Genomic DNA, 49465 nt, shown 5'->3' with positions numbered 1-49465 from the left:
TCACGAGTGGGGAATTTCGGTGAGCGCGGTTGGGGAATTTCGCTGAGCCTCGTCACTCCTGCTTCTGTCGAGCGGCTACGCGATTCTGTTCCGCAACGTTGAGGGCGTGAGACTGAACGGATCGAACGATGTGGGTTATGTCGATCTGCCCGTTGCGGGATCGTAGGGCAAGTGAACTCGCCACCATTTAGAACTTGCGGTGGGAAACGCTTGAACAGGTAGCGCGCGAGGGCACACCTGAACATAGGTGTGACTCGGGAACTGAAGTCCAGAGCTCCAATAACCGCTGCTCATCCCTCCAGCAATCGAAGCATCGCTTGCCCATTGCGGTCGCGCGCGTTCGACGCGTAGACCGGCAGAGTTCGCAACAGATGGTGGGTTCCGACTTGCGAGCCTTCTTCTTCTTCCTGGAGGGCCTAGGTGTTGAGTTCGCGACTGTCTTGTTCGCGACCGCTGGGGTCACGCTCAGGCGCTTGCGGCTCATAGCTCCGGTCGTCAGGGCAATTCCCCTGTTTGCTGCACCACGTACCATCCTGCTGCCCTAGCCCTTTGCTTCGGTTCGGGCCTGCCGTTTCAGTGGCTTCACATTGTGGATAATGCTGACGGTCGCGAACAGAACTAGGTAGATCGAGGCGGCACCCGGCCGATCGCCGATGAGTGCGATCACGGCTGCGGCAACCAGGAGCCACTGCGCGAGTATCCCAAGTCCGACGATCAGCGCGTCTTTCCTCTTCACGATGCCGCCACGAAGACTGGAGCAATCAACTCCATTTGCTCGATGACGAGCTTGATTGCGTCAGGTTGCTTGTCCGGCGGGTAGCCGTGCCGCGTGAGGAGTCTCTTGATCTGTGAACGCAGTTTGGCCTTCACGTCGGCTCGGATGGTCCAGTCTGTCTTGGCATCTCGCTTCATTACGCCAACCAGGTCGCGTGCGATGTCGGCGAGCTTTCCTTCTCCCTGAATATCGACGGCAGACTGGTTCTGCGAAACGGCATCGTAGAAGGACAACTCGTCACTCGTGAGAGGAGGAGTGAACTGCGCGCCGCGGTCGGCCTCAGCGGCCACTTCCTTGGCCATCTCTACCAAGGCGGCGATCACTTCGGCGGAAGTGAGCTGGCTGTTGGTGTACTTGAGCATGAGCTCCGACAGGCGATCGGAGAATGCACGCTGACGGACCACGTTGTGTTTGGTCGCGGCCTTGGACTCGTCGTTGATGAGCTTTCGCAAAGCCTCGATCGCGAGGTTGGGGTTCTTGGCTTCCTGCGCTTTCTTGATGAAGTCGACGTTGATGTCACTCAACGAAGGCTTCGGCATGCCGGCTGCGGCGTAGATGTCCAGTACCTCGCCGGATTCGACGGACGCCGCGATGAGCTGACGCAGCGCTCGCTGGATGTCTTCGGGTACCGCCTCGCCACGACTTTGGCGTTCTTCGGCGTCGAACTTGGCCATGTAAACGCGTACTTCCTCGAAGAACCGCGCGATGGGTGCAAGTTCTCGGAGATCGTCGGTGCTGCCACATATTGCCCAGACGCGAGAAAGTTGGGATGCGAACTTGCGGTAGCGGGCGGCAAGCGTCTCCTCTCCTTCGCCGACTTGGTTTTCTGGAAGACGTGGATCGCGAAGATAGTTCACTGTGGCGGTTGCAGCGTCGTAGTAGGCACGGCCCGTCCTGGCGGCGGTCAGCTCGGCCCGCCAATCGAACCCGTGCAGAAGGCCTTCGATGATCGACACCAAGTCCTTGGCGGCGTCGACTGCAGCCGAGATGTCACGGCCGATCGGCTTCGATTTCTGGTCCTGCGCTGTATATTCCGCCAGTGCCTTGGCGAGATTGTCAGCGACTGGTGCGTAGGCGACCAGCAGTCCATCCTGTTTACCCCGGAACGTGCGGTTCACCCGCGCAAGTGCCTGCATCAGTAGTGCACCCTTGAGCGGGCGATCGAGGTACATCGTATGCAGCGGCGGTGAGTCGAAGCCGGTAAGCATCATGTCCTTGACGATGACCAGTTCCAGGTCGTCGTCGGGGTTCTTGATGCGCTTTTTGACGGTGGCATTGGCAGAGTCCCGACGCACATGGAGGCTGATCGGTTCCTGGTCGGTGGCATCGCCGGAGTAAACGACCTTGATCTTGCCTTTCGCGAGGTCGTCGGAGTGCCAATCAGGTCGTAGCGCGACGATGTGGGAGTACAGGTTTGCGCAGATCTCCCGCGTTGCGCCGACGATCATCGCTTTGCCAGGCGTGTCGGGGTGATCGTCGGTACTGAGGAACGGGGTCATAGCCTTTCGGCGATTCTCCCAGTGTTCGACGAGGTCTGATGCAAGCTTCTTCAGGCGGTCGGGGTTGCCGTAGACGGCGTTGATGACGGCGACGCTCTCCTCGATGCGCTTGCGCTCGGTGTCATCGAGACCGACGGTCGCTTCGTCCGCGGACGCGTCGAGGTCGGACTCACTGACACCTTCGGCGAAGGAAACCTTGACCAGTCGACTTTCGAAGTAGACGGGCACCGTTGCACCGTCCTCGACGGCACGGGTGAGATCGTAGATGTCGATGTAGTCACCAAAGACGTCCTGAGTGTTTCTGTCGTCGAACGAGATCGGTGTTCCAGTGAAGGCAATCAGGGTCGCGTGCGGAAGAGCGTCGCGCAGGTGCCGTGCGTATCCATCGAGGTTGTCGTAGTGGCTGCGGTGAGCCTCATCGACGATGACGATGATATTTCGGCGCGACGACAGCAGCGGGTGGCTCTCGCCGGAGTCGCGCTCGCCCTTGGTCTTTCCGAACTTCTGCAGGGTGGTGAAGAAGATCCCGCCGGTGTTGCGTCCGGACAGCTCAGCGCGCAGTTCTTCGCGTTTGCGAATCTGTTTGGGTGCGCCTGGAAGCAGCTGTGACACTGCAAACGTCTCGTACAGCTGACCATCGAGCTCGTTGCGGTCGGTGATGACAACGATGGTGGGGTTGGCAAGCTTCGGGTGCCGAAGCACCTGGTTGGTGTACAGCTCCATTTCCATCGACTTGCCCGATCCCTGCGTGTGCCATACGACGCCGGCCTTGCCATTGCTCTCCACTGCCAGCACCGTCGACCCGACGGCCTTGTTGACGGCAAAGTACTGATGTGGCTTGGCAATACGCTTGACCAGCCCGGTATCGCCCTTGTCGAAGGCGGTGAAGTCACGCATCAACTGCAGGAAGCGTTCCTGGTTGTACAGGCCGAACAGCGCAATACCGAGAGGGGTGTTGTCTGCGTTGTCGTAGGAGACGGGTTTCCCGTCGTCGTCGACGTTCCACGGCGAAAAGTGGTTGAACGCGGTGAAAGGAGTTCCGTATCTCGCGGCGATTCCGTCGGATACGACGCTGAACACCGCGAACCTGAACGCGAGCGGGAACTCTCGAACGTAGGTCCGTAACTGCGCATGCGCCTGGCTGAGATTCGTATTCGCGCTGCCGGCTTTTTTCAGCTCTATGACGCTCACGGGCATGCCATTGAGGAACAGTACGATATCGAACCGACGCTTGTAGTCTCCGCGCGCCACCGTCACTTGATTGACTGCGAGCCAGTCATTTTCGTCGGGATCCATCGACGACAGGCGGATGGTCGGGGTGACCGAGACTCCAGAGTTGTCGACGTATGAGACCTTGCGTAGGCCCTCGGTCAAATAGCTGTGGACGGTTTCGTTTTCTGCGATGGCATCCGTCGAACCTGCGGTGGCGATGATGGACACGGCATCGTCGACGGCCGTCGTGGGCAATTGGGGATTGAACTTCGCGATGGCAGCTCGCAAACGCGGTCGGATGAGCAGTTCGTCCCAACCGGCGCGCTCGCCAGTTCCTGGTGCAATGTCGACCCCGTCGACGTGACGCCACCCGAGCTCGCCCAGATCGTCCAGGGCCATGTGCTCCCAGTCGTCCTCGGACGGTCCGTACGAGTTCATCGCTTCTCCCATGTTGTCCAACCTAAACGGTAACGGGCGGTCGGTGCTGAAACTTCTTCGATAGTCGAAGGTTAAGCGAGCTCGGATTATTTGCAATGACAACGCGTGATAAGCGGGGTTATCAGTTCACAAAAGCCAGAAGCTCAGCGGGTGCGGAAACATCTGCGGCAGACATCAACTCCAGGGAGAAGAAATGAGTGACTTGGATAGTCAAGCAACACAGCCGGATTCACCGCTGACCGACAGATCGTACTCGCGAAGGGCGATCCTTGTCGCTGCTTGCGTGGGCGCAGCTGCGGTGGCCCTGATCGTCGTCGCCGTCACGGCGTTCATTGCCAATCGCGAGCCAGAGAGGTTCGTGGTTCTGGGTGCTATCACCCTTGAAGACAGCATCACCACCTACGGGCTGCCCGACGGTTTCGAGTGCGCCGGCAAAGACGGATACAAAGACATCGGTCCAGGCGCAGCGGTCACGGTGACAGATGAATCAGGCACGTTGTTGGCCAAGGGGGCAATTGCAACGAGCTCCGGCGGATCGAGCGGCTGCTGGTTGGACTTCACCGTGTCGGGTGTCCCACGTGGGAAGTCCTTTTACAAAGTCGAGGTCAGCCACCGCGGCGAACTCACCTACACCGAGTCCGAAGTCGAATCTGGCCTCGTCTTTTCGCTCGGCTGACAGTTCACGATCGTCACTATCGCTGTCCAGAACACCTCCGACGAGCCGAAAGGGCTCAGTCCCGATGCGCAGGACGTGTACGACGGCGAGGGACGAAAATTCAGCGCCGATACCTCCGCAGCAATCGGTCTGGAGTCCGACGTCGCTTTCTGGGACGAGATCAACCCGGGCAACAGCGTCACCATGAAGGTCGTATTCGACATGCCAATTGATGCGGTTCCGGCCGAAATTGAAGTGCACGATTCGACGTTCTCGGGCGGCGTGCGGGTTTCGTTGACATGATCGGCGATGAACCCTCGGTCGCGCCGTAGCGAGGGTTCGAGCTATCGACGACGGTTCGGCCTTTGGCGAGGTCGGGCCCCACCAATAGTCGGTTCTGAAGGGAGACCAAGGGTGAGTCGTGTCCAGCTACATACCGGGAACCCGACGACTGAGGGCCCGCGGACCACGAAGGCTTCCCGCAACCGCACTGTGGACCCGCGACAGAAATCGGCACCGTGCACGTGGTGCGGTGGAAAGAGCACATCGAAATCCGCCTCCCGTCGCTGCAAGCGTTGCCGGAAGCTCGAGCTGATCATCGAAAGCGCGTCCAGGTTCATGCACGCGAACGGCTTGCGTGCGCTGGATCAATCGACTTCAGGCGGCACCGATACCGAGCAAAAGCACCGGTCAGAGGCCGCTAGAGCAAAGAAGACGCTGAATGGGATCAAGCGGGACCGGTTGTCCAAGAATCCGGCGGCGAAGGCCGTGCGGAATGCACCCCAGGACCCGGCTGCGAAGATCGTGAAGCAGATCAACGACCTGCAACTTGCGCTGGCAAGGCTGAACGTGAGACTCGCTGAGTTGGAGATGTCGGAACCATCGGCCCTTCGCGATCGCCAACTCGAGGCCCTACGTTGTCGTCGCGCAGGATTCAAGCTCGGCCTCGCGCGAAGACGGGCGAAGCTGTAGAAGTTGTTTTGTTCGTTTAGCTAGGTCGACCACGTATCAACTTCGCAAGTTGTTCTGTACATTTAGACAGCATGCAGGTGCTACAACTTCCGAGAGCGGGCCGTAATGCCACGTGGTAGGCCCAGTCGCGAGTCGATCTACAAGCAGTTTGCCGAGGCGCTCAGTGAACTGCAGCGTTTCGGTGGGATGCCTTTGCCAGCCGAATCGACTGCCATCTGGGACGACATCTGGCACCTCGAGGCTCACAACTCCACAGCTATCGAGGGCAACACACTCGTCCTGCGGGAGGTCGAGGCGTTGCTCGATCGACGTAAGGCTGTCGGAGCCAAGGATCTGAAGGACTACATGGAGGTGCTTGGATACGGCGAAGCAGCGCAGTGGGTCTACGCACAGGCGACGGCACCGGACGGTTACGCAGGCGAGGAGCTGATGACAATCACCGAGGTGCGATCGGTACACCAGCAAGTCATGCAGAGAGTTTGGGATGTCGCACCACATCCTGACGCCACGCGGGAGGAAGGTCCCGGAAGCTTCAGACGGCACGACATCCGTGCGTTCGACGGAGGTATGAGGCCTCCTCCATGGATCGAGGTTCCCGAGCGATTGTCGACGTGGGTCGATAAGGCCAATCTGTTTGCAGCCCAGCTGTCTTCTCTGGCATCAGGCTCCCTCGATCCGCGCGATATTCCTCTTCGGCTCGCCGCAATCCACTGCGAGTTCGAGCAGATCCACCCGTTTCTCGATGGCAACGGCCGTACGGGCAGGCTTGTTCTGAATCTCATTCTCGTTCGCTTGGGATTTCCACCGGCGATCGTGTTCAAGCGTGACCGCGTGAAGTACCTCGATGCCTTGGACCACGCAGACAAAGATGAGTACGGTCCGCTCGCCGAACTGATCGCCCGATCTGTGATCGATAATCTGCACAGATTCGTAGTGCCGTCGATCGCCGGACCGGCGAGGCTTGTGCCGTTGCAAGCCTTGATTACGCCAGAGATCAGTTACAACGCGTTGAGGCAGGCTGCACGGCGTGGCCGGCTCGACGCACATCAAGGCTCGGATGGGGCGTGGCGCTCTAGTCGTAAGGCCGTAGAAAGCTATTTGCAGCATCGATATTCGCGGGAGTGAGCTGTTATCAGGTGGGGTCCAGCGCTCTTGCCGGCCTATCGAGGTGGTGGATCAGCGCGCTGTAACGATCGGCGGTCGCCAGACGGTACAGGGGCGTGAAGTCGCCATTTATAGCTGTTGCTGCGTTCGCTGCATTGATCGTTCTTTCGGGATGCTCCACGGACGACGAGCGTGTCGCAGTTTCGCCTGCAGCGCCGGTGACTGTCTCCTCGACGTCTACGGCGGCCACGATGACCACTACACCGGCACCTCTCACGACGACTATCGAACTATTACCGGAGATAGCGCCGGTGGAACCCGTGGAGACCTACGCCGAGCCAGCACCGGTATACGAGGAGCCGTACATTGTCGAGTGCCAACACGGCGGTGGGCTGGGTCCGATCGCGACGAGCTGGTCGGATGGGACAGAGTCCGGATGGTCGGAGTACTGCCAGTCAGTTCACGACCAGGCGCTGCAAAGTGAGATCGACGCGAACACCCCCACGTGCGAAACCGATGTCTGCGTCTACCCGAACGGTGCAACGATTCCGAACCCGAACTACCGGGTCGTGCAGACACCCTCGCCCTGGGTTCAGGGACAGATCGACTGGCAGAACTGCCTCGATGCTGGGAACACGCAAGAGTTCTGCCGGACCACACAGAACTAGCCATTGAGGCCGTAACCACAGTGGTGTCCAGAAACATTCATCACGCGCGACCGTTGGCTCATTCGCTCGCTAGGCGATGGTGATCGTCGGCAGTCGAGTGCACGCGTCATCGATAGTCGGCGGGCATGAGGGTGTGCGAGAAGACCCATGTCTCGTCGTCAGAGGTCATGATCCTGCCGTCGACGACGACCTCGTGTTGGGTGCGGGGGTCCAGGATGTCTGCTATACCATCATCGTCGATGACGAACGCGTACATGACGTCGTAGAAGTCGTAAGAGCTGTCACCGATTTCGATTTCTGTGTTGTCGTACGGGCCGTAGTCGGTGTTGATGCCAACACCGGGCACTGCAGAGAAAACAGGTTCCCCGGAATATTGGACGTCACGGGCGCGATCACCGATCGATTCGCTGGACTCGTTGACTGCGTGGTCCAGGAACTCCCAGGCAGAAATCGATGGATCTACGATCACTCTCAACGCAGCGTCCCAGCTTCCTGCGAACGTGGTGTCCACTATCGCTGCAAGGGTCCGCATCACCTCGACTGGCTGCAGCGGTGCACACAGTACGGACATCGGTTCGAAGCTACTACCGTCTTTTCGTCTGCGCCCCAACACAATACGGTTGTCCAGGTTACGGTCCCATAGCGGCACGAGCTCCCTATTCTGACCAGGACCGCCCGGAGCCAGGTCGGAGAACACGTACTCCCAGCCGTATCCGCATGCTGCGCAGTGCCACTGCGTTTCGCTACCGTCGAAGGAGTCTCCGGTCGCGATCTCCCAGGGCCACCGTGGCGCGATATCCGGTGGCAAATGGAGCTTTCCCAGAGCAACGTAAAGACTTCGGAACGCTGCGCATCGGGGGCATTGAGGGTGCCGGGTCGCAATTCGGTGCTGGACCAGCGTGGCGTGCTGACTGTCCGCCATCTCACCGCAACACTCGATGCACAACAGGGCATCGACGTCAGGTTGTGCATCGGTCTGCGCTCCGACATATACGCCGGTTTCGGGGTCGCCAGGATCCACCGGTTGGTCGCAGAGCAAGCATTCTGGAACGGCGTTCAGACGCACGTAGGGTTCGGCCAGTGCACCGCGCTTCTCCGCAAACGGCTCGAACGATAGCCATGCGTCGGCCATACCGATGGCGTCGAGCAGTCGGTCCGCGTCGCGGGACGGGATCGGTCCGGGCTGTTCGGGGAACACAGCAGCCGCGCGCGCCTCGACCTCGGATGTCGGCGGTAGGCTCGCCGTCATATGGCGCTCACCGAGCACGACGGGGTCCTCGTCGCTGTCGCCTCCATCGACCCGTTCCACACACAACACAGCACGCGGATCGGTGTCCAGGACGGTGACGAGCAGATCCCCAGGCCGGAAGGATCCTCGGGCCTGCCAGGGATCTTCGTCGATCAGTTCGTCTCGAATCGCGGCGATCGCGGTGAGCCACGGACTACCTACGATCAAGAAGGTTCGTTGTCCAGCTTCGCGTTTCATCACATGGCCAGTGTTTCAGTGGCCAGGTCGTTTGCGCAGGCAATGACCGAAAAATTTGGGCACGGTGTGAACCGAGCGCCCGATTCTTCTGCCTTATGCAAATACAACCAGGCCCGTGCCGGTCACGGTGCCAGTGAACTTGCCGGCCTACGGAAGTATCCGAGTGCCTCATCCAGTATTTCCGTGAACTCGGCTTGAGGATGCTGGGCAAACGATGCGATCTGCTCCAAGGCCGGGATCCATCTGCGTTCGAGCAGTGAGTCGAGGTCTTCGCTGAAGTGCTTTCTCTTTCCCTCATCGGTCAGGAAAGGCGGCAGGAAGCAGAGCGCGATCATTCGCAGCGAAGTGGTGTGAATACTGGAGAAGTAGAGCCAGTAGGGAAACTCGAGGTCCAAGGCGTGTACGAACGCACGGACATCTTCGAGCTCGAACAACTCGCAGGGGTCATCGTCGTATCCCCCGATACGGAGGTCCAGAGTGCCTTGCAGCGACCGAGCCCGGTTTGGATCAGACAGATAAGGCCGCAGCGCAGCGACCGTCGGACCGACGTCGCAGGCTTGGACGTCCGTGCGTGGGACTACGACTGTGACATCGGAAGACGAACGTTGATCGGGCAATGCTATCCCCCGGATAGTCGATGGTTGGTTCGGCAGATCGCAGTCAGGCTACCCCCTCAGTCCGACACTTTCAGGTCCCGAACCTCCTGTGCCGAGGACTCAGAAGTACCGTTAGCCTCCGGTGCGCTGGCGCCATAACCGGCTTCCCTCGGTCATCGGCTTGCCGACCGAGCCTCGTTCCCGGTTTCGGTCCAAACGAGCTTGATCCGAAGCCTTATCAGCGATTTGCGAGGCTGTGTAATACCAGTATGTGAGGTGACCGCGTTTGTCGAACCACATCGGCACAAGGCGTTCGCCAGGTTCCAAGATCTTTTGACCGGCGCGTCCCAGTTGGTTGCGGTCATGCTCCTCGCTAGCGTCTACCGCGACGGCGATTACTGGGTACACGCCGCTGTCATCCCGAGCAACGACGCCCGTCGTTCCGTTGTTGAACTCGTGTGTAAATGAATACTCAGTCAAGAGCATTTCTTCTATTTCGGTGGTCTCACGACCTACATCGGTACCACTGACGTCAGTACGGCAAGATATCTGATGCTCTCCCGGCGCATAGTTACGGGATGCGTCGATCACGCGTTATCCCGAGGCGGCGTCCTGACGGTGAATCTTTGCAGTTCGGTGGGCGGATTCGCGAGGTGTTCATTCTGCGCTAGATCAGCTCGTACTTATCCTCGGTGCGGGTGGGCATTATCCCGTCGTGGATAGGCAAGAACTCGACGAAGCGCCCCGGAAACGAGACCAGTGTCGAATGCGTTCAGAAGGGTGCCTTCGCTGAAGCGATCCGCGCGGATCATGACGGTCAGGTACTTGAGGGCATCGCTCGGTGTCGCCGAATGAATCTCCCGGAAGTTTCCCTCGTGCACAGCTTCCTTGCCACGCCAACCGGGCCAATCGAACTGGATGACGAGGTTCTTGGCGTCCATGAACTCCAGAAACTCCTGAGCAAGAGATCCCTATTTCACGTAGCCGACCTGGGTGCTGCCGTTATCTGACGGCTCTGGCGCTACCCAAGCGCCAATAGCGTCGGGGTTGGAGTCGATTCGGCTCTCGAGTTCGCCGAGCATGCGCCAGTCCTCCACGGACAGCGATGCGAGTGGGTCCGAATTGGTCATGCGGTTCCCTTTGAGGTTTGATAATTGATGAACTATTGCCGCACAGCAGGTTTCAGGCGATCGGGCAAACCCGATACTTGGGCTTACTGATCCCCCCTCGACTCCTCGATGACCGGGTGCTCGGCTTCACGACGTAGACCTTGTCTCGCGCGACCATAGGCCGGTCGCTAGGCCCGCTGGGATGCTCGGCAATCCAGATGAGCTTGTGTACCCCGAGCGACGGGAACCACTGGTGGCGCCAATGCCCTCGCACCAACCACCGGTGATCGAACACACGTTGTCCAGAGTTCGTTTCCGAGAGACCAGCTCGCGGGGAGATCGTCAGTACTTGAACCTCATCGGGACGTTGAGAGGGATGTGCCGGCTCCGACAACGCAGCGGACGGTTCCGCTAAGACGACGGTTCGCTCGATCGTCTGCTGTTCGCGAAGTAGGTGGACGAAGGCGAGAAACAGAGGCACGACAGACGACTCGGGGTCGTTGGTCTTCGTGACGACAGGTGGGAGGTCACTGCGCTCCGCACTGAGGTGCAGAGTTGCTGTTGCAGACTTGATTGCCTTTGGGTTCTTGCTCTCCAAGATCCTCCGTGTCAAGCCCCGTGCGGGGGTGAGAGCGATGTCGATATTCTCCCCGTGGCTAGCCCAACTCAAGAGAAACTCCGGCTGGTTCTCGTCATTCCAGACGAGCGCAACACCGTCTTGTGACGGGAGATCAGCAACTGCTACGGGTGCGCCGTGCATGTCGTTTTCCGAGGCGGCCTCGAGCAGGCTCGCGGTTTCCGAAGGCATGCTGTAAAACCGCCTGGTCCTCACCACTCGCTGGACGATGTGCGCAGCTTCGACGCTTCCGCGCACTTCCCCGACACCCAACGCCAAGCCAGCAATGAAGTCATCCAATGCAGCGCCGCGAGAATAAATCCCGTGTGCCTTTGTAGCCTGGGTGAGGAGGGGTCCCACGACGCCGGTTCCGCGGAAGACATCTGCTTCGAGCCTAAGGTCGACTACGGGCCCCAGAATATCGACCACGTGGCCGGCGTGGATTGCCAGAGCGTCGATGACCCGAGGGAGTCGACGGGCAGATAGTTCCAAAGGACCGAGGTACGCGAGGTCCGGCACTTCCGTTGTTTTGCCAGTCTTCAACTCCAACGCACGAATGAGGCGAGTGTCGACGGTGTGCTCGATACCGCGGTGCGCGGCAAATGCCAGCTCAATGCGAATGATGTTCTTGCCGCGACGAAGCCGGTCGAGGATCGTGGTCTCTCCGATAAACCAGTTCAGCTTTTCTGGTGTAAATCGGATGCCGGGCACTGACATTGCTCCCCGGCACATGGCGGCGAAGTGAGCCTCGTCGTGCGTGAGACCCCCACCGCAACCAGGCGATTCTGTCGTCGTCGGTGAAGCCGTACTTCGCCCAGTTGGCGTCGGGACGAAGGATGGCTCTTTTGCGACGCAGTCCAAGGAGGGCATCGGGGTGAAGCGGGGTCGGGCTATCGACTGCAGTCGAAACCTTGTCGTTCACTGGTCCTCGTCGTAGTCGATATCTGTCCATAGGTCGAGCATCGCGTCGATCTGGGGCCGCCGTAGGTACTGGCGGTCGTAGTCGACGTGGTCGTTCACCGAAGCAAGGGCAGCTTTGAGATCGGCCAGCGTGTGCTCTTCATCGGAGAGTTTCGTGTGGAGGTAGTAATACGTCCGTGTGAGGCGTCCTAAATCTTCGGTGAAGCGGTGAACAACCCGGCCCGGCTCGGAGAGTTTGGAAGTCGCGCGCATCTTGCCGCTCTTGGTTCCGTTGATTACGATGACGTGGGACCCCTCCGGGTACGTCCCTTCGCTCGAGTAGGTGGGATCAGTGTCCTGGTCCCACCAGAACATCTTGATGTCGAACCAGTATTGCTCTTCTTCCTCAGCGCAGTCGTACTGCTCGCCCAACTCTTCTTGCTTGTGCAGTGCTTGCTCGGATGGATCACCGGCCAGACCAATGGGGGCTATATGAAGTGACGTCGCTCGCGGCCAGGGTGTTTCGGAATCGTCGTATTCATCGTCATCGTCATCGTCTGGTTCGGAGTCACCCTCGGGTTCTTCGTCGCCGTTGTCGTCGGCCTTGTACTGCTTGACGAGCTCTTCCAGGTGTTTGATGGACAGGGGGCTGCCCGCGCGAGTCTTCCACTCGATGAGAGCTGTGCGTGCTTCCTCTATCGTTTCGTCGTTGTCGGTCAGCATGATCGACTCGTACAAGCGGTTCGCCGAGGCGCTAGAAGCGTTGGCTGATCCAACTGCCAGAAACGCTGGATTGTCGGCGGATGAACTGTCCGCGAGAATCATCTTCGCGTGAAGGTTGGCGAGTGAATAGACCTTCACACCGCCTTTGACCCAGGCCAGCAGTACCCGAGGGTCGGTCGATCCGGACATGACCGAGCGCTCACTGGCGTCGACGACGATCGATGAATCCGCGGAGATTAGTAGATATTGTGCTGCTTGAGATCCAATGTAGGCGATCGCCGCAGTGATTGTATGCTGATAGCCCTCCAAAACAGGAGTAATTTCTCGCCATACGCATTTACCCGAAATCAGCCGAGTCGTGCGATTGTCAAGTCCTAGCCTTGGCATGGTTCTCCTGCGATAGTCCGAGATGACCTGTAATGCTCGAGATGTAATTCTCCCCTTCGCGGATCGAGATCTTGCCTGACATGAGCGCTGGCAGCAGTGTGTCGCGTAGCTGTCTCAAAGTAGCGGTTTCTTTTTGCGCAATAAGCGATCGATGTCCTAACGCGGTAATCGCTTTGAGTCCTGCATTGTTTATTGTGCGTGGATCACGTACGCAGACACTTAGCAGTTCATCTGGCTTGACGCGCTGATGACTGCCAGAGGTCCCGGCGACGAGTGATGAGATCTGGTCAAACACCGCAGGCTTGCGAAGCGCCGCAGTCAAAACGCTCGTCGAAACTGAATCCGATTCCAGTACAACGAATTCAGTCGAACAATACGCTGGGGTCGATTCAACCTCTGGGATATCCCACACTCTCGGAATTCGAGGATTCAACTTTGATATCAGTACGCAGGGCTGATCGATTCTGAACTTGTTGCTCAGAATCGATGCCGGAGATTCTTGGGCCGGACTCCTGGCTGCATCGAACGCCGGAAGGCTGTAATGCAGGATGGGAGCGGTCCCCATCTCTTCTGGGGTAACCGCAGTCTTGTTCACGGTAGCTAACTCGGACAATTCAACAAGCGCTGGCGAGAGTTCGATTAGATGCGAGGAAAGCAAAGCCGCAGTATCCACGAGTTCTGAGTTCGCTTGTATTTTCGAGTCAAGCGAACTGAGCAGGTTCGCTATAGCGTTCTGGTCGGGTATTGAATGCAGCTCTGGCAATGGAAAGGACTTAACATCCGCAACCCTCAGGTGAGGAACCGTTGACCCCATAGCGAAGGCGATCAGCCTGGCTTGGACTGTTGGATCGATGAGCAAGTAGAAAAGGTAGAGGGGGTTCACGATTTCAGGATTCGCGCGTAAAAGAGTGGTTCTCTGGCCCGCACCGAACTTGCCACCAGCGGGCACTCGGACAACAGGTCCGACTGGTGCCTCTCTGGCAAGCAAGAGGTCACCTTCAATTGGGACTAGCCGGCGGGTCCATTGAGCGAACACTTCCGCAGAAACCCGACGCGTCTCATTGATGTTAACGACGTTCCCCCGCATGGCGGGGGTGCCGATCAGAAAGTACTCGCCGCCCGGAGTCTCAGGAGCGGTCCGGTTTACGCAATCCACCAATTCGGAACTGACGTCCATCAACGTCATATGCGAGTGCTTCACAGTTTCCCCAGCTCTTGCCGGATAGCCGACTGAAGTCGATCAGCCTCATCAAACTGGTCAGTAAGCTGGTGCTTTAGTCGGTCAATTTTTTCTGTGAGCGGTTCGTCATCGTCCTCGATCGCGGCAGCACCCACATATCGGCCAGGGTTAAGAGCGTAACCGGCCAGTTTGACTTCTTCGAGTGTCGCTGACCAGCAGAACCCTGCTTCGTCTGAGTACTCGATACCTGCGGCAGACTCTGTGCCCCTCCAAGAGTGGAAGGTTGTACCGATTTTTGAGATGTCTTCCTCGCTCAACGCGCGCTCAGCCCGGTCGACCATATATCCCATGTTTCGGGCGTCAATGAATAGCACCTGACCTTTTCGGTCGATCGATCCCGTTGGCCCAGCGCTTTTATCCTTAGCAAAGAACCAGACACACACCGGGATTCCAGTGCTCCGGAAGAGCTGGGTCGGTAAAGTGATCATGCAAGAGACCAGGTCTGCCTCGACCAACTGTGCACGAATGTCAGCTTCGCCACCAGAGTTCGAAGACATCGAACCGTTTGCCATGACCACACCGGCGCTGCCGCGTTCGGCGAGCTTCGAGATGATGTGCTGGATCCAGGCGTAGTTTGCGTTTCCGGCTGGCGGGACGCCGAATTTCCAACGCTTGTCATCTTCGCGTCTCGACCAGTCCTTGATATTGAACGGCGGATTCGCAAGGACGAAGTCGGCCTTCAAGTCCGGATGCTTGTCGTGCGCGAAGGTGTCTTCCCAGCGATCGCCGAGGTTGCCGGTGATGCCGTGGATCGCGAGGTTCATCTTGGCCATCTGCCACGTGCGCTGGTTGGCTTCTTGACCGTAGACCGCAGCGTCAGCGGTGTTTCCGCCGTGGTTCTCGATGAACTTTTCGGTCTGAACGAACATGCCGCCCGAACCACAGCACGGGTCGTACACGCGTCCGCTGTACGGCTCGAGAACCTCGACCAGTACACGGACAACGCCTGCGGGCGTGTAGAACTCGCCGCCACGCTTACCCTCGGCGCGGGCGAACTTTTCGAGGAAGTACTCGTACACTTCGCCGAGTAGGTCGCGGGCCTTCGTGGAACCGTGCCCGGTGAACCGGGTGTCGGTGAGCAGATCGATCAACTCACCGAGACGTCGTTGGTCGATGCTGTCGTTGTTGAACACGACAGGCAGCGTTCCGGTCAAGGTCGAGTTGGACGCCATGATGGACACCATCGCAGCGTTGATCAGCTCGCCTGTAGTCCTGCCAGTCACTCCGACAGTCTCCTGAATGCCCTTCGCGTTCTCCGCGAGGTATTGCCAACGGGCAGTCTCGGGAACCCAGAAGACGCTGTTGCCGAGGTACTCGTCCTCGTCATCGATGAGGTCGCCGATCTGATCCTCGGTCATCCCGTCGGCAATGAGCTCCGCGCGGATCTGCTCACGACGCTCGTCGAAGGCGTCGGACACATACTTGAGGAACACCAGTCCGAGGATGACGTCCTTGTACTGCGACGCATCCATCGACCCACGGAGCTTGTCCGCTGCCTTCCACAGTGTGTCCTTCAGTTCTTTCATCGTCGACGGCGTGGTGACTGCCGCCGCCCGTTTTCTAGGAGGCATTGCGTGCCGGCCTTTCTTGTAGAAGCTCAGGTTCATCGCCGATGGAGAGCACTCCGTATGCCAACCCGTCGACGAGGGTGTTCATTAGTTGTTCGATGTGGTCCAGTAATTGGAGGGCGGTCACACGCTGGTGACGCAACGAGTCGACGGCGTCGATCGTCGCCACAGCCCGATCGGTTGGGACGCGGGGTATTTCCCAGCGCTTCCACGTCGCACTCGATCTGATGGCGCGAGGTGCGCGTGAGTCGAGCCCTGAGGCATTGAGATGAGCCGCGATGACGTCGGGAATCAGGCCGGAGGAGGGGGCGTCGGCGATTCTGATCACTCGCGCCGGGAAGACGACCACTGCTGAACCTTCGTGATCCACAACTGCACCGAAGCGAGCACCTGAGCAGAACACGATGTCCCCTGGTTCGGTGTAGCGAGCGCTGGGATACGCGGCGGTGAACACCAATCGGTCCATTCCCCGCCGGCCGATGGCAACGTCACCGAGAACTTCGTCGAGTCCGAGCACGCGAACTGCTCCACCGAGGACCACGTGCTCCGGTTCGATTCTGTGTCCGCCCAACACCTTCAGCTCGCGTGAGGCGGCGAGTTCGCCAAGGGTGGGTAGCTGAGAGCCGTCGGGGTCACGATATTCGACTGGTAGTCGTAGTTCTCTACGCAACTGGAGCTGAGTCCGCCGGTATGCGTCGGAGTGTTCGAGTATCTGGGCGGCCAGATCGGGACCGAATCGTCTAGCGCGGGGTCGTCTGATTCGAGTTGGCGTAAGACCCCGCTTGTCCTCCGCCAGCAACACCGAAGTCTTCATCAGAACGCCGAATTTGAACGCGTGAGCACGAATGCTCTTCCAATCACCCATTGCAGCAAGAACATCGGAGACCAGTCCGTCAGTTGTCGCACTGTCGAGTTCGCGGGAGCCGACGTCCATAACGACCGACCACCGATCGGCAGGCTTCACTGCCTCAGACGCCGCACCTAGTACCCACAACGCCAATGAGGTTCCGGGCCGAGCGGGCAGCAGGCCCTCTGGCAAGCGGATTGCAGCACGCACGCGGTCCGACCGCAGGATATCCGAGCGGAGGCGCGCAGCTTGAGGGTCCTTTTGGGCGTCGAGCAATGCCGACGCCGGTGCCAGCACAACGGCTACATGATCGTCGGACATCTGGACGACGATGTCGTCGATCTCGGCCAATATCTGTGCGTCACTGTGACCAAGAGTCGACGCCGTCGGATACTGCACGACGAACGCCGATGGTCCCGGCAGCTCGAAACCGGTTGCAAAGCCATCGCGGGGTGGACGTTTCTGTGTCCATCCATGAACGGTCAGGCGTCGTCGGGACAGCCGTGCGAGTCGTGACTTGGTCTCGTTGATAGTGGACGTGGGTTCGGCGTACTCGGGGAGGGCGTCGCGGACGGCGACCAGCATGTCGCTGGTGCCAGCGGACGGGTCGACGTAGACGTAATCGTCCGGGTCGGTAAGCGCTGCGGTGATCGCGCCGCACAGTGTCAGACACTGAGGGTCGAGTCGGGTCGCGGCCAGTTCCTCGATGGACGATCGATTCGACTGAGCCATTAGCGACTCGAATGCGCGCTTTGGACCGTACGCGGAATCGACCATGAGATCGGTGTACTCGGCAAACATGGTGAGGCTCTCGCCGAGTGCCACCAACTCGGAATAGAGGAACTCGTCGTCGGGGTCCGTCTCGTCGGCTTCGTCGAGGAGCTCGGCGGCTGCGTACTCGCTGAGCTGCCCGCCGAGGTACCACTTCAAGCAGAGGAGTGCACTGAGCCCGTCGAACACCACGTCCTCGCCGAACTCGTCGCCTGTGTCCAAGGCCGCATGTAGGGCGAGGCTTTCCTCGAGTGTCTCGTTGTTACCGAGGTTCCTACTCTTGATCCATCGAACAACCTCGTCGCCGTCGTAGCGGCGTTGCTTTCCGCGCGTCTGGGAAGGGGCAGGGAATGGACGGTCAATCCCGCTGTAGCGGCGTGTCCACATCGTCACGACGGGCCGCTTCACCTGAGCTAACGCGGCGATATCGGACATCGTGAGGAAAGTGGCAACGCGATGGCTCATGTGGCCGCACCTCCTCGGTAATGTTGGTCTCCGGACCTTTCGGTTCGCTTCTTGGAAGTTACCGCATCCCAAGCTATAAGCTCCGTATTTGCTTGATAACCCGGGCTATCACACATTGCATGGTGTTACGCGCCCGACTCGTTGAAGCTGTGTTCATCCCACAGCCGACCGAGGAGGTCCCCATGCTCGCCGCTCTACACATTCGTCAGATCGACTTCGGAGCCGATGCTCGAGTCGAAGTCGCGCTCGCCTGGCTCTCCGGTGGACAAAGCACACAGACAGCGGTCTTCACGTCAAGGGTCGGCGATGGCAAGTACTCGGCCGCTTTGGACGCATTCGGCCACTTCGTGTCACTGCAGGAAGAGCTGAGTGTCTTGTACATCTCGAACAGCACGTTCCGGCGGGAGATCCAGGCCGCTGCAACGTCTTTTCCGGGACTCGATGTGGCCGGCACGGCGCGCGGACGTTTGCACGACTTGATCGGGGTCGCAGTGCAGGCACTGGACGACCACACCCGCTTCGCGCATCGGCGGGCCTGGGCTGCAGAACTGGCAAGACGTGAGGCTCTTCCCGAGTTGATAGTGGCGACCGACGCATCCAAGGCCACAAGCCGAAACGGTGCGGGAGTTGCGTGTGTGAGCGCAGAGGGTGGATTTGCCAGCAAGGTATATCCCGACGTCGAAACCGTTCTCGCGGGTGAGTTGTTGGCTATTGCGCTGGCGCTCAAACACTTTCCGGAACGACGGTTGCATGTGTTGTCAGACAGCAAGGCGGCTATCGCCAGCCTGACGATGCCGCGTGCCGAGTTGCTCGAGCGGCGGACCAGGCAAGTTGTCGACATCGTCGATGTTGTTCAGCGCAGAGCCGCGGGCCGAGACGTCCGTTACAGCTGGGTTCGCAGTCATGCCGGTCACGAACTGAACGAGATCGCGGACCGTCTCGCAGTCGCCGCCCGTCGCAACAAGGAAGCCCGGGTCAGTCCGAGCGTCAAAGAGCAGATCAATCGAAACATTATCGGGCAGTTGAGTTTTACTGCACATGCAGCGTAGAGAGGACGGAACGGTGGCACCGAAGAGGAAACCTTCGCTGAGGTTCAACTGCTATCTCATTCGCGACGGTCTGGGCGATGTCGAAAGCGCTTTGCAGACGAAGTATCGCGCGGGTGGGTCGGCTGCGCTCGATCGAATCGAGGGGTCGCCGTCCGCACCTCCGGGAGCTATGTCGTATCTGGGCCAACCCACGGAGAAGACACCCAGATGGGCGGCGGACCTGGACTCGCAATTTCCGGGGCTGGCGACGGTGACCAACCGAGCCAACAGACTGGTTGTGATACTTCCCGTGAACAACCGTAGGTTTGCGCTCTGTTTCGGACAGGGCGCAGGCGTACTGGAGTGGGATGCGATCGAGAGCAACTTCGGTTTGCGAGTTGCAGCGCGTGCGCTCGGTCCGGACCACCTCACAGGTTTGAGCAGTCGACGGATCGACGCAACTGCCCGTAGTCAATCGGTGCAAGTGCCGGGTGGTTCCACGCTGAACGACCTGGGAGTAGTTCTCGATGGCGAGTTCGTTCGGCGGTTGTCGGGGAAAGCCGATGAGGCACTGCTGGAGCTCGACGGCTCTGTCGTCGCCGGGGATTCGATCGCGTTCAAGACAGACATCGACCTCCACAAAGTTCAGTCTGTGCTCGGTGGGATGCTGGACATCGTTGCGGACACCGAGCCGATACCTGCGTTCGAGTTCGTCGACTCGCTCGAGCCGCTGCGAAAAGGTGAGCAGCTCAGTAGGCAGCTCGATGAACGTCTGGCCGCCGAGATACTCGGTGGCGGTTCCGACTGGTCAGACTCGGACGTTCATTTGCTCGAGTTCGCGCCACCGGACGTGGATCGCTCGACTTCGTCGAAGAGATTCACGTTGTGGGTGGCAAGCGAGAAGCTGTGATGACGACGTTTTCTGTCGTCGAGCTACGTCGAAAGATCGCCGAAGTCGGTGTTCGACGCGGATCCAGCTTCTTGAAGTCGGTCAAGCTCATTGCGATCGGCCCGGACGGCGATCCAGTGAGTAGTCTCCTGCCCCTGCGAAATTGGTTGGTCTTCGAGGCGGGCACCAGTGAAGCGCGCTACATTCTCACGCTCGGCCGCTGGTTCAAACTCGAAGAGTCGTATACCGAAAATTTGAACAGAGATTTGCTGACGATCGAAAACGTGACTTCGACTACTCACCTTCCGCACACTTCCGCGTCGGAGCACGAAGGTCCGTACAACTCGCGCGCGGCGGGTGGCTCAGTGGATCTACTTTTGATGGACAAGGTCGAGATCAAGACCTCTGACCGAACCAACATCGAGGCGTGCGACCTTCTCTCGCGAGACGGCCGGCTGATATGCGTCAAGCGCTACAACGGAAGTCAGACCTTGAGCCATCTGTTCTCACAGGGATCGGTTGCGGCATCGTTGCTTGCTGCCGACGCGACGGCAAAAGCCGACTTCGTTGCGAAGGTTCGTGCTCGTGATCCGTCTTTCGAGACGGTAGCGCTCGATGCGCCGCAAAGAGTGACGTTTGCGATCTCGATCGCCGACCACTACGACCTGCCACTCGATCTGCCGACTTTCAGCAAGGTCAATCTGCGAGATTTCGCAGGACGACTCCGGCAGATGCGGGTTGAGCCGTCCATCGCGAAAATCTCGATTCGCTGAAGCCTCGAGTCACAGTCAGGTCCAGCTACAACTACGCCTGCTGCTAGTTGTGCATGTCGACGAACCAGCCAGATTAGGCATCCGCAACTGTCTGACCGGTACTCGTGTCACCGAGCACGGCCACATCCTGAGTTCGGAGAAGCGGGAGGCGGCAATCGAAGGACGAGTTTTGGAACTTCGTACCGCGTCATGCGCTGATGGGCTTTAATTTGTTGCATGTCACAGGTCGGTAAAGGATTCGTGGTGAGGCTGGTGGCCTCCGTCGTCCTGGTTCTGGGATCCGTCACGCTCGTGAGTGTCCCTGTTGCACAAGCAGATCCGGGGCCCGGCTCACCGCTTCCGGCCGACGATCCGTTCTACGATTGGGACGGCGGCTTGGACGTCTCCCCGGGAACGGTGCTTCGGTCGAGGCCCATGACCTTCCGAACGCCGAACCAGCCGACGCCGGTCACCGGTAGCCAGGTTCTCTACAGGACCACCGACCAACAGGGCGAATCCGTCGTCACGGTCGCCACGGTGCTGCGGCCCCTGATCCCCGGCCCGACGCGAATCGTGTCGTACCACATGGCATATGACGCCCTCGGGTCCCAGTGCAATCCCTCGTACACCCTCAGCGGCGGGTCCACGAGTCCTATTGCCGGTGCGGAACAGGTGGTCATTGCCGGTTATCTCGCAGCCGGTTACACCGTCGTCGTGCCGGATTACGAGGGCGAGGAACTCGAGTGGACGATCGGACGGCAGTCGGGGTACGCAGCTCTGGACGGCGTTCGCGCGGCACAGTCCTTTCTGCAGCTTCCGTCGAACACGCCCGTCGGCATGGTCGGATACTCCGGAGGCTCCGTCCCGACGCAGTGGGGTGCCGAGATTGCCCCCGAGTACGCACCCGAGCTGAACCTCGTCGGAGCGGCGGCCGGCGGGCTGCCGGTCGACCTGGCTCACAACCTGCCGTACGTCAGCGGAAGCAAGGAGTGGGCGGGCGTCATCCCGGCACTGATCGTCGCCTACCAACGCGCCTACGGTCTCGACCTGGACGATTTCATCTCCGACTACGGCCGCCAGGTGATCGATCAGGTCGATCAGGAGTGCATCGCCCAGTTCGCCGACGACTACCCGACGCTCACCGACGCGTCGATGGTCAAGGCTCCGTACACCTCCATGCTCGACGTACCCGAGGTGGTGGCGGCGATCGACGACAACATCATGGGTAGCCAGGGCACTCCGCGGACGCCGATGTTCCTGGCTGTCGGGCAAGCCGATCCGATCGGCGATTCCGTCATGATCACCGCGGATGTGCAGGGACTGGCGTACGAATACTGCGGCCGGGGCGTCGATGTGCAGTACGCGCAGTACGACGGCTTGTCGCACAGCGAAGCCTTCCCGGCTTTCGAGGCCCAGAGTCTGCAATTCCTGACCGAGCGGTTCGCCGGTGGGCCGACGCGGAGCAACTGCGGAACCATCCCGCCCGGAAACAGTCTGGCACCGACTCCGTAGTACCAACCCGGTTGGTCTGTCAGATCGCGCCCAGATCGGCCGACAGCCAATGCTCCGGCTGCAGGTAGAACACCACGTTCTCTTCGTGTTCGCTGTCGGCCATCTCGAGGTAGCCGTCGACTTTCTCCGGCGGCAGATAGCGCGCTGCCATGGTGCGCAGTAACTCCGGTGTACTCGGCTCTTCCCGCGCAACGGGTCCGTCGACCGAGACGTACCTGATCCTCGGGTCCGACTGCTCGATCATCAGCGTGAATCGCCCTGCAGCTCTGATTGATTCGGCCTTCCTGGACGTCTTCCCGGTGAGGACCCACGCCTGAGCGCCGGGGGTGTAGTCGTACCAGATGGGGACAGTCAACGGGCCACGATCAGGGCCTGCAGCGACGGACAGCGCGGCGATGTGGGGTTCGGCCAGAAATTCTTCGCGTTCTGCCTTCGACAGTGCCATGGAACAACCGTAGGACTTTCGCAGACCTAGTTCTAGACCTGAGACGAACCCTCGGGCCGGGTGAGTCAGGGCGTCCTGGTCGAGATGCCGGGCATGAGTAGTCGGAGAACGCCATCGGCAACGTCGATTGCCGTTTCGGTCGGCCGCGTCAAGCATCGGAACAGCACGTTGTTGGTCAGCATGACTGCCGCCTCGATCGTCGGTGCCTCGTCGCTGAACACGCCGGTTTCGCGACCGCGTTCGAGGATGGGGACGACGGCGGCAGGTAGGTACAGGTTCTCCATCACGGTCGTGATCGTGCTCGGCTGTTGGAACTGCTCGACGCTGAGCGCAAGGAGCATCCCTGTGCTCATCGCGCGGTTGTCGATCACGAACTCGCCCACCGCAATCAACGTGCGCTGCAGAGCAATTGCGGGCTCGATGCCGAGGCGTTCGTCGGCTCGGCGCAGCCGTAGGACGCGATCGAACTCGGGTTTCAGTGCGGCGACGATGATGTCTACCTTGCTGGGAAACAGGCGTCGGAGATCCTCGACTCGAATCTTTGCTGCTGCGGCGATGTCGGCGAGCGTCACCAGGAAGTATCCGTTGTCGAGGAAGAGCGCTTCCGTGGCCGCGATGACGTCGGCCTCCAGGTCGGGGCGGAGGGAGGCGGCATCGTCGAGCGCGTCGACGGGGTCGGGTTCGGTCGAGTTCCGCTCGGAATGTACTGGGTCGATGGCCCAACGCAGGATCGAGGTGACTGCCTCGCCTACCTCGCTCGTGGCAACGGAACCGGGCGTGAGCATCTCGCGAAGAGCGTAGCCGTCGAGAAGTGCGCCCAGGGCAGTCGACAGGGACGTCAACGACAGCGGCCGACGCACGGACCCGCCCTGAGCTTGGATGGCCTGACCCACCATGGTGCGCAGGTCGGCATCCAGTCGCTCGAATTCGGGGGTGACGGCTTTGCGCGCCCCGTCGTGGTCGCTGGCAAGCAGGGTGGCGACCAGGCGCCGACGCATCAGGCCGGAGGTCAGGTCTCGAACAGGGCGGACACCGGCGCGGCCGCGTCTCGCAGCCCGGCAGGCGGGTCGATGGGCGCCGTGCCGGTGTAATTCACGGTGAGGTTGTCGAGAAGATCCGCCACGAACGCTTCTTTGCCGCCGGAACCTCCACTGCGGGAGTTGCCTGGGTAGGTGTTGTGGAACGTTTGATGCGACAGCCCAGCACCGTCGACCACCGCCGAGATGGACAGCGACCGGGCGAGGTCGGTCATGTCCACGTCGTTCAGGAGCCGGTATCCGGCGTGGAGAAATTGTTCACGCGGGACGGGCCTGGGGTTCAACGTCAACCACCTTCACTGGACTTCACAGCACCTGAATGGATCACGAACCATAGCAACCGAGTGACCGAGCTCGCAGTGTTTAGTCATAACTACATGTCTGTGTAGTCGTAACACTCGAATCGATGTTCTTCTCGAATTGGTTTGTGTTGCAGGGGGTTCGCGGGCCGTGGTCCGATACTCATCGGCCTCAAGGCCGGTATCTCGAGGAGGACCCGATGGTGTTGATCGATCGTCGACCCCAAGTCCAGACGCGCGTCGCAGTGCCTGGGACAGTGCGTAACCCTCTCGGCCCGAGGCCGCCCGTCACCCGTTCCACTCTCGCATCGGGGCGAGTCCATGGCCGACGACCAAAGCCGACGTACGCGTCACCCGGACTGACCGAGCGTGAAGTTGCAGTCCTGAAGGTCTGGTTGGACTGCGACTCCAAAGTCGAAGTCGGTACGCGCCTCCACATCGCCCTGGGAACCGTCAACACCCACCTGACACGAATTCGAGACAAATACTCCCGCGTCGGTCGGGCAGCACCGACCAAGGCGGCACTCGTCGCCAGGGCCCTGCAAGACGGCATAGTGAAACTCGACGACCTCTGAGCGACGAAGGTCAGCGGGGTTGATTACAGGCAACGTGCGTAGCCGAGGGGCCCACGCAAGTCGTCTGGCCAACGAACTACCAGACTCGCGCCGAACCCTCTGTCGTGAGGGGAAACTCGCCCCCTGCTACGAGGCCGGAGTGGAGCCTGCGCAACGACCGAGGGGACTTTCGCTCACCTGGTGCGCAGCACCACCTCGGTGGGATGTGCGTCGGCAGGCGTATCGATGGCGTTGCGTACTGCACGGGCAACAGAGCTGGGCTGCAGGAACTTCGAGCCGTCGTATTCCCCACCCTCGTGCGCGACGATCTCCTGCTGCATCTCGGTGTCGATGCGTCCGGGATGCACCGACGTCACGCGTAGCGACGGTTCTTCCTGTCGCAGTGCATCTCCGAAGGCCCGTAGCGCGAACTTGCTCGCCGCATAACCGCCCCACCCGGGGTTCGCGCGAATTCCGGCACCCGAATTGATCAGCACCACATGGCCGTTCGCCTTTCGCAGTGCAGGAAGAAGCAAACGGGTCAGCTCGACGACAGCGATCACGTTCACCTCGTACTGCCGCCGCCAATCATCGGTCGTCGACTCCTCGACCGTCCCCAGTGCCGCGACTCCGGCGTTGTGCACCAACACATCCAGAGAATCGATGCCCGACGCGGCCGCCGCAACCGCGTCGGGATCGGTCAGTTCCACCGGCCACGGGGTAGCTCCTGCCAGTTCCGACGCGATCGGCTCGAGAGATTCGGCCGATCGTCCGCCGAGCAATACGTGGTGATCCGGCGCGAGAAGTCGGGCGATATGGGCCCCGAGGCCACGGCTTGCTCCGGTCACCAACGCAGTACGAGTCATGAAAGCAGGTTACTCAAAAGCTCATACCGGCTTCGGCTGCCCAGGTCCGGGTGGTGTTCGCTCCGTCGAGTTCTTCACGAATGATGTCCGCGTGTCCCGCGTGCTGGGAGATCTCGCGCAGAACGTGCAGCACCGTGAATCGTGCGCTCTGCCAGATGCGTTCGGGTGCCCAGGGTGCTGTCGGAACCGGGACCGACAGGTCGAGGTCCAACGTCTCGAGCGCAGCCGAGGTGGAGCGCGCAACCTCTTCCCATTCGGCGATCAACCCCGCGACGGTGTCGTTCTCGGCCATGACGTACTCGCCGCCGGCGGATTCCATGTCGAATTCCGCGTTCTCGTCCAGGTCGGCGATCACCTTCATCCAATGGCGCTCGTTGCTGATCACGTGATGCAGCAGCCCACCGAGGGTCAGCTCGCTCGTGGTGGTGCGGGTGCGCGCCTGTTCCTCGGTGATTCCGCGGACGGTGATGTGAAAATTGGCGCGTTGTTCGTCGAGCATCTTCACGATGTCGGTGTTCTCGGTGGTCATTGTTCCTCCTGGTGGTTGGTGATGTTCACAGTAGGAGCGATCGAGGACAGGTTCGGTCCGCAATTTCAAACGAGCGGAATGTCGCCTGTGCACGCAAACTGTCTGCATGGGCGATCGAGGTTTCACTTCCACGCAGCTGGCAGCGCGCGCGGCTTATCTGCTCAGGGGCAACGACCTGGGCACCATGACCAGTGCGGCTCCGCGGCTGTATCCGCACATGTGGAGCTGGGATGCGGCGTTCGTCTCCGTCGGACTGGCCCCGCTGAGCGTGGAGCGGGCCGTGGTGGAGATGGACACCTTGCTCTCCGCACAGTGGAAGAACGGGATGATCCCGCACATCGTGTTCGCCAACGGTGTCGACGGCTACTTCCCCGGCCCGGCGCGGTGGGCCACCGGCACGCTCGCGTCACACGCACCGATGAGCCCGCAGACCTCGGGCATCACGCAACCGCCGGTCCACGCGATCGCCGTGCAGCGCATCCTGGACCACTCCAAGCGTCACGGACGCACGACGCGTGCCGTCGCCGAGGAGTTTCTCGATCGCCGCTGGGGTGATCTGGTGCGGTGGCATCGCTGGCTCGCGCAGGCTCGTGACGTCGACGACAACGGAAGAATCGCCGTCTTCCACGGCTGGGAGTCTGGGATGGACAACTCGCCGCGGTGGGACTCGGCCTACGCGAATGTGGTTCCCGGAGAGATGGATCCGTATTTCCGGGAAGACAAGGCGGTCATCAGCGACGCCTCCCAGCGGCCCAGCAATCTCGAGTACGACCGCTACATCTGGCTGGTGGAGGAGATGAAGCAGGTCGGGTACGACGACGACGCATTGAAGACGAAGATGAGCTTCGCCGTCGAGGATGTGTTCGTCAGCGCCATCTTCGCGGTGGCCTGCGATGTGCTCGCGACCATCGGCGAGGACCATTCGCGTCCGCACTCCGATGTTCGGGAGCTGCGGTCGTGGGCGGAGAAGTTCCGCAAGGGAGTCATCGCGACGACGGACGCGCGCTCCGGCGGGGCCCGTGACTTCGATCTGCGGACGGGCCAGTGGATCGGCACCGAGACCATCGCGATGTTCGCGCCGTTGCTGTGTGGCGGCCTGCCCCGCGAGCAGGAACGCAATCTGCTTCGGATCTTCGAGGGCACGAGATTCTGCGGGCACCCGGATCTGCGGTACGCGGTTCCGCCGTCCACGTCCCCGGTCTCGAAGGACTTCCGTGCCCGTGAGTACTGGCGCGGGCCGGTGTGGCCGGTGATGACGTGGCTGTTCTCGTGGGCATTCGCGCGTCGTGGGTGGTCCGAGCGGTCACTGTCGTTGCGCGACGAAGGCCTGCGCCAGGCCAGCGACGGCAGCTTCGCCGAGTACTACGAGCCGTTCACCGGCAAGCCGCTCGGCAGCATGCAGCAATCGTGGACGGCCGCGGCCGTACTGGACTGGCTGGGGTAGCGCGAGATCAGCTGAGGTAGCTGTCGACCAACGGGCCGACGACGTCGAACGAGGTGGCGTCGGGCACGAGGTATTTGGCGACGGTGCCGCAGACGAAGGGATGCCACGCGGAACCGGAGTCGGTCCCCAGGGACGAGACGGCGAGGATGTCGCCGAAGTAGATGCCGGGCAGGTGGCGCTGAACGAGTTCGTCGTTGTGCGAGGCGACGGCGAGCAGCTCTTCGACATGGCTGCGATCGATCTCGTCACCCATGGCGGCGAGAAGATCGGCACCCTCGGCGCGGGCCCGGACAGGGTCGCTGTCGAGCAGCGTCAGTGCGCCGACCGTGACGCCCCGATTCTGCAGTTCGACGGCGATGGCGTGAGCGAGAACTCCACCGAACGACATGCCGAGGAGATGGACGGTGCCGTCGGTCTGGATGCGAACGATGTCGTCGGCGTACTGCGCCGCCAGGGCCGCGAGGGATTCGGCACGCTCACCGGACGCGGGTACCTGGACGCCGTAGATGGGGCGGTCGTCGTCCACGTGAGCGGTCAGGCCCGCGTAGCAATCGACGAGACCCACCAAGGGGTGGATGCAGAAGACGGGGTCGAGGTGTCCGGTGGTTCGGATCGGTGCGATTGTCGGCACCGCGTAGTCGGACGGGTCGAGCTCCGTGAGAGCCAGATGCGAGAGATCGTTCACGACAGTCATGGGTGCGCCTCCGAGCCAAGAGATGTAGTTCGTGTTTCCATTGGACTTGTTTGTTCGTGCCGACTCTGGGTATGTCGCCATCGGCAGCGTGAGTGTTACCCACGTCTCATCACCGACGACTCAATCACGTCTGTGGACAGAACGCATTAGTGACTGTTCACCATTGAGTGCCCAGGTCCGGGCCCCTAACCTCACCCGGGTGGTCTTCTCCCGCACGCTGCGTGCCCTGTTCGGATTGTTCTCGGTCGGCGTCATCGCCTGCGCTGCGCCCGGGATCGCGTCCGCTGTTCCGCAGGGTCCGGACGTCTCGTCGTGGCAACACATCGACGGCACCGCGATCGACTGGCATGCCGTCAAGGCTGCGGGCCACGGCTTCGCGATGGTCAAGGCCACCGAGGGGCTGGATTACGTCAACCCGTACTTCGTCGAGGACTCCATCGTCATGCGCACGGCGAACGTGGCGCGCGGGGCGTACCACTACGCCGATGTGACGTTGTCACCCGAGCTGCAGGGCGCGTACTACTCGGCACTGGTGTTGGGCATCAACGGGCCAGGCGATCTGCCGCCGGTGCTGGACCTCGAAGATGCCAAGGGCAGGTCGCCGGCCGAGGTGATCGACTGGACGCACCGGTATCTCGATACCGTCCAGACGCTGACCGGGCGTCAGCCGATCATCTACACCTATCCGAACTTCTGGCGGACGGCGATGGCCGACACCCACGAGTTCAACGGCTATCCGCTGTGGATCGCCGACTATGGCGACGAGCTGGGGCCGCTGCCCGGCGGCTGGATCGACTGGCTGTTCTGGCAGTTCACCGACCGCGGCACGATTCCCGGAATCGACGGGCGTACCGATATCAACCACTACGCGGGCACACCTGAATCGTTGAGGACATTGGCTCGCTGGTGATCCACACCCCACAAACGCCGTGATCGCCGCGAAGGTTCACGACCTCGCGGCGATCCGGCGCTGACGTGTACCTCTACTACGCCGACTTCCACACGGCGACGACGGACGGCCGCGGCTGAGTGTCGCCGCCGTCGGGCCAATGCGAGATCGGTGCGTCGGCGGTGGCGTCGTCGCTTTCGCCCGGGTGCTGCACGCACACCACGACCCGCTCGTCGGAGACGATGGGACCGCAGGTCTCGCCGCCCGCGGGAACCGTCAGGAACTGGCGGGTCTCACCACGGCGTGGGCCGTCGAGCACCACGGCGAACAGGCCGTCGTTGGAGTCGAGGGCGTTGCCGTCGGTGGAGACCCACAGGTTGCCCTTCGAGTCGAACGCGAGGTTGTCGGGGCACGAGATGGGGCTGACCTGACTCTTGTCGAAGCCGCCGAAGTACGTGTCGGCCTCGTTCGGGTCACCGCACACCAGCAGCAGGTTCCAGGTGAACGACGTGCCTGCGTGGTCGTCCTCGAGCTCGAGCACCTGGCCGTTCTTGTTGGTGTTGCGGGGGTTGGCCTCGTCTGCCCCGGCCTTGCCCTCGGTGCCTCGGTTGGCGTTGTTCGTCAATGCGACGTAGACCTTGCCGGTCACCGGGTTGGGCTCGAAGTCCTCCGGGCGGTCCATCTTGGTCGCGCCCACCTTGTCGCCGGCCAGGCGGGTGAACACCGCGACCTCCTCGGCGGTCATGCCGTCGACGAGGGACTCGCCGCGGCCGTCCTCGTTCGTGCGCAGCAGCGGCACCCATGTTCCGGTGCCCTTGAATTCGCCGCTGGCGGGAAGGGCGCCGGAGCCGTCGATCTCCTCCGGGGAGTCGCCGGTGAGCGTCGCGACGTACAGCGTGCCCGCGTCCAGCAGCGTCAGGTTGTTGCGCATCGCGGCCGCGCCGGTGCCGGGCATCATCTTGCGGCTCGAGACGAACTTGTACATGTAGTCGAAGCGCTCATCGTCACCGCTGTAGGCGACGACGGTGCCGTCGTCGGTGACGTAGATGGTGGCGGCCTCGTGCTTGAAGCGTCCCAGCGCGGTGTGCTTGATCGGAGCCGACTGCGGATCCCACGGGTTCACCTCGACGATGTATCCAAATCGGTTGGGCTCGTTGGGCTCCTGGGCGATGTCGAAGCGCTTGTCGAAGGTCTCCCACTTGCGATCGCTGGCTGCACCCTCGATGCCGTAGCGGGCGAGCCGCTCGGCGGCGACGGTCTCGGTGACCGACTCCGCGTTGCCGAAGTACTGGTTGAAGTTCTCCTCGCCGGAGAGCACCGTGCCCCACGGCGTCAGACCGCCCGCGCAGTTGTTGAACGTGCCGAGCACCTTCGTGCCGGTGGGGTCGACGCTCGTCTTGAGGAAGTCGCTGCCCGCGGCGGGGCCGGTGACGACGAACTCCGTGGTGCCGGTGATGCGACGGTTGTAGCGGCCCATCGCTGGGGTGAGCTTGCCGGAGTCGCCCTCGCCCTGAACCTGAACCACCGTCAGACCGTGCGCGGCGAGCGCAATGTCGAACTGCGCGCGCGTCGGGTTCTCCTCGTCGTAGCCCTTGAACATCGCCGGCTCGGTGGTGTACTCGTGATTGACCGCCAGCAGAAATGCGTTGGGCGTGCCCTCCACCGGCAGCAGGCCGGCGAAGTCGTTGTTGAAGCCGAACTGCATCGCCTGAGCGGCAGCGGTCTGGTTGTCGAAGTCGAACGCGGGAGCGCCGTCGAGCACCGGGTCGCCCCAGCGGATGACGACGGCCTGCTCGTGGCCCTCGGGTATCACGACTGCGTCCTCGGTGTTCGGTTCCACCGCAACGAAATCCACACCGTCGACGGGCGGGGTGTCGGCACCCGACGTGCTCGAGGTTCCGCTTCCGGTGGTGGCGGGCTCATCGGTCGAGCACGCCGCGAGAGCGCTACCGGCACCCACGGCGAGCACCGCCATGGCACCGCCCTTGATCACACCGCGCCGCGACATGGCGGTCTTGACGATGTCGCCGAAGTACTCGCCCTTCGACGTGTTGGGAACCTCGTGAAAGCACGCATCCCCGCACTTGTACTTGCACGTCAATGATGAGCGCTTGGAGCTTCCGTCGTGAACCGCGAACAAGGGTAGTGGCTTCATGTCACGGCACGCTGTCACCCAAAAGCGAAAGTAAAGGAACGCTCAGGTGAAGTCGCGGACAACGAGGATGCCCTAACGTCCGATCGTCTGCCACAGCGGATCGCCGGGTCCGATGTCGTAGGTGCACTCGCCCGGCCGCGGGTCGGGTACGAAGGCCCACAGCAGAGCTCCGGCTGTGCCTGCGGCGCGTTGGCCGTCGATCTTGGTGGCGATACTCGTTGCGCGAGAGCCGATATCGCTACAGGAACCGGCGAGTTGGCCGATCTCCCCGACCAGGAGGGGTTTGCCCACCGCAGCGCTCTGGGTGATCCGCCGCTGCAGCCCGTTCCACTGATCTCCGGGCAAGGGCACACCGTCGTATCCGTAGTCGTGGTACTGCAGCACATCGACGAACGACGACTGGGCGAGGTACTCGTACTCGTCACCCTGGCTACCGCACTGTCCGCCGCCGGTGAGACCGGCGGTGATCAGGGTGCGGGGATCGACAGTGCGGAGCTGCTGCCCTGCGGTGTCGAAGAAGGAGCGCAGAACCTGGGCGGCGTCGGCGGTGCATGTCCGGGTGGTCCACGAGCACGCCGCGTCGGTGCACGAGCTGGTTTCCGGCTCACCGACCAATTCCCAGGCTGCCAGTGCGGGCGAATCCTTCCACCGGTTCACAGCGGTGAGCATCCACTGCTCGAAGCTCGTCACCGCATTCGTGTCGGGGACGGCAGGGGGCGTCGTCCATCCGTCGACGTACCACTGTCTGCCCTTGAAGGCGTTTCCTTCACAGGCCCCGTCCTGTGGCGAGAGAACCGGGACGACCAGTTGTCCGTGCGCCTCGGCCGCCGCGAAGACCGCGTCCATCGGGCGAAAGTCCAGTGCGCCGGTGAATCGGTTGATCGCCAGCGCCTGGAATGCGTTGAACCGAGTGAGGGAATGTGAAGGCAGCGCACCGAAGTAGCTGTCCAGGTCCACCATCGCGCCGCACCCTGCGTTCACCGACCAATCGGTCGCAAGCTGATAGGCGTTGAATCCGGTCGGCCACCACGGATTCCCGTCGAGTGCGAGACCGTCGACGCTTGCCGTGACGCGGGCACCGGACTCGGGGGCTGCTGCCGCGTCGGGCACACCGGTGCTCAGCGCGAGGGACAGCACTATTGCTGCGCCCACTGCGCACCGTGAAAACATCGAAACGATCCGCATCGGCGTAATGCTAGATGTCTGCTGCGCGAATTTCTAAAATCGTGAATTCGACGGCCCCTGGACGACAATATCACCGTATTCGTACAATTCGACGAGCACCGTTGCGCCGGAATTCGATTCCACCGGGCTGTGCCGCTCATTGAGTCGAACTTTCGTGTCTCCCAGTATGTTTCTGGCCGCGTTTCGATCCAGACGGGTAAATGTAAGACTTCCGATGTACCGAAGATCGGGAATACGCAGTACAGTTCGGGTTTCCGTTTCATTATGCGAAAGCTGGAAATCCCCCAATGCGAATCGCATACGTTGCATCGACGGCAGTTCTCGTCGCAACTACGTTTCTGCTTACGGCCCCGTTCGTATCGGCGCAACCGATCGATGGAGAGCAACAGGATTATGTGGACCGCTTCACCTTCGGCGAATTGGGACTCGGTCGGTCCACCACCGTGGACTCGACCGGACAGGCCACCAGACTGACCGTGCCGTCCCCTGCAGGCTCGATGCCCTCGATGCTCGATGCAGTGTTGACAGTGCCTGCCTGGCTCGACCGGGGTTGGGTCGACGTCGAATCGGACGGTCGGCCGATCACCCGCATCACACTCGACAACGCCGCACCGACCACCGCGGTGTCGATTCCACTGGCTGCGGTGCCGACGGTCGACGGAGCAATCGCCCTCGATCTGATCCCGTCCCTCATTCCCGACGATCGATACTGCCCCGATCCTGCCTCCGATGCCGTCCGATTGATCGACGCGACCGTGGCCTACCAGGGGCAACCGGCGGTGCCCGGGACCATTGCGGACTTTCTGCCGGTAGTGCTGAGGACGCTGACGCTGTTCGTCCCGTCGGACGCGGATCGCGAAACCATTACCGCCGCAACGATTGTGGCAACCTCGGTGGTCCACCACTACGGGGCGCAGCCGGTCCGGGTCGCCGTGCGGCCGGACAGTGAGCTGGCAGGGGCGGCACCGGACGGACCGTTCGAGAGGTCGGTCGTATTGGCGAAGAACTCCGACGCCGGTGTGGAACTGATCTACCCCGTCGACCAGGCTCCACCACGGATGTACCTCACCGGTACCGGATCGGATCTGACCGATCAGGCCCGCCTCATCACCAGTGATCTCGCCGACATCGCAGTCTCCACGGCTGCTTCGGCAGGACCATCGTCGGCAACAGCGCAACTTCCGCCCGAATCGATCACGCTCGACGACCTCGGCATCGGCACGGTGACCGGTTCGGGCGGTGCCACGGCGACCGCGTCGATCACGATCGATCAGACCCGGCTCGGCCGATCTGCATCGAACCTGTCCGTGCACCTGATCGGCAGCTACACACCGGGCGCAGGATCGGTGCGGGCCACGGTGAACGGGTCACCGCTCGCAGTGTGGGAGGCCGACGACACCGGTCGGCTCGATCGTTGGATCGACGTTCCGAATTCGGCACTGTCCCGCGTCGAGACACTCGACATTTCCGTCGACCATCCGTCGACCACGGGTGGCGGTGGTTGCTCCGCGGCCGCCGATACGAGTGTGACCGTGGACGGTTCGACTCTGGTGCGGTCGTCGGATTCCACGACACCGGCCCCGCTGGGACTGCGATCGATGCCGCAGGCGCTGATGCCGCAGTTCGAGATCGCGACGGCGGACGAGTCCTACGCGGGAGTCGTCCGAGCGGTCACGATGGCAACTGGACTGCAGCGTCTGTCGAGTCTGCCCCTCGTCCCGGAGGTCGTGTCGATGGAGCAGGCGTTCGACGGTAGTGCCCCCGCCCTCGTGATCGCGCCGGTCTCGGAATTGCCGGACACGGTGACCCTGCCGCTGTCCTCGATCGACGAGACGACATTTCGCGTCGCCGACCCGGACTCCGCCGGCGGTGCCACCGAATTGACGGTCGATACCGACGAGCCCTTCGCGACGGTGCAGGTGACGTCGGTGCAGGACAACGCAGTTCTCGTCGGATCCTGGAACTCGGCTCCGGACCGATTCGACGCCATGCTGTCCTGGCTCGACGACGACCCGGCTCGGTAATTCGCGCTCGACGGCGACATCGTGTTCGCCGCGCAGAACACCGAACCGATCTCACTGTCGAGCGCGGCACTGTCCGGTGCGGACGACACCGCAGCGGCGCCCGAGAACACAACCGACCGAACGACGGTGCTGGTCGTGGGAGTCGGTCTTGCGGTCCTCGCAGTCGCAGGAGTGGGCGCACTCGTGTTTGCGCTTCGAGCGCGCCGGTCGACGACCGCGCCGAGCCGGCACAGCGACTCGACATGAGCGACTCGACATGACAGTGGACACCGCACCCAACACGGGCGCGGAGCCGACCGCGCCACCTCGGTGGCGAGCACGGCGTCCGCTCGGCATCCTGGTCGTGCGCTGGGTGGTTCTCCTCGCCTGTGTCGTTCTCGCGTTCCTTCCCACCTGGGTGCGGCTGGCGCAGGAGGCGTCCGACGGTGCCATCACCGCGTACATCTTCGTGTTGCCCCTGCTCGCTGTCGTTGCGGCGCAGGGGGTCGCGCGGCGTCGGGCCGACGAGTTGCCCATCCACGATCGTCAGACCGACAACATCGTCGGCGGTATCTGCCTGTTGGTGTCCATCGCGATCAAGGCGCTGTGGCTGCCGCGCTACGCCGACCAGTACGAGTTGGCACACCTGGATGTTCTTGCGGCGCTGTCGTTTTTCTTCGGCGGCGCGATACTGATGTTCGGACTGCGGCCGGTGGGTCGGTTCTGGTCCGTCTGGCTGTTGCTGCTCGCGTTGAGTCCGCTGGGATACCGATTGGTCGCCATCGGTTTGGGCGGAGGCCGTTTCGCCTACGCGACGGTGATGGTGCTCTTGGCGGGAATCGCCGGTGCCATCGCCGTCGGCCGAACCACACGGCGCGGGTGGCTCGGGTTCGTGTGCACCGTCTCGTCCGGATTGGCAGTTGCTGCACTGATGTTGGTGCTGTGGCCACAGATCGACATCGTGTGGCTGCAGCTCGTCCCGACCGTCGGCGCGGCAGCAGTCACCGGAAGCGCCTTCTATCTCGCTGCGCGTCGCGGCCGATTCGACGAGCGTCGGCCGCGCCGCCTCGCTGTCCCGACGGCGAAATGGTCGCCGACCTCGATCGTCGTCGCGATCGTGGCGGCCGTGGTTCTCGCTCTCGTTCCCCTACCTGACCGCACCCCCGTGGCGGCACCGGCGGGACCACCTGGTGCGGCATCGGTTCCCTTGGTTCCGCCGGTCGGTTTCAGCGAGCTCGATATCGAGCAATTCGATTGGGTCCGTGCGTTCTTCGGAACTCGAGCCACTCTGACTCGGCAGACGATGCGCGCCGACGAAGGCAATTCCGCCTGGGACCTGCGGTCGAGACCACGGACCGTGGTGGTCGACGTTCTGTCGACGACCAATCGGGCCAGTCTGGCCGTCTATCCGGAGAGCACCCTGTATCGCTTGACCAACACGCGCACGAGCCAACCCCTGACCGTCGATCTCGGACGCGGGGTGACGGGTGCGCTGTACACCTCGGTCAGCGACGCACTGCTGCTCACCTGGACCAAGCTCGTGTTCCAGTGGCAGCGAGGCGGTGTGTTCCAACGTGTGACCGTCATCAGCGTCGACAACCACGACCTCGATGCCGCGTTCCCGCAGCCGATGCCGTCGATGGCATCGAATCTCGGTACGGCGATCGGCACCTTGCTTCGGGGCAACGCCATCTCCATCGACGACGATCCGGAGTACAAGGATCGTGAGCTGTTGACGACCTTCGGCACCGGACTCGTTCGCCAGCAGTGGGCCCTGGCGGACGGTGCGCCGCTGTGACCACAACTCCCATGGAGAGACGACCGACGCCCCCGCGTGTCGGAACGGAAACCGACGAGTTCCGAGCAGCTGCGCTCTACGACGCGATCAACGGATTGGCCGATCGAAATCCGCTGGCGTCGGCTGCAATTGCTTTCGTTCCCTGGCAGAAGTACACGGCGATCGGGGCTGCGCTGTTGCTCCTCGCTTGCGGAGTGTTCGCCCCGGTCGGGACGCTGCTCGCGGTCACGGTCGTCTGCACCATCGGATATCTGCTGGCGATGATCGACCGCCTACTGTTGTTCTCCCGTGGTCTGGACGCGTCGGCGATCGTCACGGTGACCGACGAGGAGGCCAGGGCCGTTCCCGACGATCGGTTGCCGTACTACACCATTCTGGTTCCGGCGTACGACGAGCCGGAAGTGGTGGGTGACCTCATCGCGGCGATGACCGGCCTCGACTATCCCGCCGACAAGCTGCAGGTTCTGTTGCTGCTCGAAGAGGACGACGAGGTCACCATCGAGGCGGCCGCGCGTAGCGGCGTCAGCGATTCGGTGGACGTGGTCCTGGTGCCCGCAGGCGACCCTCGCACCAAGCCGAAAGCATGCAACTACGGATTGCATTTCGCCACCGGGACGATCGTGACGATTTTCGATGCCGAGGATCTGCCCGAGCGACTGCAACTGCGTCGCGTCGTCGCTGCTTTCGAGCGGCTCCCCGACACCGTCGCGTGTGTGCAGGCGAAGTTGGCGTTCCACAACGGTTCTCAGAATCTGCTGACCGGGTGGTTCACCGCGGACTACGCACTGTGGTTCGGGTATCTGCTGCCCGGTCTGATGGCCAGCACCTCGCCGATTCCCCTCGGCGGAACCTCGAATCATCTGCGCCGCGATGTCATCGACGAGGTGGGGGCCTGGGACGGCTTCAACGTCACCGAGGACGCCGATCTCGGTGTGCGCATCGCGGCCTCGGGCTACTCGACGGCGGTGCTGGACTCCACCACTCTCGAAGAGGCCAACAGCGATCCGATCAACTGGGTTCGCCAGCGCTCTCGTTGGTACAAGGGCTATCTGCAGACGTGGTTGGTGCACATGCGCAGACCGGTCTCTACGGTTCGTGCCCTCGGCCCGGTCGGCACCTACCGCTTCACCTTGTTGCTCGCGGGAACACCGATCACCGCATGCATCAACATGGTCTTCTGGTTCAACACGGCGGCATGGATTCTCGGTCAGCCGGCATTGGTGGCCGAGCTCTTTCCGCCCTACATCTACTACTTCTCGTTGCTGTCTCTGGTGGTGGGCAACATCGCCACGGTGTACATGTACCTCATCGCGAGCCGAGAGAGCGACAACGCGTACCTGCTCGTTCCCAGCCTCACGATGCCCCTGTACTGGGTGATGATGAGCGTGGCCGCCATCAAGGGGTGTTGGCAGTTGGTTCGCAATCCGTCGTACTGGGAGAAGACGTTCCACGGCCTGTCCGGCCCGGCCGCGCCGCCGGTCGGCGAAGAGCAGAACACGTGAATCGGCGCACCCCCTGGATCGTGTTCGGCAGCGCGCTGGCGGGCTACCTGGCGGTGGGGCTGACTCTGAGCATGCGTTTCGGCTATCTCCTCGGCGACGCACTGTCGCGAACCTCGGCCGCGCAGGCGGTGCTGCTCAGCCGTGATCCGCACGTGTCGGCCATCGGCTTCATCTTCACGCCGTTGACCGCCCTCGCGCAGTTGCCCATGGTCGCGTTCGCATCGTGGTGGCCGGCGATCACCCGGTGGAACATCTCGGGCATCGCGGTGTCGGCGGTGTTCATGGCCGGTGCAGTGGTGATGATCCACGGGATCTGCCGAGACCGCGGACTTCCCGGCCGATACAGCCTCCTGCTCACCGTCGTCTTCGCGATCAACCCGATGATCGTCTTCTACGGAGCCAACGGCATGAGCGAGGCAGGCTTCCTGTTCTTCCTCTGCTGGGCTGTACGACGGTTGATTCGATGGATGAACACCGACGACGTTCACGATCTCCTGTTGGCCTGCGTCGCATTGGCTCTCGCCTTCCTCGCTCGCTACGAGGGCGTCGTCCCGATAGCTCTGGCCGCGGTACTGGTGGCGGTCGTGACGGCTCTTCGTCAGGGCCGGCCGTATTGGAAAAGCATGCGCCGCAGAGCAATTCTGGACGCAGTACTCGTGGCAGGGCCCGGCACGGCAGTGTTTCTGGTGTGGATCAGCACGAGCTGGCTGATCACCGGCGAGGCGCTCGCCCAGCTGTCCTCGAGCTACGGAAACGCCGCGATTCTGACGCAGTCCGGCGGGTCCAGCGGCGACCTGATCGGCACCGGCCTGTTCTCGCTCGGTGCCGTCGTCGTGCTGGGACCGGCGTTGCTGGTGACGCTACCGCTGGCCGCGATGCTGGCGCTGCGTCGCCGAGACCTCGAATTCCTTGTGGCACCATTGCTTTTCGGTGGGGTGCTCGGCTTCCAGGCCGCAAGCTACATCACCGGTTCGACGTTCGGCTTCCTGCGATTCTTCATCTGTGCCGTTCCATTGGCCGCAGTCGTTGTGGTGCAACTGTTCCCGGCCACCGGAGAACGGCCGACCCGGCGCGCAGGGGCCTACCGACGGCACCGCCCGGTGCTCGCGCCGCTGCGTCCTGCCGCCGCGGCGGTGGCACTGACGGTCTGTGCGCTGGCTCTTCCGGTCACGGGGTGGGCGATGGTGCAGCCGGGGTTGTCCAGTCAGCAATACGCCCTCGGCAGTCTCCTCGACGAAAATCCTCGGGCCGACGATCCCCAGGCGATCGCGGCCCGTCGAGTCATCGATTCCTTCTCCACCGAACGTCGACTGGCGTCGTACCTCGACGGCCAGAACCTCCCGGAGGGGTCGATCCTCCTCGACACCGTCTACGGGTTCGCCGTCGTGGCAGCGTCGGAACACCCGAAGCGGTTCGTGGTTCCGTCCGACCTGGACTTCACCGAGATCCTCAACAACCCGGCATCGGCGGGCGTGCAGTATCTGCTGACGGTGCCCAACGAGGGCCGCGGAGTGTCCGACGCGGTCAACCGGCGATATCCGACGATCTACGACAACGGAGCCGACCTGTATCCACTCGTTCTCGAAGTTCCGAACGACGGTGCAGATCAACCGGATTGGCGTCTGTACCGGGTACCGAGTTGACCGATGCTCGCTACAGCACCTGCGACAGAAACGTTTTCAGTCGATCGGTGTGCGGATCGTCGAACAACTGCTCCGGCGTTCCGGTTTCGACGGCGCTGCCGTGATCCATGAACAGCACCCTGTTGGACACCGATCGCGCGAAGCCCATTTCGTGGGTCACCACGACCATGGTCATTCCGCCCTTCGCGAGGTCGGCCATCAGTGCCAGCACACCTTTCACCAATTCGGGGTCCAGAGCGGAGGTGGCCTCGTCGAAGAACATCACCTCGGGCTTCATGGCGAGGGCCCGAGCGATGGCGACGCGCTGCTGCTGGCCACCGGACAGGTTGCCCGGACGCGAATCCGCCTTGTCGGTCAGTCCCACCAGCTCGAGCTGATCCATCGCCGCCGCACGAGCCGCCTCCTTGGACAGACCGAGCAGCTTGCGCGGGCCCAGAGCGATGTTGTCCGCAACGGTCTTGTGCGGAAACAGGTTGAACTGCTGGAACACCATGCCGATGCGCTGACGCAGCTCGTCGGGGTTGTCCTTCAGCACCGACTTGCCGTCGAGCAGGATGTCGCCCTGTTCGGGCTCGTGCAGTCGATTGAGAGCACGCAGCAGCGTCGACTTGCCCGACCCCGACGGCCCGATGACCGTCGTCGTCGTGCCGGCCGGAACGTCGATGCTCACCCCGCGCAGGACCTTGTTGGTGCCGAAGGACAGGTGAATGTCCTTGCCTACGAGCGAAACAGAAGTCATGTCAGCCTCTTTCCACGACGACGGCCTGCTCGACCGGGTCCAGCGTCTGCTCGGCTTTGCCGGTGCGCAGTCGCTTGTCGATGTAGTTCACGAGATGGGTGAGCGGCACGGTCAGCACCAGGTAGAACAATCCGGCGGCGACGAGCGGGGACAGATTTCCGGTCTGTGCGTTGAGATCTCGACCGACGGCGAACAGTTCGCGTTGAGTGGCGAGCAGTCCGAGGAAGTAGATCAGCGACGAGTCCTTGATCAGTGAGATGAACTGGTTCATCAGCGCCGGCAGAACGCGTCGGACACCCTGTGGGACGACGACTAGGTTCATCGACCGGCGACGGCTGAAGCCCAGTGCCCGCGCAGCTTCCATCTGACCGGCCTCGACGCTCTGGATGCCGGATCGGAAGATCTCACCGATGTACGCGGCGGCGAGCAGTGACAGTGCCGCGGCGCCGAGCCAGTACGGATTGCCGCCGGTCACCCCCTGCACCACCGGTCCGATTCCGAGTCCGATGATCAGAATGATGACCACGGCGGGCAATCCGCGGAAGATGTCGGTGTAGACGCGCGCCGGCCAGCGCAGCCAGCGGGTGCGAGACAGCCCGGCCAGGGCCAGCAACATGCCCAGGACCGTACCGATGATGCCCGACGCCAACGCCAGAATCAGCGTGTTGGGCAGGCCCACCTTGAACAGGTCCGGGATGGCGGACTTGTACAGCGACCAGTCGAAGAACGTATCCGCCAGCTGTGCCAGCGTGGATTTGGGTTGAACGGCAACGGCTTCGGGAGCGTCGGCGTCGTTCTGTGCCGCGATGGCAGCGAAGTCGGGTAGCTCCGGCTCGGGGGCGGCCTTGCTGCCCGGCTTGAAGCCGTCGGGCAGTTCGCGCGGTACCCAGTCGGAGTACAGGGTGGCCCAGGTGCCGTCAGCGATCACCGCGTCGAGACCGGAGTTCAATGCGTCGATCAGCGGTTGATTGTCGCGAGCGACGGCCCAGCCGACGAAGTTGTTCAGCGAGAACGTGTTCTGCGTGATCGCGGTGCCGTCTTCCGGCTTGACCAAGCCCTCCGCCTGCTGGGACGGGGCCACCCAGGCGTCGATCTGACCGGTCCGCAGGTTCGCGTACGCGGTGTTGTAATCCGGGAACTTCACCGGATCGAGGCCGAGTGTGTTCACCACGTAGTCGTCCTGCACGGTGCCCTGCACGACGCCGATCCTGCTGCCTGCGTTCAGGTCCTCGAACCGGCTGATCGGGCCGCCGGTGGTGGCCACGAGGGAGAAGTAGCCGAAGTCGTATCCGTTGGTGAATCCGACGGTGTTGCGTCGCTCGTCCGTCGTCGTGATCGAGGACGACCCGACGTCGAAACGGCGGCCCGCAACCTGCGCGAGCAGACCCGAGAACTCGGTGCCCGAGAAGTTGATCTGCAGACCGAGCTTCTCGGCAACGGCCTTCAGCAACTCGTTGTCGTACCCGGTGTACTGACCGGCCGAGTCCAGGCAGATGCTCGGCGGCGCATCGGACAGGGTTCCGACGGTCAGCACTCCCGGCGTCGCCAATCCGAGGGACGCGGTGTCGATCCGGTCCAGCGGCGTGACATTGTCCGTCGTGTATCTGTCCTCCGTCGCGGCTGCTGCGGCAGCGTCGAAGTTCGTCGGGGTGGACGACGCACTGTCGACTCCGGGAGGGGCGCACAGGTCGGTCGGACCTGCCGCCGCCTGATCATCGGAATTCGACGTGCCACACGCGGCGAGCGTGAGGGCCATCAACAGTCCGAGAACGAGAACCACGAGCGCGCGTGAGGCGCGTACGGCAACCATGTACAAAACCCTAAGCGGACCAGGGCCCACTCACCCAAACGCGCCACGCGCAAGGGTTTCGCTCAGCGAACTGGAGTGACGTGTGACTACTTGTGCGCGTCCCGCCACGCGATGGCCTGGCCGAGTTCGGCCAGGTCGTACTCGGGTCCGTTGACGCCGACGGTGAACAGGGTGGCTCCGGCGTCGACGAAGTCCTGGGCGGTGTCCGCTCCCGGCCACGCGACCGAGCGGGTGATGACCGAGACGTCGCGTCCGACGGTGGTGCCGTGCTCGGCAAGGATCTCGGACTTGCGCTTCAGCGCCTCGAGGTCGGCGAAGCTGTGCCAGATGTGCGCGTACTCGGCCACCATCTTCAGCGTCTTCTTCTCTCCGCCGCCGCCGATGAGGATCGGGATGTCGCGGGTCGGGGCCGGGTTTCCGACGTCGAGGCGGTGGCGGATTCTGGCGAGGCTCTCTTTCAGCAAGGCCAGTCGCGAACCGGCCGTGCCGAACTCGTACCCGAAGTTGTCGTAGTCCTTCTCGTTCCAACCGGCGCCGATGCCGAGGATCAACCGTCCGCCGCTGATGTGGTCGACGGTGCGCGCCATATCGGCCAACAGGTCCGGATTGCGGTAGCCGCCGCCGGTGACGAGTGCGCCGATCTCGACGTTCGATGTCTGCTCGGCCCAGGCCCCGAGCATCGTCCAGCACTCGAAGTGCGCACCGTCGAGGTCGCCGTACAGCGGATAGAAGTGGTCCCAGTTGAAGACGATGTCGACGCCCGCATCCTCCGAGCGCAACACCGCGTCGCGGATCAACTGATAGTCGGGAGCGTGCTGGGGCTGAAGCTGAACACCGATCTTGACGGTCATGGACATCTCCTCGTCGTGTGGGCTGCGTCTCCCATGATGCACCCGAACGGCATCAGCCGATGCGGACGCCGCTCTCGGCCATCATCGCGCGCAGGACGAACCCGGCCTCCGAGCCGACGATCTCGCCGACGAGAGTGATGTAGCGGTCGACGAATGCGCCGCCGTGTTGTTCCTCGTTCTCGTCGGCGAAGTGGTGCGCGAGCTCGTGCAACACCACCAGTTCCCGCAACGCCCACGCCCTGTTGCCCCTGTGCAGGGGCACTGCGATGGTGGCGGTGTCCGATTCGTAGTGCGCCGCAGCCGAACCCGATCGGGCTCGAACGGTGACCACACGACCGGCATCGGGCCACGTTGCGGCCACCCAATCCAGCCGCAGCACCGCATCGACGTACGTCTGTACCGAGTCGAGGGAGGCGAACTTTCGTTCGATCGGCAGCGTGATCTGGGAACCCAACACCTGCACCACGCGAAGGCCCCGCTCCTCGGCGCGATCGAACATGGTGCGGACCAGTTGTTCTGCGTCGTAGACGGCCGCTCGTTGCGTGTCCCTCGCCCTGCTCATCCGGTCAGCCTAATTTGTGTCGTCGTTCGAACTCGCCTACAGTCATCTATCGACAACGATTGTCGAAGTCGTTCCCATTTCTATCCTCAGGAGAATCCGTGCTCGCCGTCGATGACCTCTGCATCGACGCCGGACGCGCGCGGATCGTCCGGAACGTGTCCTTCGAGATTCCCGACGGCCGACGCCTGGGCCTGCTCGGCGCGTCCGGATCAGGAAAGTCGCTGATCGCCTCGGCGTTGGTCGGAGCGCTCCCGCCGGGCATCACCTGCACCGGCCGCATCGTCGTCGACGGCCACGACGTCGCCGGAGTTCCGACGCCCCGCCGGCCACGCCCCGCCCGCCCGGCGATGGTCTTCCAGGATTCGGCCACCGCACTGAACCCGATGGTCACCGTCGGCAAACAACTCCGCACACCCGACGCCTCCGCGCTGCTCGAGCGCGTGGGACTGCGCGACACCGAACGCATCCTGGCCTCGCACCCGCTCGAGCTGTCCGGTGGCCAGCGTCAACGCGTCTGTATCGCAGTCGCATTGGCGCGTGAGAGCCCGCTGGTGATCGCGGACGAGCCCACGACGGCCCTCGACGTGATCAGTCAGGCGCGGGTGCTCGACGCTCTCCGTGAGGTGGCGTCGCTGCTGCTGATCACGCACGACATCGCCGTCGCCGCGCAGCTGTGCGATCACCTGATGGTTCTCGACTCGGGGAAGGTCGTCGAATCCGGTTCCACGGCAGCAATTCTCGAGCGCCCGGAATCCGAGCTCGTGGTGCGCATGCTCGATCGGGCCCGCGCCGCCGATCCGTTTCGTCAGCTGGTCGCGCCATGACGGGCTTGGTGGCCACGGACATCACGCGCACCTACGTACGGCACGGCTCTTCTCGTACCGCGCTGGACGCCGTCTCGTTCACGCTGCCACCGGCCGCTCGCATCGCCGTCGTCGGCGAATCGGGTTCGGGAAAGACGACGTTGCTGCGCATGCTGTTGGCGCTGGATGTGCCCTCCGGAGGGGCCATCGAATTGGACGCCCGCACAGTACGTCCGGGTTCCGCGCGATCGCTGCGGTGGTTTCGCACACTCGTGCAGTACGTACCCCAGGATCCGGCCACCAGCCTCGATCCACGCCGCAGTGTGCTGGATCTGGTGGCGACGCCGCTTCGACTTCTCGGCGTCGACGGCGATCATCGAGCGAAAGCGGGTGCCGCACTCGCCGCTGTCGGGCTGGACGAGCGTTATCTGCAACGCCGACCGACGGAACTGTCCGGTGGTCAGAATCAACGCGTCGCCATCGCGCGCGCGGTGGCATGCGAACCGCAGTATCTGCTGGCGGACGAGCCGGTCAGCGGACTGGACCCGGATCTGCGTGAGCAGGTCCTCGCGGTCCTGGCCGGACTGCCCAGCGCGTTGCTGATCGTGAGCCACGACCTGTCTGCGGTCGCTCGACTCTGCAGCGACGTATCGGTGATGCACGACGGCAGAATCGTCGAAACCGGCAGCGTACGAGACATTCTCACCGAACCACAGCACTCCTACACCCGAGACCTGATCGACGCCGTACCCCGGCTTGCATGACCACCACAGGAGATTCATTGACCACCACTCTGTTGTCTACCAACGTGTTCCGTATCGGCACCCTGGCAGCGGTAGGCACCCTCACGCTCACCGGCTGCTTCTCTTCGGGTGCTGCCGACGACACCGCAGATCGAGCCCGCGTGGCGATGCTGCAACCGCCGCGCTCGGGGCTCTCGCAGTTCAGCGATGATGCCTTCAAGCTTTCGCGCTGGTCCACCGCCGAAACCCTCGTCACCCTCGATGATCTCGGCGACGCCGAGCCCGCGCTGGCCACCGCCTGGAATCGCGTCGACGACCGGACCTGGAGTTTCGACCTCCGACCCGACGTGAGGTTCCACAACGGTGCGCCACTCGACTCCGCTGCCGTCGTCACCGCACTGACTGCTGCCACTACCGCCGCGCCGAAGCCGCGCATCCTCGACGGGGTCGAGCTGACGGTGACCGCCACCGACGACGACACGGTGGAGGTGTCCACCGAGGACGTCGATCCTTTGGTGCCGCAACGACTCTCGAGCCCGCAGCTCGCCATCCTGGCACCCGCGGCCTACTCTGCAGGCGGCAGCGACCCCGTCGGAACCGGCACCGGACCTTTCGTGCTCACCACAGTGAACGGCACGGTCAGTGCCACGCTGGACCGCAACGAGAACTACTGGGGTGAGCCCGCGAAGCTCGCCGGCATCGACGTCGACTTCGTGCCCGACGGTACGGCCCGAGCAGCAGCGCTACGTAACGGCACCGCCGATGTGGTGGAGGCGATTCCGGTGTCGCAGGCCGCCAACATCGACCAGTCGCTGGTGCACGAGGTTCCGATGCCGCGCACCAACACCCTGTACCTGAACACGTCGTCCGGAGTGTTCGCGGACCCCGCCATGCGCGCCGCCGCACGGGAGTCGGTGGACAAGGATCGTCTGGTCGAGCAGGTGTACGAGGGTCGCGCCGACGCTGCGAACGGATTGCTCGGCCCCGCGCTGCCGTGGGCGGCGGACCGTCCGGCGCGCACCGAGACCTCGGCGGGCGATGCCACCGGCAAGAAGATCACCCTCGCCACGTTCACCGACCGCGCCGAACTTCCCGAGGTCGCCGTGCTGCTGCAGCAGGAACTCGAGGCGAAGGGCTTCGTGGTCGAGCAGGTGGTGCGCGAATACCAGTTCATCGAAACCGACGCGCTCAGTGGTGCATTCGATGCCTTCATCCTCTCCCGCGCCACCGTCCTCGACTCCGGTGACCCGGTGGCATACATGTACTCCGACTTCGCCTGCGAGGGATCGTTCAACATCTCCCAGTTCTGCGACCCGCAGGTCGACGCGGCGCTGGCTGATGCCTCGGCCACCGAACCAGGAGACGACCGCCGCGCCGCGATCCTGGACGCCGAGAAGCTCATCCTGGAGAAGGATGCGGCCGTGCCGATGCTGCACGAACGCGTCATCCAGGGTGAATCCGAAGGCCTCACCGGTGTCGCCCGCGATCCGCGGGAACGCACGCTCATCACCAACCAGACCGCCTTCGAGTAAGCAGTGAGAACAGCGGTCTCGCGGCTGGTTGCCGTCGCCGGTGTGGTCCTCCTCGTCGGGATGCTGCCGTGGTTGTCGAATCGCGATCCGGCACTGAGCATTCTGCGAGCTCGCTCGGCCGAACAGGAAGCAACCCCGGAGGCCCTGGCGGCCATTCGCCGCGACCTCGGGCTCGATGCCGGGCCGCTGCGGATGTTCTGGGACTGGCTCACCGGCATCGCGTCGGGCAATCCCGGAACATCGTGGAACACCGGCAAGCCCGTACTGCCCGGTGCTCTGGATGCATTGACGGTCTCGCTCACCCTCATGGGCTTCGCCATGCTGGTTGCGGTCGTCACGGCCGCCCTGGTCGTGCTCCCCAGCGTGCGGGCGGGATTGAGCGGCACCCCGAAGCGAACCGGAGGTGGCGTCGCCGCAGCAATCACGTCGATGCCGGAGTTTCTGCTCGCGTCGGTGCTGGTCCTCGTCGGAGCCGTGTGGTTGTCGTTCCCGGCGTACGGCTGGAACGGCCCGGAGTACGCGGTGTTGCCTGCACTCGCGCTCGGGTTGCCTGCAGGCGGGCTGATCGGACGCCTTCTCGCCGACGCGATCGCCGTCACCTTCACCGAGGGCTGGGTCATCACGTGGACGGTCGCAGGCTTCTCGCGGCGGCAGATCGCCGGTGCGGTTCTGCGACGTGCCCTCCCCGGGCTCGCCTCGCAGATCGGGCTGATCATGGTCGCCATGACCGGTGGCGCAGTGGCCGTCGAAAAGGTCTTCGCCATACCGGGATTGGGCCGCACCACTCTCGGCGATGCGCAATCACAGGATCTTCCCGCCCTGCAGATCGACATCATCCTTCTGCTGGCTGTCAGCGCCGTCCTCGGGATCACGGCAGAATTGGCCCGACGGCTACTGCTCGGCAGCGCACTGCACGAGAAGGCGATGCCCATCCCGTCCGGCGTCTTCCACCCGTCACCCCGGCGTTGGGTGGTGCCGATCGCGGCGGCGTCGGTCCTGCTGATCATGGTCGTGGCCGGACTCCCACGCGACGGCCAGGCGACGACGCGGGAGAAGTTCGCAGCCCCGTCATCGGCACACCCCTTCGGTACGGACGCGTCGGGTCGAGATCTGTTGGCCCGCGTCGCCGACGGCGCACTGCGCTCCATCGGACTCTCGCTGGCGGTGACGTTCGCGGCCCTGGTGGTCGGCGTGCTGCTGGGACTGATTCCGCGGGCCTCGCGTGGTCTCGTCGAGGTCACCAATGCGGCCCCGCCCGTCGTCACCGGCATTCTCATCGCGGCGATCTGGGGTCCGAGTGCAGGCGGGGCGGCCGTTGCCGTTCTCATCGTCACGTGGGCTCCGCTCGCCGCGCACACGGCCGCCCTGGTCGAGGAGACTCGTGCCCGGCCGTACATCTCCATTCTGCCGACACTCGGGGCAGGCAATGCGCGAATCCTGTTCGGGTCCATCGTGCCCAGCGTCGTTCCGGTAGTGCTGCGGCACGCCATGATTCGGCTTCCCGGTGTCGCTCTTGCTCTCGCGGCCCTCGGATTCCTCGGCCTCGGTCCGCAACCCCCCACTGCGGATTGGGGATTGATACTGTCCGACGGGGTCGCCGCCGTCGAGAGGGCACCGTGGGTCACCGCCGCTCCCCTCGGTTCCTTGATCGCACTCGCCGTTCTCGCAGTCTCGCTCGCCGGTGCCACCTCGGGACGCGTGCGCAAGACCGGTAGCGTCATCGAGAAAGTCGACGCAGGAGGGCGCAGTACGTGAGCACGAGGACCGACGGATCGCCGACGCGGTGGCGGTGGTCGTTTCTGGTCGATCTGCGGCGGGCCACCCCCACCGTCCGCTTGCTCGTCCTCACTCAAATGACCTTCAACATCGGCTTTTTCATGGTGTTGCCGTATCTGTCGGTGCATCTGACGAGCGACCTCGGGCTCGGTGCCGCGGTCGTCGGAGTGGTTCTCGGAATCAGAACGTTCTCGCAGCAGGGACTGTTCTTCGTCGGTGGCACCCTCGCCGATCGGTGGGGTATCAAGCCGGTCGTTCTCGTCGGCTGTGTTCTGCGGGTGCTGGGATTTGTCGGTCTCGCCTTCGCCGATTCGCTACCTGCCGTGTTGATCGCGACGGTGATGGTGGGATTTGCAGCCGCATTGTTCTCCCCTGCAGTCGAATCCGCAGTGGCGATCGAGGCGGGCAAGAGCGAACGCGACGGCGGACCCACGCGCGTGGAGAGCTTCGCGCTGATGTCGGTGTGCAGCCAGATCGGTTCGTTCACCGGCCCGCTCGTCGGATCGGTGTTGCTGCTCGTCGATTTCAGGATCGCGTGCCTCGTGGCCGCGGCGATCTTCGTTCTGGTCGTCGCCGCTCACGTGCGGTGGCTGCCGCGTGAGCGCGGCGAACATCGCGACGACCCATGGCTCTCGGGCTGGACCGACGTGGTGCGCAACCGAACCTTCGTGCTGTTCGCGGTGGCGATGAGCGCGCAGTTGGTGACCTACAACCAGCTGTACCTGCTGCTGCCCCTCGAGGTCGAACGCGCCTGGGGTTCGCAGACGGTGCTGGGGTGGTTCTTCGCGATCTCGGCAGTACTGGTGGTATCTGCGCAACTGCCCATCACCCGACGCGTCGCCGCGGTATCACCGAGGATCACGCTGCCGATCGGATTCGCCGTCATGGCAGTTTCTTTCGCCCTGGTCGCGGCATTCAGTCCCTTCGAGTTGGAAGGTCTGGTCGGTCTCGTCCCGGCCGCCCTGTTCGTGCTGCTGCTGGCACTGGGGCAGATGATCGCCATGCCGCAGGCCAGAGATCTGGTGCCGCGCATGGCCGCCGAACGTCGACTGGGCTCGTACTACGGATTCATGGCCTCGCTCGGGGGCATCGGCGTGCTCATCGGATCGACCGCACTCGGTGTGGTGATCGACGCCGCCCCCGACACCGGCTGGGGCGCAGCCATCCCGTGGCTGGTCGCGGCCCTGTTCCCCATCGCCAGTGTCATCGGACTGCGCGTGGTGCTCGCTCGCCTCGACTGACCTGACCCACCCCCTGAGCCGCCGCTGCCCCTGAGCCCGCCGCCCCCCGAGTCCCCGCCGCCCCCCCGAGTCCCCGCAAATGCGCGCGCGTTTGTCATACGCCCCTCTTTGCCAAGCTTCTGGTGAGTCATTCGAGAAGCTATGGAGGGTTAC

42 protein-coding genes and 2 pseudogenes are annotated in these 49465 nt (G+C 62.8%); 22 read left to right on the top strand and 22 right to left on the bottom strand.

Going from position 1 to position 49465, the window contains the following annotated elements:
- Positions 1-541 precede the first annotated feature (541 nt).
- Together QM590_RS20925 and QM590_RS20920 are read right to left on the bottom strand one after the other, a co-directional pair.
- Positions 542-736, bottom strand: a complete 195-nt coding sequence (locus QM590_RS20925) for a hypothetical protein (RefSeq protein WP_269596215.1) — start codon at positions 734-736, stop codon at positions 542-544.
- Positions 733-3936, bottom strand: a complete 3204-nt coding sequence (locus QM590_RS20920) for a type I restriction endonuclease subunit R (protein ID WP_269596216.1) — start codon at positions 3934-3936, stop codon at positions 733-735. Before QM590_RS20920 ends, QM590_RS20925 begins: the two co-directional genes overlap by 4 nt.
- A gap of 181 nt (positions 3937-4117) precedes the next feature.
- Here QM590_RS20920 and QM590_RS20915 point away from each other — a divergent pair, with 181 nt between their 5' ends.
- The 5 genes from QM590_RS20915 to QM590_RS20895 all read left to right on the top strand — a co-directional run bounded on the left by QM590_RS20915 (position 4118) and on the right by QM590_RS20895 (position 7323).
- On the top strand, positions 4118-4600 hold the full coding sequence (locus QM590_RS20915) for a peptidase associated/transthyretin-like domain-containing protein (RefSeq protein ID WP_269596217.1): 483 nt from the start codon (positions 4118-4120) through the stop codon (positions 4598-4600).
- A gap of 9 nt (positions 4601-4609) precedes the next feature.
- Positions 4610-4882: a DUF4352 domain-containing protein gene (locus tag QM590_RS20910; protein WP_317813864.1), complete on the top strand. Its 273-nt coding sequence runs from the start codon at positions 4610-4612 to the stop codon at positions 4880-4882.
- Between the two features lie 315 nt (positions 4883-5197).
- A complete protein-coding gene (locus QM590_RS20905) occupies positions 5198-5551 on the top strand; it encodes a hypothetical protein (RefSeq protein ID WP_269596218.1) in 354 nt (117 codons plus the stop codon).
- Between the two features lie 105 nt (positions 5552-5656).
- On the top strand, positions 5657-6676 hold the full coding sequence (locus QM590_RS20900; RefSeq protein ID WP_269596219.1) for a Fic family protein: 1020 nt from the start codon (positions 5657-5659) through the stop codon (positions 6674-6676).
- Positions 6677-6975: 299 nt separating this feature from the next.
- A complete protein-coding gene (locus QM590_RS20895) occupies positions 6976-7323 on the top strand; it encodes a hypothetical protein (protein WP_283279302.1) in 348 nt (115 codons plus the stop codon).
- A 106-nt stretch (positions 7324-7429) separates the two neighbouring features.
- Here the strand turns inward: QM590_RS20895 and QM590_RS20890 are convergent, their stop codons facing one another.
- Positions 7430-8521, bottom strand: coding sequence for a hypothetical protein (locus tag QM590_RS20890; RefSeq protein ID WP_269596220.1), 1092 nt, complete (start codon positions 8519-8521; stop codon positions 7430-7432).
- Between the two features lie 51 nt (positions 8522-8572).
- Between QM590_RS20890 and QM590_RS20885 the strand changes: the two genes are divergently transcribed.
- Positions 8573-9007 carry a hypothetical protein gene (locus QM590_RS20885; protein WP_269596221.1) on the top strand — a complete coding sequence of 145 codons (435 nt, stop codon included), beginning with the start codon at positions 8573-8575 and terminating at the stop codon, positions 9005-9007.
- A 530-nt stretch (positions 9008-9537) separates the two neighbouring features.
- On the opposite strand, the gene QM590_RS20880 is transcribed toward QM590_RS20885, so the two are convergent.
- From QM590_RS20880 to QM590_RS20850, 7 genes and pseudogenes are all read right to left on the bottom strand, one after another.
- The gene (locus tag QM590_RS20880) at positions 9538-9996 is read right to left on the bottom strand and encodes a hypothetical protein (RefSeq protein WP_269596222.1); all 459 of its coding nucleotides are present in this window, start codon (positions 9994-9996) and stop codon (positions 9538-9540) included.
- A gap of 92 nt (positions 9997-10088) precedes the next feature.
- Positions 10089-10358, bottom strand: a pseudogene (locus tag QM590_RS20875) (DUF6508 domain-containing protein); the annotation flags it as partial.
- Between the two features lie 229 nt (positions 10359-10587).
- Positions 10588-11841, bottom strand: coding sequence for a hypothetical protein (locus tag QM590_RS20870; RefSeq protein ID WP_269596224.1), 1254 nt, complete (start codon positions 11839-11841; stop codon positions 10588-10590).
- 207 nt (positions 11842-12048) lie between these two features.
- Positions 12049-13140, bottom strand: coding sequence for a hypothetical protein (locus tag QM590_RS20865; RefSeq protein ID WP_269596225.1), 1092 nt, complete (start codon positions 13138-13140; stop codon positions 12049-12051).
- Positions 13121-14326 carry a restriction endonuclease subunit S gene (locus QM590_RS20860; RefSeq protein WP_269596226.1) on the bottom strand — a complete coding sequence of 402 codons (1206 nt, stop codon included), beginning with the start codon at positions 14324-14326 and terminating at the stop codon, positions 13121-13123. The genes QM590_RS20865 and QM590_RS20860 overlap by 20 nt, the downstream gene beginning before the upstream one ends.
- Positions 14327-14337: 11 nt before the next feature.
- Positions 14338-15951, bottom strand: coding sequence for a class I SAM-dependent DNA methyltransferase (locus tag QM590_RS20855; RefSeq protein ID WP_269596253.1), 1614 nt, complete (start codon positions 15949-15951; stop codon positions 14338-14340).
- Entirely contained in the window at positions 15941-18031 is a 2091-nt protein-coding gene (locus QM590_RS20850) for a helix-turn-helix transcriptional regulator (RefSeq protein WP_269596227.1), read from the bottom strand. Before QM590_RS20850 ends, QM590_RS20855 begins: the two co-directional genes overlap by 11 nt.
- 20 nt (positions 18032-18051) lie before the next feature.
- Between QM590_RS20850 and QM590_RS20845 the strand changes: the two genes are divergently transcribed.
- From QM590_RS20845 to QM590_RS20830, 3 genes and pseudogenes are all read left to right on the top strand, one after another.
- Positions 18052-19080 (top strand): ribonuclease H family protein, encoded by a 1029-nt coding sequence (locus QM590_RS20845; RefSeq protein ID WP_269596228.1) that lies wholly within the window; start codon positions 18052-18054, stop codon positions 19078-19080.
- Positions 19070-20721: pseudogene (locus QM590_RS25985) on the top strand (DUF6119 family protein). Before QM590_RS20845 ends, QM590_RS25985 begins: the two are co-directional and overlap by 11 nt.
- 216 nt (positions 20722-20937) lie before the next feature.
- A complete protein-coding gene (locus QM590_RS20830; protein WP_269596231.1) occupies positions 20938-22212 on the top strand; it encodes a lipase family protein in 1275 nt (424 codons plus the stop codon).
- Between the two features lie 19 nt (positions 22213-22231).
- Here the strand turns inward: QM590_RS20830 and QM590_RS20825 are convergent, their stop codons facing one another.
- From QM590_RS20825 to QM590_RS20815, 3 genes are all read right to left on the bottom strand, one after another.
- Positions 22232-22657 (bottom strand): pyridoxamine 5'-phosphate oxidase family protein, encoded by a 426-nt coding sequence (locus QM590_RS20825; RefSeq protein ID WP_269596232.1) that lies wholly within the window; start codon positions 22655-22657, stop codon positions 22232-22234.
- A 65-nt stretch (positions 22658-22722) separates the two neighbouring features.
- Positions 22723-23655 (bottom strand): TetR/AcrR family transcriptional regulator, encoded by a 933-nt coding sequence (locus tag QM590_RS20820; RefSeq protein WP_269596233.1) that lies wholly within the window; start codon positions 23653-23655, stop codon positions 22723-22725.
- An 11-nt stretch (positions 23656-23666) separates the two neighbouring features.
- Positions 23667-23909 carry a hypothetical protein gene (locus QM590_RS20815; RefSeq protein ID WP_269596234.1) on the bottom strand — a complete coding sequence of 81 codons (243 nt, stop codon included), beginning with the start codon at positions 23907-23909 and terminating at the stop codon, positions 23667-23669.
- Positions 23910-24193: 284 nt separating this feature from the next.
- On the opposite strand from QM590_RS20815, the gene QM590_RS25860 reads away from it, so the two are divergent.
- Positions 24194-24568: a LuxR C-terminal-related transcriptional regulator gene (locus QM590_RS25860; RefSeq protein ID WP_317813852.1), complete on the top strand. Its 375-nt coding sequence runs from the start codon at positions 24194-24196 to the stop codon at positions 24566-24568.
- A gap of 173 nt (positions 24569-24741) precedes the next feature.
- Here QM590_RS25860 and QM590_RS20805 read toward each other — a convergent pair whose 3' ends face one another.
- Together QM590_RS20805 and QM590_RS20800 are read right to left on the bottom strand one after the other, a co-directional pair.
- Positions 24742-25413 (bottom strand): SDR family oxidoreductase, encoded by a 672-nt coding sequence (locus QM590_RS20805; protein WP_269596235.1) that lies wholly within the window; start codon positions 25411-25413, stop codon positions 24742-24744.
- A 13-nt stretch (positions 25414-25426) separates the two neighbouring features.
- The gene (locus QM590_RS20800; protein ID WP_269596236.1) at positions 25427-25942 is read right to left on the bottom strand and encodes a DinB family protein; all 516 of its coding nucleotides are present in this window, start codon (positions 25940-25942) and stop codon (positions 25427-25429) included.
- Positions 25943-26048: 106 nt separating this feature from the next.
- On the opposite strand from QM590_RS20800, the gene ggh reads away from it, so the two are divergent.
- Positions 26049-27386 (top strand): glucosylglycerate hydrolase, encoded by a 1338-nt coding sequence (ggh, locus tag QM590_RS20795; protein ID WP_094638385.1) that lies wholly within the window; start codon positions 26049-26051, stop codon positions 27384-27386.
- Between the two features lie 7 nt (positions 27387-27393).
- Here the strand turns inward: ggh and QM590_RS20790 are convergent, their stop codons facing one another.
- Positions 27394-28080, bottom strand: coding sequence for a thioesterase domain-containing protein (locus tag QM590_RS20790; protein WP_269596237.1), 687 nt, complete (start codon positions 28078-28080; stop codon positions 27394-27396).
- A 199-nt stretch (positions 28081-28279) separates the two neighbouring features.
- Here QM590_RS20790 and QM590_RS20785 point away from each other — a divergent pair, with 199 nt between their 5' ends.
- Entirely contained in the window at positions 28280-28990 is a 711-nt protein-coding gene (locus QM590_RS20785) for a glycoside hydrolase family 25 protein (protein WP_411741369.1), read from the top strand.
- Positions 28991-29066: 76 nt separating this feature from the next.
- On the opposite strand, the gene QM590_RS20780 is transcribed toward QM590_RS20785, so the two are convergent.
- Positions 29067-31124, bottom strand: a complete 2058-nt coding sequence (locus QM590_RS20780) for a PhoX family protein (RefSeq protein WP_269596238.1) — start codon at positions 31122-31124, stop codon at positions 29067-29069.
- Positions 31125-31196: 72 nt separating this feature from the next.
- Positions 31197-32309, bottom strand: a complete 1113-nt coding sequence (locus tag QM590_RS20775) for a beta-mannosidase (protein WP_269596239.1) — start codon at positions 32307-32309, stop codon at positions 31197-31199.
- Positions 32310-32596: 287 nt separating this feature from the next.
- On the opposite strand from QM590_RS20775, the gene QM590_RS20770 reads away from it, so the two are divergent.
- From QM590_RS20770 to QM590_RS20750, 5 genes are read left to right on the top strand one after another with little or no spacing between them, the layout of a single operon-like run.
- A complete protein-coding gene (locus QM590_RS20770) occupies positions 32597-34333 on the top strand; it encodes a hypothetical protein (RefSeq protein WP_269596240.1) in 1737 nt (578 codons plus the stop codon).
- Positions 34334-34354: 21 nt separating this feature from the next.
- Positions 34355-34579, top strand: coding sequence for a hypothetical protein (locus QM590_RS20765; RefSeq protein ID WP_269596241.1), 225 nt, complete (start codon positions 34355-34357; stop codon positions 34577-34579).
- A gap of 10 nt (positions 34580-34589) precedes the next feature.
- Positions 34590-36110 (top strand): hypothetical protein, encoded by a 1521-nt coding sequence (locus QM590_RS20760; RefSeq protein WP_269596242.1) that lies wholly within the window; start codon positions 34590-34592, stop codon positions 36108-36110.
- Positions 36111-36121: 11 nt separating this feature from the next.
- Positions 36122-37612: a glycosyltransferase gene (locus tag QM590_RS20755; protein WP_269596255.1), complete on the top strand. Its 1491-nt coding sequence runs from the start codon at positions 36122-36124 to the stop codon at positions 37610-37612.
- Positions 37609-39255 (top strand): glycosyltransferase family 39 protein, encoded by a 1647-nt coding sequence (locus QM590_RS20750; RefSeq protein WP_269596243.1) that lies wholly within the window; start codon positions 37609-37611, stop codon positions 39253-39255. The genes QM590_RS20755 and QM590_RS20750 overlap by 4 nt, the downstream gene beginning before the upstream one ends.
- A 10-nt stretch (positions 39256-39265) precedes the next feature.
- On the opposite strand, the gene QM590_RS20745 is transcribed toward QM590_RS20750, so the two are convergent.
- The 4 genes from QM590_RS20745 to QM590_RS20730 form a co-directional block, all read right to left on the bottom strand.
- Positions 39266-39994, bottom strand: a complete 729-nt coding sequence (locus tag QM590_RS20745; protein ID WP_068047565.1) for an amino acid ABC transporter ATP-binding protein — start codon at positions 39992-39994, stop codon at positions 39266-39268.
- Position 39995: 1 nt separating this feature from the next.
- Positions 39996-41804 (bottom strand): ABC transporter substrate-binding protein/permease, encoded by a 1809-nt coding sequence (locus QM590_RS20740; protein ID WP_269596244.1) that lies wholly within the window; start codon positions 41802-41804, stop codon positions 39996-39998.
- Positions 41805-41890: 86 nt separating this feature from the next.
- Positions 41891-42661, bottom strand: a complete 771-nt coding sequence (locus QM590_RS20735; RefSeq protein ID WP_269596245.1) for an LLM class F420-dependent oxidoreductase — start codon at positions 42659-42661, stop codon at positions 41891-41893.
- Between the two features lie 46 nt (positions 42662-42707).
- Positions 42708-43217, bottom strand: a complete 510-nt coding sequence (locus QM590_RS20730; RefSeq protein ID WP_269596246.1) for a TIGR04338 family metallohydrolase — start codon at positions 43215-43217, stop codon at positions 42708-42710.
- 98 nt (positions 43218-43315) lie between these two features.
- On the opposite strand from QM590_RS20730, the gene QM590_RS20725 reads away from it, so the two are divergent.
- Genes QM590_RS20725 through QM590_RS20705 form a run of 5 tightly spaced genes read left to right on the top strand, consistent with a single transcriptional unit; the run spans position 43316 to position 49312 of the window.
- Complete coding sequence (locus QM590_RS20725) at positions 43316-44041, top strand: ATP-binding cassette domain-containing protein (RefSeq protein ID WP_269596247.1); 726 nt, start codon at positions 43316-43318, stop codon at positions 44039-44041.
- Positions 44038-44784 carry an ABC transporter ATP-binding protein gene (locus tag QM590_RS20720; protein WP_269596248.1) on the top strand — a complete coding sequence of 249 codons (747 nt, stop codon included), beginning with the start codon at positions 44038-44040 and terminating at the stop codon, positions 44782-44784. Before QM590_RS20725 ends, QM590_RS20720 begins: the two co-directional genes overlap by 4 nt.
- A complete protein-coding gene (locus QM590_RS20715; protein WP_269596249.1) occupies positions 44781-46295 on the top strand; it encodes an ABC transporter substrate-binding protein in 1515 nt (504 codons plus the stop codon). The genes QM590_RS20720 and QM590_RS20715 overlap by 4 nt, the downstream gene beginning before the upstream one ends.
- A gap of 3 nt (positions 46296-46298) precedes the next feature.
- Entirely contained in the window at positions 46299-48050 is a 1752-nt protein-coding gene (locus QM590_RS20710) for an ABC transporter permease subunit (protein ID WP_269596250.1), read from the top strand.
- A complete protein-coding gene (locus tag QM590_RS20705) occupies positions 48047-49312 on the top strand; it encodes an MDR family MFS transporter (protein ID WP_269596251.1) in 1266 nt (421 codons plus the stop codon). Before QM590_RS20710 ends, QM590_RS20705 begins: the two co-directional genes overlap by 4 nt.
- Positions 49313-49465: the final 153 nt, after the last annotated feature.

The organism is Rhodococcus sp. IEGM 1372, assembly GCF_030056835.1.
Taxonomy (GTDB): domain Bacteria; phylum Actinomycetota; class Actinomycetes; order Mycobacteriales; family Mycobacteriaceae; genus Rhodococcoides.
Note: the sequence above shows the minus strand (reverse complement) of the source record. Positions and strands in the feature narration are given on the sequence as shown.

Coding starts and splice junctions, on each gene's coding strand:
- QM590_RS20735 (WP_269596245.1), bottom strand. CDS start 42,661: ATGTCCATGACCGTCAAGATCGGTGTTCAGCTTCAGCCCCAGCACGCT.
- QM590_RS20790 (WP_269596237.1), bottom strand. CDS start 28,080: ATGACTGTCGTGAACGATCTCTCGCATCTGGCTCTCACGGAGCTCGAC.
- QM590_RS20780 (WP_269596238.1), bottom strand. CDS start 31,124: ATGAAGCCACTACCCTTGTTCGCGGTTCACGACGGAAGCTCCAAGCGC.
- QM590_RS20805 (WP_269596235.1), bottom strand. CDS start 25,413: ATGACTCGTACTGCGTTGGTGACCGGAGCAAGCCGTGGCCTCGGGGCC.
- QM590_RS20815 (WP_269596234.1), bottom strand. CDS start 23,909: ATGACCGACCTCGCCCGGTCGCTGTCCATCTCGGCGGTGGTCGACGGT.
- QM590_RS20755 (WP_269596255.1), top strand. CDS start 36,122: ATGGAGAGACGACCGACGCCCCCGCGTGTCGGAACGGAAACCGACGAG.
- QM590_RS20915 (WP_269596217.1), top strand. CDS start 4,118: ATGAGTGACTTGGATAGTCAAGCAACACAGCCGGATTCACCGCTGACC.
- QM590_RS20855 (WP_269596253.1), bottom strand. CDS start 15,951: ATGCCTCCTAGAAAACGGGCGGCGGCAGTCACCACGCCGTCGACGATG.
- QM590_RS20775 (WP_269596239.1), bottom strand. CDS start 32,309: ATGCGGATCGTTTCGATGTTTTCACGGTGCGCAGTGGGCGCAGCAATA.
- QM590_RS20845 (WP_269596228.1), top strand. CDS start 18,052: ATGTTGGTCTCCGGACCTTTCGGTTCGCTTCTTGGAAGTTACCGCATC.
- QM590_RS20760 (WP_269596242.1), top strand. CDS start 34,590: ATGACAGTGGACACCGCACCCAACACGGGCGCGGAGCCGACCGCGCCA.
- QM590_RS20905 (WP_269596218.1), top strand. CDS start 5,198: ATGCACGCGAACGGCTTGCGTGCGCTGGATCAATCGACTTCAGGCGGC.
- ggh (WP_094638385.1), top strand. CDS start 26,049: ATGGGCGATCGAGGTTTCACTTCCACGCAGCTGGCAGCGCGCGCGGCT.
- QM590_RS20730 (WP_269596246.1), bottom strand. CDS start 43,217: ATGAGCAGGGCGAGGGACACGCAACGAGCGGCCGTCTACGACGCAGAA.
- QM590_RS20800 (WP_269596236.1), bottom strand. CDS start 25,942: ATGACCACCGAGAACACCGACATCGTGAAGATGCTCGACGAACAACGC.
- QM590_RS20830 (WP_269596231.1), top strand. CDS start 20,938: ATGTCACAGGTCGGTAAAGGATTCGTGGTGAGGCTGGTGGCCTCCGTC.
- QM590_RS20920 (WP_269596216.1), bottom strand. CDS start 3,936: ATGGGAGAAGCGATGAACTCGTACGGACCGTCCGAGGACGACTGGGAG.
- QM590_RS25860 (WP_317813852.1), top strand. CDS start 24,194: ATGGTGTTGATCGATCGTCGACCCCAAGTCCAGACGCGCGTCGCAGTG.
- QM590_RS20820 (WP_269596233.1), bottom strand. CDS start 23,655: ATGCGTCGGCGCCTGGTCGCCACCCTGCTTGCCAGCGACCACGACGGG.
- QM590_RS20825 (WP_269596232.1), bottom strand. CDS start 22,657: ATGGCACTGTCGAAGGCAGAACGCGAAGAATTTCTGGCCGAACCCCAC.
- QM590_RS20715 (WP_269596249.1), top strand. CDS start 44,781: ATGACCACCACAGGAGATTCATTGACCACCACTCTGTTGTCTACCAAC.
- QM590_RS20850 (WP_269596227.1), bottom strand. CDS start 18,031: ATGAGCCATCGCGTTGCCACTTTCCTCACGATGTCCGATATCGCCGCG.
- QM590_RS20770 (WP_269596240.1), top strand. CDS start 32,597: ATGCGAATCGCATACGTTGCATCGACGGCAGTTCTCGTCGCAACTACG.
- QM590_RS20740 (WP_269596244.1), bottom strand. CDS start 41,804: ATGGTTGCCGTACGCGCCTCACGCGCGCTCGTGGTTCTCGTTCTCGGA.
- QM590_RS20745 (WP_068047565.1), bottom strand. CDS start 39,994: ATGACTTCTGTTTCGCTCGTAGGCAAGGACATTCACCTGTCCTTCGGC.
- QM590_RS20900 (WP_269596219.1), top strand. CDS start 5,657: ATGCCACGTGGTAGGCCCAGTCGCGAGTCGATCTACAAGCAGTTTGCC.
- QM590_RS20860 (WP_269596226.1), bottom strand. CDS start 14,326: ATGACGTTGATGGACGTCAGTTCCGAATTGGTGGATTGCGTAAACCGG.
- QM590_RS20720 (WP_269596248.1), top strand. CDS start 44,038: ATGACGGGCTTGGTGGCCACGGACATCACGCGCACCTACGTACGGCAC.
- QM590_RS20885 (WP_269596221.1), top strand. CDS start 8,573: ATGGCGCTCACCGAGCACGACGGGGTCCTCGTCGCTGTCGCCTCCATC.
- QM590_RS20865 (WP_269596225.1), bottom strand. CDS start 13,140: ATGCCAAGGCTAGGACTTGACAATCGCACGACTCGGCTGATTTCGGGT.